Here is a 57,671-nt window from a genome sequence, read left to right on the forward strand (position 1 = left end):
CACGCTGGAGCTCAGCGCGCCGGGCATGACGCCGCCCATCAGCGCGCCGATGATCGCGCGGGTGCGCTCCTGTGCGAACTCGATCTCATAGAGCTTGGCGAGCTTATGGATCAGGTTGAGCTGGGCCACGCTGACCGCGGCGACGTCTGCGCCGGGAACGGGGATGAGTCCGAAGGCGCCCGAGGCGTAGCTGTGATACTTGATCAGTTCCTGGGCGCGCTTCTTGCGGTCTACCATGATCCGAAACCTTTCGAGGGACAGGTGAGGTTGATTCCAGGTGGAAACGATAAGCTCAGACACACGTTTTGAGACGTTATGCGTCGCAAATTTGGCATTCCGAAAGAAACAAAGCATCGCCAATCAACCGCTGCCTAAGCGATTGGTAAAAGAATGCCCCTATTGTTGCTGGTAAATTAGAGAGTGATTCTTGGGACTGTCGTGGGCAAAGAATGACTGCCCAACGATCCAATATGTCCCAACGACTTGATACATTTTCAGTGCTTAACAACGCATTAAATGCCTATGACCGCCGTCGGTGTTTTTGTTGGAAGCTGCGTCATCTTTCTACGAATTGTAACAAAGTTCATCATCAGCTTTTCTTTGTATAACAGCGTCGACTACCTTTGCGGGAAGCGCGACGGCAGATCGAGGGCGCGCGCCGGAAGCTCGTTGCGCCCGCCCGTGCTGACCGCCGCCCCCAGTACCAGGACGGTGTCGCGCACCGGCTGTCCCTCGATGGTCTGCGTGGGCAGGGCGACGCGCAGCAGCAGGCCGTCCCGCGACGACGACGGGGCGTGGCCTTTCAGCAGGCGCAGCAGCGCCCACGGCCCACGCTCGGCCAGGGTGATGGTGTCGCCGGTCGCCGCGGCGGTTCCGCCCGCCGGCGCGCCCTTCGGACGGAAGGGCGACCCGGAGGCCCAGCGGGCGCTCAACAGGACCGGCTGGCCCGGTGTCCAGGCGAGCGTCCCGCTGTTGGCCGTCGCCCCCACCGCGCTGGCGCCCGAACGCACCGACCAGTCGATGATGTGCTCCGCCCCGACCTCCTGCGCGCGGTTGGCGCCGTAGGTGAGACGGACGCTGACGGGGGCCGGGCGCGCGATGGCCTCCAGCAGGGGACGGGCGGCCTCCATCCGTTCCAGGAAGGCGGCGACCTCGGGGGTCGCGGTCCGCATCACCGCCACCCGGTGCTCGTCGAGCTGGCGGTAGAAGCGGCGGACGTCCTGCGGGTCGGCGTCGGACGCGCCGCGCGCTTGCTCGGGGCCGACGAAGGGGAAGCGCCCGGCGAGGGTCTGTGCGAAGGCGGTGGACAGCTTCGACAGGGCGACGTCGCTGTCCGGAACCGGGGTTTCCACCGGCATTCTGGGCGGGACCGGCAGATGCGCGACGACGGCCGGCGCCTCCACGACGGAGGGCGGCGGCGCGGGTTCCGGCGACGGGGCCGGCCGCGGAGGCGGGGGAGTCGGGGCCGCCGCGACCGGCTTGGCCGGCTCCGCTTCGGGCGAAAGGGGCTTTGGTTCCACGGGCTTGGGCGCAGCGGGCTTGGCCTCGGCCGGCTTGACGGCTTCGGCGGGCGGAGCATCAGGAGCCGGCGCGGGCAGGGCGGCGGCCAGGGCGTCCGGCAGGGCGGTCACCGCCGGGTTGAGAACCAGCGCTCCGCCGTCACCCACCGCGAACAGGGCGCCGGTCTGCGGCGCGTCGAGCGCCAGGACGGCGGCGCGGGCGCCGGTCGCGGCGGTGGACAGGGCTTCGGTGATGCGGTCGGTGGTGTCGCGGCCCGGCAAATCGGCGATGGCGGCCTTCTGGAGCGCCACGCGGATCGCGTCGGGCAGGCCGCGGGCGGGCTCCTGCAGGGCGGCGGCGATGGGCCAGGAAACGGCTTCGGCGACGGCCCCGGTCAGGCGGCGGACGTCGTCGACATCCTCGGCGGTCGGCGTCTCCGGCAGGCCGCGCAGCCGTTCGGCCAGGGCCTCGGCGCGCTGGCGCAGGGGGTTGCGGCCGTACAGCTCCTCGGCCAGCGGGGTGGCGAGCTGCACCGATTCCGCGCGCACCGCCGCGGCGATGGTCCGGGCGTCGAGGTTGGGCAGGTCGGCGCCCGCGGCGATGCGGGTGATGTAGCCGTCCGTCGCCGTCATCGGCGACCGGGGGACGGCGCCGTAGACGCTTTCGGCCAGCGCGTTCAGCTCGTCGAAGCCGCTGTTGCGGCGGAAGCGGTCGTAGCGCTCCAGCGCGTCGCGCCGCCCGCCGATGCGGTCGAGCTGCTCGGCGAGCCGGCGGAAGGCGGGGAGGTCTTCGACCGTCCGCGGGTTAGCGACCGGCGGCAGGTCGGCCATGGTGGCGCTGGGCAGCAGGGCGTCGCGGATCGGCCGCAGCACCGAGCGGCGCAGCGTGACGGAGGCGAGCCGCTTCTTGTCCTCGTCGAAGGTGCTGAACAGCGAGGTCGGCAGCAGCGGCGTGGCGAGGGGACTGCGCTCCATCACCGCGGTGGCGGCGATCACCCGACCGGCCAGAGCGCCATCGGTGACGGCGTCGCGCGCCAGCAGCGCCCGGCGCAGGTCGGCGGTGGCGGCGGCGACCGGCGGGCTGCCGGCGGACACGCTGGACACGCCCTGCCACGCGGCGACCGACAGTCCGGCGACCGAGGCGGCGAGCGCGGCCTGGGCCATCCGGCGGCGCTTGTGGGCCTGCTGGTAGGCGGCGTCGGACGGCCGCCCGTAGCCGGCCTCGGCGAAGGCGCGGCCCGGCAGCAGGTTGCGGGCGAAGACCGGGCGGCGCCCGCCGGTGGCCGGAGCGTAGGCGCCAGTCAGGGCGATGCCGCGCAGCGGGAAGGGCTCGGTCTGGTCATCGCCGCCCAGGGCGCCACCCAGGGCGCTGTCGAGGAACAGCGCCAGCGGATGGCGCAGCGTGTCCAGGGACGCCGGCAGCAGCGGCAGGCGCACCCCGGCGGTGCCGGCGGCGAAGGCGTCGGCCTCCAGCACGGCGATGTCGGCGGCGATGGCCTCGAACGCCTCGTCGATGCGGCGCGGCTCGAAGGGCTTGGCCCAGTCCTGCGGGTTGGTCCATCCCAGCACGCCGTCCAGAAGGGCGGAGGGCATGGCGGCGCAGAGATCGGTGAAGCCGTCCAGCGCCTCGGCGCGGACCACGACCACATGCACCGGGCCGACCACGCCGAGATCGTCGCGCAGGGTCCGCAGACGCTCCCGCAAGGCGGCGCCCCGCTTGGCCAGCGCGTCACGTGGACCGGGGCGCTCGGCGGCGGCGCGCAGCTCGTCGGCGCCGACCATCAGCAGGACGCCGTCCAGCGGGCGGCGCATCGGCCGCTTGCGCATTGCAGCGACCAGCGCCGGCCAGGAGGCCCCCAGCCGGGAGCCGTCGGCGGAATCGGCACCGGCGTGCAGGATCGCGGCACCTTCGCAGAACCACCAGCAGCCGTTCTCGCCATTGCCGTCCTCCGGCCAGCGGACATGGGTCGGGTCGGTGGCGAGCAGGGCCGGGCCGCCGACGCCGAAGGCGAGGAACCACGGGATGTCGCCGCGGCGCAGGGGACCGCGCATCTGCCGCGTCAGGATGTCCAGCCCTTCGCCATAGACGCGGGCGTTGGGCGGCGTGTCGGCGGCGGCCTTCTTCGGCGGTGGCGCCTCGGCGCGGACGCGCAGCGGCGCCGGCGGGGCGGCCCGGCGCGCGGGGGCCTTCCGCCCGGTGGCCTTGGCGGCGGGCTTGCGCCGCCAGCCGCGCAGCTTCGGCCAGACCATCCGGCCGAGGCGATAGAAGATGTAGAGCGGCAGCGCCAGCAGCGCGTAGGGCGCCAGCGTGACGGCAAAGGACAGGAGATAGACGATGGCGGAGCCGATGGTGGAGAGCACCAGCTCCAGCGTGAGCATCAGTAGGACCATGACAGCCCCATGTCCTCGACCGCGGCGCGGGCGCCGCTCAGATCGCGTTGGATGCCGCCGACGGCGCCGGCCCACAGCAGATGTGAGATTACGAGGAACAGCACGGCGGTCCCGCCGACCGCCCACCACCAGCGCCGTCCGGACGGTGCGAGATAGCCGGGCACGGCGCCTTCCGGCGGTTCGCAGGCGCGTGGGCTCGGGTGGCTGGCCGCGGCGCGCTCGCCGACGACGATGCGGTGCAGGGCGGGGCGCCGGGCGGTCGCCTGGGCGTCGTCGGGAAAGCCCAGCGCCAGCGCCGCGAGATAGACGGCGGCCAGCCCGCGGTCGGCCTTGGCGCCCTGGCGGATCAGGTCGTCGGCCTGGACGAACAGGGTTTGCAGAGAAGCGTTCGCGCCGAACAGGCGGCTGGAGACCACGGCGTCGGCGGGGCGCGTCTGGGCGAGCGCGCGGTCGGCCAGCATGGCCATGGCGAAGACCGCCTTGACCACGGTGCCGTGCGCGCCCGGCCCTTGCGAGACGGCGGCACCGCTCATGTTGTGGAGTGTGGCGGTCAGGCGGTCGGCCACCGTCCCCGCCGGGGCCTGCGCGTCGGCGCAGCCGGCGAGCAGGTCCTCCTGGAAGGTGCGGAACAGGGCCAGCGTGCCGGCGGGCTTGGCCCCCGCGGGCGCCATCTTCGGCGCCACAGCGGGGTGGGCCGGGGCGAGTTGGGCGGTCACGGCGTTCCCTCCGTCAGCGGAGCCACGGTGAAGCTTTCCCGTCCCAGCCGCACGTCCAGGGCGCCGGCGCCGTCCAGCGTCTGCCGGTGGGCGCCGGGCGCACCGTACAGCGCGTAGACGAGGGTTTGGGTCGGGGCGGTGGCGAAAGGGGGCAGGCTGTGCAGGAGCACGCTCTGGCCCGGCACCATCTCCCAGGAGGCGATGGCGATGCGGTTGCCGGCCTCGGCGCTCAGCGCCTCGCGGTCGCGGAACCAGCCCGCGGCGTCGAGCCCGGCCAGCCGTCCAGCCAGCGCCGGGTCGGCCACCCGCACCACGTCGACCGCGACCGGGCGGCGCCCGTTGGCGTCGGGCTCGGCGACAATGCGCAGGACGGGGGCGTCGGCGCCCCCCGCATTAGGTGTGGGTCCGCTGGCGGCGCAGCCGGTGAGCGCGAGAGCAAGGATGATCGCGAGGCGCTTCATGTCAGCCACCGCCGCCGGGCGCCGACTGGCCGGCACAGACGTAGCCCGCCGGGGTGTGGCGGTACCAGTTGCCGGTCGCCTCGGCGCAGGGGGCGAGCACGCGGTCGTTGCGCTGCGGCTGCGCCACCACCGGGGCCGGGGCGGTGTCCACCTCGCGGCCCGCGGCCGGACGGTTGGTCACGACGAAGCCGTCCTCATCCTCCTCGACGATCATCACGTAGCGGGCGCGCTTGGCGGGGTAGCGGATGCCGACGTCGTAGTCGCCGTCGGCCACCTTCTCCAGGATCGCGCCGGGACGCTCGCTGCCGAGCGGCGCGCAGCCCGTCCCGGCGAGCACGACCGGCAGCAGCGCCGTCGCGGCGATCAGGGTTCGCATCATCGGGGTCTTCCTGCTCATGCCTGGCCTGCTCATGCCGGAATCGCCCGGCGCTGGGCGTTGGTGGCGACCGCTGCGGGGCCGGCGGCCTCCATCAGGTCGGGCGGGGTCGGCTCGATGCCGGCCTCGGCCAGCGTGCGGTAGACGGACCGCCAGACCAGCTCCGGAACGACGAAGCTGGCGTCGTAATCCTCGACCCAGAAGAACAGGTTGTATTTGCACAGCCACTGGCCGTTGACGCCGCGGATGCCGTCGTAGCGGACGAAGGGCGGGCCGCCGGTGGCGCTGGGCATCACCTTGTCGGCGTTCTGCAGGGCGGTGGTCAGCAGGCCGCCCATCTGGCCGGGGTCGTGGCGGGCGTCGGCGTAATATTCCAGCTTCATCGACACCCGGTCGACCGCGCTGAAATTGATGACCGTCGCCTCGGACACCTTGGCGTTGGGCATGGCGACGATGAAGCCGGCGACGTTGCGGATGCGCACCGTGCGCCACGTCATGTCGACCACGACGCCGCGCACCAGATCGGTGATCTGGATGCTGTCGCCGATCTGGAACGGCCGCTCGATGTTCAGGACGATGCCGGAGAAGACGTTGGCGATGTTGGCCTGGATGGCGAGGCCGATGACCATGCCGACGAGGCCCGAGGCGGCGAGCAGGCTGGTGATCGGCTGCTTCAGGACGAAGGCGATGATGCCGCAGCCGGCGAAGCCGAAGACGATCAGGGTGGAGAAGCGGCGGACGATGCCGGGGATCTTGCGCTGGGTGCGGATCTCCAGCGGGGTCCAGACGAAGCGCTCCAGCGTGCGGTCGACCAGGATGGCCGGGACGATCCACCACAGCACGTTGACGCCGTTCACCACCATGGCGATCCCGCTCGGTGGCAGCGTCGCCACCGCCTGATCCAGCACGATGTTGCCGGCGGACATCAGCAGCAGCGGCCAGGACAGGATGCGCATGAACAGCGTCTGGATCTTCCAGAACTGGCCGCGGTCGCGGCGGTCCATGAAGGCGGCGAAGACCGCCAGCACGGCGCTGAAGATGGCGATGTAGACGAAGAAGTCGCGATGGATGAAGTCGCGCGCCGCCGGGGAGTCCGGTGCGGCGACCACGCCGAAATCGACGCGCGAGAAGTCCGGCTGCGGGCGCCCGAAACCGACGTAGTTGGGATCGCCCTCGCTGCCGACCGAGGCGACGTCCTGCGAGATCCAGGCGCGCGACAGGCGCCAGCCGGGCGACGGCGCCAGCACCCGCTTGGCGCGGAGCTGGTCGAGCAGGGTGGAGCTTTCGCTCTCGCCCTCCAGCGCGCGGCGGAAGCGGTCGGCGAGGCCGGGATCGGCGGCGGACGCGGTCTCCGCCGCGGCCATCGCCTTCAGCTTCTCCACGAAGTCGTTGGTGTCGACCAGCGACATGCCGAGCACGTCGGTGACGAACATCACCGTGTTCCGGTTCTGCGTCCGGTGGCGGAAGCTGACGCCGACCGTCTGGCTGCCGTAGGGCGGGCGCTGGTCAAAGACGTTCAGGGCGAAGCGCCCCTCGATCCGGTAGGCGACGTAGGTGGTGACCTCGCCGCGCTCCTCGCGGTAGGGCTTGCCCAGCTCGACCGGCTTGACCGCGTTGGTGAAGACGACGTCCGCCGGGTTGAAGGCGCCGCGGTAGCGGAACCAGATCGTCAGGTTCAGCGTCGCCTCGTTGGCGTCCGGGTTCAGGTCGCGGATTTCATGGAGCTGGACGCCGGTGTAGATGACGTCCGTCTTGTACATGAAGCGGTCGTTGACGTAGAGCGCCCGGCCCTTGGTGACCTCCTCCAGGAAGTTGGAGACTCCGGCCTCGCGGATCGGCTGGAGCTGGGTCAGCGCCGCCACCGGGTTCAGGCCGTTGTAGGAGGCCATCATCACCGGCAGGGTCGCTTGGCCGCGGTTGTCGAAGGTCCAGGTGCCGACCGTGCCCTGGAAGGCGGTTTCGGCGCGGTCGTGGTCGGCGATGGCGCGGCGCAGCGCCTCGCCGTCCGGCTTACCGGTGGCGGTGTTCGTTTTGGCGATGGCTCCGGCGATGAGGTCCACGCCATCGGCGCCCAGCGCCGCCGCCCAGTCGGGCACCGCGTTGAAGCGCTTCACATACTGGCCGTAGAAGCGCTGCGCCCGCTCGTTCGCCGTGTCGAACAGCACGGGCGAGGACACCAGCAGGCCGTGGCCGTAGGCTTCCGGGGTCAGCGCCTTGGGGTTGGCCTGCGCCTGGGCGACGATCTCGGTGCGGAAGGCCGACGAGGCCATCTCCGAGCTGCCGGCGATCAGGTTGCGCACCCCGGCGTCGCGCAGCGCCACCACCACCCGCGCGCTGTCCACCGCCGAGCCGATGACGACGACGGCGCCGGTCGGCATCTTCTCCTTGACCGCCTGGGCCAGCGCCGGCAGGGCGGACGCACCGTTGCGGCCCGGCGCGAAAGTCCACTGGCCGACCAGCTTGGTGCCGAAGCGCTGGAGGATCGCGTCGAACTGCCCGGCCTGCGATGCCGCTTGCTCGCTGTCCTCGCGGACGATGGCGACGGTCGGCTCGCCGACCACGTTGCGCACGTAGTTGGCGAGGAAGCGCGTCTCGTGCGTGCGGTCCAGCGTGATGCTGAACAACCAGGGGCTGGGCGCGGCGTCGGCCGGGCGGACCAGCGGGCGCGGCGCGATCAGCGGGATTTGCCTCTGGGCGTAGATTGCCGTCGCGCTGTCGGTGGCGTCCGGCGTGTGGCCGATCACCGCGAGGACGGAGGGATCGTTGGAGACGCGCCGGGCGATCTCCAGCGACTTGCCCTTGTCGCCCTCGTCGTCGAAGGGCTTGACCACCACGGGACGGCCGGCGATGCCGCCCGCCGCGTTGATGGTGTCGGCGCGCAGCGCCGCCCCCTTGCGCAGGGCCAGCCCCAGCGCCGCGTCCGGCCCGCTGAGCGGTCCGACGACGGCGACGGTCAACGGCTCGCGCGCGCTGTCGCCGAGGAAGCCGGCGCGGACAACCAGGGAGACCAGCACGGTGACGAGCATCGCCGCCGCCAGGATCAGCGCGAAGCGCGCCTTCTTGGTCAGGTGCGACCAGCGCAGCGGCGGCCGGGAGCGGGGCTGGAGCGAGCTCAGCATGGGGTGGGCCTCGGGCGGTCCGTGACGGGGTGGAGCAGGGCGAGGGGGATGTAACCCTCTCCCCTCTGGGGAGAGGGTGGCCCGGAGGGCCGGTGAGGGGGTTGCGCTTTTGCCGGACGTATCGTCACGCGCAACCCCCTCACCCTGACCCTCTCCCCAGAGGGGAGAGGGAAAGCGGCAATCAGTCCGGCCATCCTCATTGCTCCTGCATCGCGTGCTGGAGGCCGTTGAGGACCGGCGAGAACACATAGTCGAGGATGGTGCGCCGCCCGGTCAGGATGCTGCAGGTCACGCGCACGCCGGGGAACAGCTCGTAGGTCTTGCCGCCGTAGTCGAAACGGGTCACCGGCAGCTCGACGCGGACCTTGTAGTAGGACTGCTTGTTGGCGTCGAGCAGCGTGTCCGGGCTGATCGTCCGCACCCGCCCCTCGATGTGGCCGAAGCGCGAGGCGTCGCCGCCGGCCAGCGTCACCACCACCGGCTGGTCGGGGCGGACATAGCCGATGTCCTGCACCGGCAGGCGGGCGTCCACCACCAGCTTGCCGTCGCGCGGCACCAGCTCCACCACCGTCTCGCCGGCCTTGACCACGGCGCCCTTGGTGGAGACGGCCAGCGTCTTGACGATGCCGTCCATGGGGGCGCGCAGGCTGCTGCGGTCCAGGCTGTCCTGGTAGCGGGTCAGGCGCTGCGACAGCTCGTCGTGGTTGCGGCGGGCCTCGTCGAGGGCATTGCGGCTCTCTTCCTCGTACTTGCGGCCGATCCACACCAGCTTGCTGCGCGCCTCGGCCAGCGCCGCCTCGGCCTGGGCCAGCGTGGCGCGGTCCTCGGCGATGGCGCTGCTGACGCGGGCGTCGTCGCGCAGCAGCTCCAGATGCTTCATGCGGTTGGTGATCTCGCGCTTCAGCAGGGTCTCGCTGATGGAGAGCTGCTCGCGGATCAACCCTTGAGCCACCTGGGAGCCGCCGATGCGTGCCCGCACGGCGGCCACCTGCTGCTCGCGCTGGGCGATGTCCTGGCGCTGGATGTCGAGGTCGGAGGCCAGCCGGTCGCGGCGGGCGCGGAACAGGTCGCGGGTCTGCGCCACCAGATCGGGCCGCTCGCGCAGCAGCCGCTCAGGGAAGTCGATGGCCTCGCGGCGCCCGACCTCCGCCTCCAGCCGCGCGGTGTCGGCGGACAGCGAGCCGAGGCGCAGCTTCAGCTCCTCCAGGTCGGCGCGGATCTTGGTCTGGTCCAGCTCGATCAGCGCTTGGCCGGCGGTGACCGAATCGCCTTCCTGCACCAGGATGTCGCGGACGATGCCGCCTTCGAAATGCTGGACCGACTGGTTGTAGGACAGCGGCACCACGTCGCCGGGGGCGCTGCTGGAGACGTTCAGCTCGGCGATGGCCGCCCAGCCGAGTGCGGCGAGGAAAGCGGCGATGCTGACCGCGAACAGGCCGTCGCCGAAGCGGCTTTCCGTGTCCGCGGCCTGTGTTCCCAGCAGGGCGGCCGGGAGGGCGGCTGGGATGCCGGTCGGAATCGCGGGCGGCACGGGCGCGGTGGCGGTGGCGGGCTTGCGGGTCAGCAGGGGAAGCGGCTTCATGGCGTCACCAGCCCCGCCGGCTCGCGGACGACAGCCGCGCCGGTCGACAGTCCATTGGGCGGTTGGTCGAGGTCGAGCACCAGCGAGGCGCCCTGGAGGATGCGCGGGTCGTGGGACGCGATGATCACCGTGTGGCCGCTCCGTGCCAGCTCGATCAGCGTGCGGTAGACGGTGGCGGTGCCTTCCGAGTCCAGCCCGTCGGTCGGCTCGTCGAGCAGGATCAGCCGGCCGCCGACCGCCAGGGCGCGGGCCAGCGCCAGCCGGCGGCGATGGCCGGTCGGCAGCTCGTGGCCGAAGTTGCGCAGCGGCGTGTCGAGGCCCTGGGCGCAGTCGGCCACCGTGCGGTCGGCCCCGGCGCGGTGCAGGACGGCGTGAAGCTCCGTCTCCGACAGGCGCGGGTTGGCGAGCAGCAGGTTCTCGCGGATCGTCCGGTTGAGGAACACCGGCTCCTGCGGCAGCAGCCCGATCTGCTGGCGCCACCAGGAGGGGGCGAACTTGCGGATATCCACCCCGTCGGCCAGCACCGCGCCCTCCTGCGGATCGGCCAGTCCGGCGATCAGGCGGATCAGCGTCGATTTGCCCGAGCCGTTGCGGCCCTTCAGCACCAGGATGTTGCCGGCGGGCACCGACAGGCTGAGGCGGCGCAGCAGCGGCGTGACGCCGCCCGGCGGGGTGAAGGTCAGGTCGCGCAGCTCCAGCGTGCCGGCGTAGCGGGGCAGGCTGGTGCCGCCGGTCGGCTCGACCGCGGTGCGGGCGAACTGCTCCAGCCGCGCCTGCGCCTGCCGGGCCATCGCCAGGGACTCGCCGATCTGGGCCAGCCGGGTGAAGGGGGCCAGCGCGCGGCCGACCAGCAGGTTGATGCCGATCAGCGACCCGACGTCCAGCTCACCGCGCACCACCAGAACGGCGCCGGTGGCGATCACCGCCACGCCCTGGAGCGCCTGGAGGCTCTGCGCCGCCGACTGGGCGCGGCCCTGGCGCATCGACATGCGCTCGCGGACCACGCGCAGGGCCTTGGCCGCGCGCTGCCAGTCGCCGAGGAGCGGCTTGGCGCCGCCGAACAGGGCGACCGCGTCGCGCCCGACGATGGCGGTGGTGACCAGCCCCTGGGCGTCGGCGCCGGCCTGGGCGAGGTCGCGCCCGACCGCGCGCATGTCCGCCTGGGCGAGCAGCCCGGCGGCGATGGCCAGCAGCGTGAAGACGAGGCAGATCGCCGCCAGCGGCCAGGAGATCAGCGCCACCACGAGGATGAAGCCGAGCGCGAAGGGCAGGTCGAACAGCGTCGCCAGATTGGCGGAACCGAGCGCGGAGTCGATCTGCTCCGGCGCCCGCAGCGCCTCGCGCCGGGCCGCGTCGCCCTCCACCGATCCGGCGCCGCTGCGCGCGGTCATCAGGATGCCGAAAGCCCCGGTGGTCAGACGCTCGTGCTCGGCCCGCCCGATGCGCCCGGCGATGCCCAGCCGGACGTGGCGGAACAGATGCTCGAAGGCGATGGACAGCACGACGCCGACGGTCAGCGCCGCCAGCGTGGAGTCGACGCCGTGCGTCACGTAGCGGTTCAGCACCAGCATCGTGTAGAAGGAGGAGGCCAGCCCCAGCAGGTTCGCCGCCAGCGACGCCGCGAAGACGCGGGCGGTCAGCCGCAGGTTGGCGCGCAGCCGAAGCACCAGCAGACCGATGGCGCCACCGCTCATCGCTGGTCTCCCGTGCCGCGCCGGCCCTGATCGCGGAAAGCGCCGCGGCCCGGCGCGGTCAGCTTCGGCATCGGCTTGGTCTGGATGTCGGTGGCGTTCAGCCGGCCCATGGCGGCGAGCAGCCGGTAGCCGGCCAGCACCAGCTCCGTCTCCGCGGCCGCGGCGTCGCTGCGCGCGTTGATCAGCGTCGTCTCCCCCGACAGGATGTCGATCAGCGACCGCGTGCCCAGCTCGCGCTCCGACCGCGCCACGTCGAGGAAGCCGGCGGCGAGGCTCGCCTGATCGTTCAGCAACTGCACCTGGGCGCGGGCGCTTTCCAGCCGGTTCCAGCTGTTGCGGACGGTTTCCAGCACCGTGCGCTCCTGGTCGGCCCAGGTGGCGTCGGCAGCCCGCAGGTCGGCCTCGGCCAGCCGGATGCTGTTGAGCGCGGTCAGGCCGGTGTTCAGCGAGAAGGTGACCTGGAGCTTGAACAGCAGCTCGTTCTGCCGCCCGGACTGCCCGGCGACGTCGCGCTTGATGTTGTGTTCCACGAAGCCATCGATCCGCGGGTAGAGGGTGCGGCCGCGCACCGAGGTCACCGCCTCCTGCGCCGCCGCGGTGGTCAGGGCCAATTCCTGAAGGCGCGGGTTGTGGCGGCGCGCCTCCTCCACCGCCGCGTCCATCGAGACGGGCAGGCCGGCGCGCGTCATCGCCAGGACCTGGGCGTTGCTGACTTGGAAGGGGATATGGCCGAAGAAGGCCTGGAAGCGGCTCTGCGCGTTCTGCGTCGCCTCTTCCGCCGCGACGCGGCGGGCCTGGGCGCCGGCCAGCTGGCTCTTGGCCTGAAGCACGTCGGTGGAGAAGCCGAAGCCCTCCTGAAGCCGCACCTCCTCAAGCCCGGTCTGGCGGCGGATGTTGTCTTCGGACTGGCGGGCGAAGGCGAGCAACTGGTGGGCACGGACGAGGCTGGCGTAGGCGGTGAGGCCCTCCACCAGCAGCTCCTGCCGGGTGCGCTCCACCGCGATGTCGGCGCGGACCAGCGTCACCTGGGCGCGCCGGATGTCGGCGTTGGTCGCGTCGAAGTCCCAGATCAGCTGCGTCGCCCGCGCCGAAAACTGCGAGGCGTTCATGTCCGTGTTGGGCAGGCCCGCCGGCTTGGTCGTGCTCTCGCGCCCACCATTGGCCGACAGGCTCAGCGTCGGGAACCAGCCGCCATGGCTGACCCGCAGGGCGTTGCGCGCCCCGTCGGCGGCGGCCTCTGCCCCGCGCAGGCGGTCGTGGGTCTCCGTCGCCTTGCCGATCAGCGCCACCACCTCGTCGCGCGGAGACGCAACCGAAGGTTGTGGCGCTCCGGTCAGGAGCGGAAGCGCAACCGTGGCGATAAGACAAAACTTGTGCATGAGGGTCCTGGAGATCGCCGCATGTTTAGGCCGTTCGGCCTACAGCGATGATGATCTTAGTCGAGAACTCTCATACTCATTTAGGACAAAACAGTATCCAAATACCTAAAAATGCGTCGAATTCTGTCGGTCGATCATGAATTTTCTGCGACCGGCACAATCGTCGATGCATGGGTTGTGGCGTGGTGTGTGTCCGCGGTGTGAAGCGCCATAGCCCAGTCTCCGCTGTGCGCATCAAGACTGTTTTGCACAACCGGAACGGTGTCCGGCAGGCCCAGGCCGGAGGAGAGAAGTGCTGCGTAGTCGAAGCGTCCGTGATCGGCCTGAGGCACTGGCACTGGCACTGGCACTGGCGACGCGGCCAGCGGCTGGCTGTGCAGCTGCGCCGCGACGGTGGCCTGCACGTCGAAGGCGACGCCGGCTACCACGCGGCTGCTGCCGTCCGCCATGGACATGCTGGTGGTGCCGAGAATGTGGTTGCCGGCCAGCGTCGTGCCGGCCGGGGTGGCCGTGGTGGCGATGGACAGGATGCCGGCGTCGGCCAGCGTGCGCAGCTCGCCCGGCTGGCTCACCCCGTCGCCGTTGGCGTCCTGCCAGACCTGGAGCGTGGCGAAGCTCTGGTCCGCGGCGTCGATGCGCCCGTCGTGGTTGCTGTCGAGCGAGGCGAGCGCCTCCAGGCTGCTGTTGAAGCCTTTTCCGAAATGTTCCGACACCAGTTCGCGCCCGTCGTCGATTTGCCCGTTGTGGTTGTCGTCGCGCACCAGCAGGGCGTTGCCCTTGCCGACCCAGCCGGTCCGGTCGGCCACGCCGTCGCCGCTGACGTCGAACAGGACGCCGTCGGTCAGCGTCCGCAGCGCCAGCCCGTCGCCGGCCATGTCCAGCACGATGGGGTCGCTGGCGACGGTGGTCAGCTTGACGTTGTCGATGCGCAGGATCGGGTTGACGCTGTTGTCGCTGGTGTCGGAGGTGCCGAAGCCCAGCGACAGGGTGGTGTTGGCCGGGATGACGACGCTGAATTTCCCGCTGGCGCTCGCGTCCTTGGCGAGCAGCGTGACCACGCCGTTGACGCTGACGAAGGCGAAGTCGTGATAGCCGGGGTCGGAGAAGATGAAGGTCCAGTCGAAGGTCAGCGTCGTGTCCTTCGTCACCGTGACGGTGGTGGCCAGCTTCATCGCGTTGCCGAAGGACGGAATGGTCCCGGTCGCCGTGGCGATGGAGCCGTGGGCAAGGCCGAGGAAGTCCTCGAGCTGGGTCGGCGTCCGGCCGCCCGCGGAGGTCAGGGTGCCCTCATGCCCGTCGCCCGTCGCATCCACCGTGGCGCCGCCGGTGTAGCTCCAGCCGGTCAGCCCCTTGTCGAAGGTGCCGTTGGGGATCAGCACGCCGGGATGCAGGGTGACGGTGTCCGTCGCGGTGGAGAAGGCGCTGCCGTCGCCGATGGTGACGGCGACCTTGGAGCCGGCGCTGCCGGTGGTCTGGTCCCAGGCGCGGATGGTCAGGGCGCCGTTGACGGTGGCCGGCACCGCGGCGTTGGGCTGGAAGTAGAGCCGGTCGGTGGCGCGCAGCAGAAGGGCGGAATCGCTGTCGTTGACCGCGCCGACGAGGCTCCAGGTCGCACCGTTGTCGGTGGAGAACCACCAGCGGCCATAGCTCTCGTTGGTGCCGGTCAGGGCGATGCCGACGACGGCCCCGGCGTCCGTGTCGATGACGTTGCCGGGGCCGCTGCCGTTCAGCCCGACCAGCTTGGACACCGCGAAGCCGACTGTGCCCGCGGTGGGGGCGGCCAGGGCCTCCGCCGCCACGGCCACGTCGAGGTTGGTGTCGATCAGGACGGGGGAGGCGTTCGGCGGCACCACGGTGACGCCGATGGTGACGGTCGCGGTCAGCGGCCCGCCGGCCCCGCCGTTGCCGAGATCGTTCACGACGATCCGGATGGCGTCGGCCCCGGTGTAGGAACTGGCCGTGTAGAGGAGCCCGTTGGCGGCGCCGAGCAGCCCGTTGATGGTGGCGAGCGTCGCGCGGATGGTGACAGTGTCCGTTCCGTTGCCGGTGATGATGGCGTCCCACCCGGCGCTGGCCAGGGTCAGCGTGCCGTGGCCGGCGGTCAGCGTGACCAGCATCGGCAGCGCGCTGGCATCGACGTCGGACACCGACAGGCCGGTGACCGCCACCGCCACGCCCTTCATCGTCGCCAGCGCCGTCGTGCCGGCGGTGATCTGCGGCGCGTCGTTGACGGGAGTGACGGTTCCGGTCAGGGCGATGGTGTCGGCGCTGTAGACGGTGCTGCCGCCGACTCCGGCCGTCAGGTCCACGCGGCCGCCGGTGACGACGGGGGCGCCGCCGTCCTCGATCAGCCGGACGGTCAGGGCCGGGGTGGTGCCGTTCCAGTCGGCGGCGGGAAGGAAGCGCAGCATTGCGCTGGCGGCGACGACCAGGGCCGAGCCTTCCGCCACCGCGCCAACGGTGATCCAGGCGAAGCCCGACCAGTACTGCCAGACGCCCTGCCCGGCGGTCGCCGCGTTGCCGACGATGGCAACCCCGGCGAAGCCGTTGGCGGAGGAGCCGCCCGCCACGGCGTCCGCCGGGTCGGAGAACAGGTGGCCGAACAGGGCGGTGACGCTGGTGCCCGTGGGATTGACGGTGTCCTCGGCGATGGTCGGCAGGGTCGCCGTCGTGCCGGTCGCCACCGGGGCGTCGTTGACCGGAATGACGGTGCCCGTCAGCGCGATGGTGCCGGCGCTGTAGGCGGTGCTGCCGCCGACGCTCGTCGCGTCGACCCGCGCGCCGCTGGCGATCGGGCCTTGCGACGTGTCGACCAGCCGGACGGTCAGGGCCGGGGTGGTGCCGTTCCAGTTGGCGGCGGGAACGAAGCGCAGCGCCGTGTTGGCGGCCAGCAGCAGGCCGTTGCCGCCGCTGACCGCGCCGATGTCGGCCCAGGCCGCCCCGGTCCAGAACTGCCACGCCCCTTGCGCCACGGTGGCGGCATTGCCGATCACCACGACGCCGGCCAGCGTGTCGGCCGCCGACCCGCCGCTCACCGCGTCGGCGGCGTCGGAGAACAGGGAACCGAACAGGCTGGCGACGGTGGTGCCCGTGGGGTTGGCGGTGTCCTCGGCGATGGTTGGCAGCGTGGCCGCCGTGCCCGTCGCCACGGGGGCGTCGTTGACGGGGGTGACCGAGGTGGTCAGGGCGACGGTGCCGGCGCTGTAGCGGCTGTCGCCGCCCACACTCGCCAGGGCGACCCGCCCACCGCTGGTCACGGCCCCTTGGGAGTCGTCGATCAGCCGGACGGTCAAAGCCGGGGTGGTGCCGTTCCAGTTGGCGGCGGGAACGAAGCGCAACGCCGTGTTGGCGGCCAGCAGCAGGGCGTTGCCGTCCGATGCCGCCCCTACGGCGGTCCAGCCCGTGCCGGTCCAGTACTGCCAGACGCCTTGCGTGGTCGCCGCGTTTCCGACGATGGCGATCCCGGCGAAACCATTGGCGGCGGAACCGCCGCTTACGGCGTCCGTCGCGTCGGAGAACAGGTGGGCGAACAGGCTGGTGACCGTGGCGCCCGCCGGGTTGACGGTGTCCTCGGCGATCGTCGGCAGGGTGGCGGTCGTTCCGGTGGCGACCGGCGCGTCGTTGACGGGGGTGACGGTTCCGGTCAGCGCGATGGTCCCAGCGCTGTAGACGGTGCTGCCGCCGACGCCGCCGGTCAGGTCGACGCGGTTGCCGGTGACCAGCGGTGCGCCGCCGTCCTCGACCAACCGGACCGTCAGGGCGGGCGTGGTGCCGTTCCAGTTGGCGGTGGGAACGAAGCGCAGCGCCGTATTGGCGGCCAGCAGCAGCCCGTTGGCCTCGCTCGCCGCGCTGATGCCGGCCCAGGCGGTGCCCGTCCAGTACTGCCACGTTCCTTGCGCCACGGTGGCGGCGTTGCCGACCACCACCACGCCGGCGAAGCCGTTGGCGGTGGACCCATCGCTGACCGCGTCGGCGGCGTCGGAGAACAGGTGACCGAACAGGGCGGAGACCGTGGCGCCCGCCGGGTTGGCGGTGTCTTCGGCGATGGTCGGCAGGGTGGCCGTCGTGCTGGTCGCCACCGGAGCGTCGTTGACCGCGCTGACCGCTGTGTTGAGGGCGATGGTGCCCAGGCTGTAGCGGCTGTCCCCGCCGGCGTCCGTCACGTCCGCCCGCCCGCCGCTGGTGACCGGGCCTTGCGAATCGTCGATCAGGCGAACCATCAGGCTGGGTGGCACGCCGTTCCAATCGGCGGCGGGCAGGAAGCGCAGCTTGGTGTCGGCCGCCAGCAGCAGGGCGTCGCCATTCGACACCGTTCCCACGTCGGTCCAGGCCGTGCCGGTCCAGTATTGCCATTGTCCCTGGGCGGTGTCCGCACCGTTGGCGATCACCACCACGCCGGCGAAGCCGTTCGCGGCGGACCCGCCCGCCACGGTGTCCGCCGGGTCGGAGAACAGGTGGGCGAACAAGGTGGAGACGGTGGCGCCGGACGGATCGGCGGCGTCTTCGGCGACCGCCGGCAGAAGCGTCGTCGTTCCGGTCGCGACCGGCGCGTCGTTGACCGGGGTGACGGTCCCGGTCAGCGCGATGGTGCCGGCGCTGTAGACGGTGCTGCCGCCGACGCCGGTCGTCAGGTCGACGCGGCCGCCGGTGACGACGGGCGTGCCGCCGTCCTCGATCAGCCGGACGGTCAGGGCCGGGGTGGTGCCGTTCCAGTTGGCCGCCGGCAGGAAGCGCAGCTTGGCGTCGGCGGCGAGGATCAGCGCCGTTCCCTCCGCGACATCGCCCACGGCGGTCCAGGCGGAACCGGTCCAATATTGCCAGACGCCCTGCGCGGCGGTCGCTGCGTTGCCGACCACCGCCACACCGGCGAAGCCGTTGCCGGCGGAGCCGAACACGGCGTCGGTGGGGTCGGAGAACAGTCCGCCGAACAGCGACGCGACGCTGGCGCCCGCCGGATCGGCGCTGTCTTCCGCGATGGGAGTCAGGACCGCTTGTGCGCCGGTCGCCACCGGGGCGCCGTTCACCGGAGTCACCTCCAGCGTCAAGGGGGCGACGTCCCCCGACAGCGGGGTGGTGCCGCCGACGCCGGTCAGCGTGAACAGCCGGTGCTCGGCGCCGCTGAAGCCTTCGGCCCATTCGCCGTTCACCCCCCGCAGCCCGAGCGACGGTGCGGTGCCGTTCCAGTTGGCGGCCGGCAGGAAGCGCAGCAGGGCGCTGTCCGGAAGCACGAGCGCCGAGCCGTCGCCGACCGTGCCCACCGCCAGCCACAGGTTGCCGTCCAGGCTGTACTGCCAGACGCCGAACGGGGAGTCCGGGTTCGCCACCGCGGCGACGCCGATCACGCTGCTGCCGGCCTCGCCGGGCCGGAACATCGCCTCGATCAGGTGGAAGACGGCGAAGCCGGCCGGTGCCGCGGTGCCCTCGGCGATCGCCAGGGCCTTCGCGAAGGCCGCCGCGTCGAAGCCGGCCGAGAGGGTGGGGGCCGCCACCGGCGGCACCGTCGCGGGCAGGGTGGCGGCGGCCGCCTCGATGGCGCGGGCCACCTGCTGTTGGATCTGCGCGGCGACGGCGAAGGGGTCGCTGGTCAGCGCCTTGGTGACCACCGGGGCGGCGGGGGGGGCGCTGGTGGTGGGCGTGGGGGCGGTGACGCTCGGCGCGGCGGTGTCGGCGCTCTTGGCGGTTCCGGCCGCGTCGAAGCTGATCGGCTTCAGCGCGGGTTCGCTTCCCATGCTGGATTTGGCGGCGGCCGGAGGCGCCTCGCCCTCCGCCGAGGAGGCGTCGGCGGACTTGTCGGCGGCTTCGCCCTTCGCGTCCTCCTTGGCCCCGTCTTCCTTGGCGCCTTCCTCTTTGGCGCCGTCCTTCTCGCCGCCCTCGTCCTTGCCACCCTCCTTGCCCTCGGCCGGGGCTTCGGCGACCTGCTCGGCGCCCTTCTCCCCGTCGCCCTTATCGCCGTCTCCTTTGGCGCCGTCCTTGGCCGTCTCTCCCGCGGGTGGTGGGTTGGCGAGATCGGCCAGCGCCTTGTTTTCGGGGGACACGGGAACTTCGCTGCCCTGGGCGTTCTGCTGCACCGTCTCCGCCGTCTGGCGGGCGGCGGCGAGCGCCGATCCGGGGGCACGCCCATCCGCCAGCGCCTGCCCGAGCGCGGCGTTGAAGGCGGCGCCGGACCCGCCGAGCGCCTGCACCGCCTGCTGGACGTTCTGCCCGCTGGCCAGCGCCGCGATCAGCCCGTCGCTCTTGACGCCCTTCGCGGTTTCGGCGGACAGGGCCAGCGCGGTGGACACGGTCTGCTGCGCCGAGCCCAGCGCGCCGGACATTTCCTGACCGCTGGACAGGGCCCGCCCCAGCGCCTCGCCGAAGCCGCCGGCCGCCGCGCCGTCGAGCCCGGCGGCGGCGGCGAAGGTCTTGACGGTGGCCGCCACGTTCTGGCCGGACGACAGCGAGGCGACCAGCGCGTCCGCCGGCTTCGCCGGAACGGCGGCGGCCTCCTGCCGGGCCGCCATGTCCGTCTGCGCCCGTGCCGAGGCGCCGAGCGCCGCGTCGGGTTGCGCGCCCTGTGCCAGCGCGTCGTTCAGGACGCTGGTGAAGGCGGGGTTGCCGGCCAGAGCGCCGCTTGCACCGTCCGTCTTTCCGGCGGCCAGCGCGCCGAGCAGGCGCGCGCCGTCGGTCTGTTCGACCGCGACGGACTTGGTCTGGACCGTGCCGGCGGCGCTCAACGCTTGAGCCTCGGCAATGGCGCCGGCGGCGTCGGCGCCGCTGGACAGGGCGTGTTCCAGCGCTTCGGCGAAGTGACCGCCCGCAGCAGGGCCGAGCGCCGTCACCGCGTCCTGCACCCCCACGCCGGAGGCGAGCGCCGCGGCGAGCTTGTCGGACGGCGAGACGGGAGCGGCGTCCGGCATCGCCGGGGCGGTGGGGGGAACGGTCAGAGCCTGCGACAGGGCGGCGATCGGGTCGGCGGCGCCCGCCGGGCGGGCCGCCGGGTCCATCACCCCGCTGAACAGCGCCGCCGACAGGTCGGACGCCGTCTTGGAATCGTTCGCGCTGCTCGGCCCGATTCCCTGTCCCTGGGCCAGGGCGACGGCCAAGCGCTGCTCCCCGGTCAGAGCCGCGGTTTCCTGGGCGGCTTGCGCCATGCGCGCTGCGGTGCCGGCGGCGATCCGGCTCGCCTGTGCAATGGCGTCGTCGGGCGTGGCGCTGGCGCCGACCCCCGCCGCGACGTCGCGCATCCAGCCGTCCGCCACGCTGCCCGCGGCGCCTTCCGGCAAGCCCTGTCCGGTCAGCGCCGCCGCCAGCTTCTCCTGCACGGCTTTGAGCGCGCCGGGATCGCCACCCAGCAGCACCGCCGCCGCTTCGGACGCCAGGGCATCGGGGATGGTCAGGAGCGGGGCGGTGGCGTCCAGGGTGTCCGGCATAGTGGCCCTCTCGCCATCGCGGCGGTCGCGTATCGGGAAGGCCAATAACAAAGTGATTTGTTAAAGAAATTCTGAACGCTGCCGGTCTTTTGGCCAATCTGAAGTTAATTCTTCTCGGATCGGTGGTCACACAACAGCGAAATCCCCGCAGGGCGGGGATGGTTACTGCATGAATTTTGGCTCATGCAGAAGCAAATTGTCGATTATTGATGCATTTGAGACTTCGGTTGTAAAAGAGAGGAAGGCGCCTTTCTGAAAAGTGGTGTTCAGGAACGGCGCCGCCTTTGTCATTCCACCTGGGGATGCAGAGGCGGCGCCGTCCGTGCGGATCGCGTCAGGAGGCCGTCCGGATGGTGCCGACGCGCCCGCCGGCCAGGAAGTCCTCCGCGGCCCGCCCGCCGACGCGGAGGCCGCTGTCCTTCTCGAACAGGGAGAAGTCCTTCAGCAGGCAGTCGATGCCGACCGCCTCGCCGACGCGCAGCTCGCTGTAGCCGGGGACGGAGACCATCACCTCGTCCGTCAGGCCGCCGTCGTCGTCGTGGGCGGTGTGGACTCCGGACAGCTTCACCGAGATCAGCGATTCCGCCCCCACATGCTCGACCAGGGTGACGGTGCCCGGCAGGCTCTTGCCCTGGCCCGGCGGGACGACGGCGAGCGCGCCGGGGCGCAGGCCCAGCCACACCTTCATGCGGCTGGTGCCGCCCGGGCGCTCCGCCTTGTCCGGCAGCGGCAGGACGCTGTTGCCGATGCGCACGGTCATGCCCTCGACCTCGGCGTCGATCAGGTTCATCGGCGGCGTGCCGATGAAGCGGGCGACGTAGGTGTTGGCCGGCTTCTCGTAGATCTCGCGCGGGGTGCCGTACTGCTGGAGGTGCCCGTCGCGCATCAGCGCGATGCGGGTGCCCATGGTCATCGCCTCGATCTGGTCGTGGGTGACGTAGACGAAGTTGCCGCCGACCCGCTGGTGGAGCTGGGTGATCTCCGCCCGCATGGCGGTGCGCAGCTTGGCGTCGAGGTTCGACAGCGGCTCGTCCATCAGGAAGGCCGACGGCTCGCGCACCATGGCGCGGCCCAAGGCGACGCGCTGGCGCTGGCCGCCCGACAGGGTGCGCGGGTGACGGTCCAGCACCTTGGTCAGCGCCAGCGTGTCGGCGGTGCGCTCCACCAGCTCGCGCACCTCCGGCGAGTTCTCGATGCGGCGCTTGAAGTAGTCGCCGATGAACGGGATGTGGAACCACCAGCGGAACTGCCGCATGATCAGCGGGAAGGCGATGTTCCGCCGCACCGTCATGTGCGGGTAGAGCGCGTAGGACTGGAAGACGAAGGCCATGTCGCGGTCGCTGGGCGGCAGTTCGTCGACCCGCTTGCCGCCGAGATGGATCTCGCCGCTGCTCACCGTCTCAAGTCCCGCGATCATGCGCAGGATGGTGGACTTGCCGCAGCCCGACGGGCCGAGCAGCACCAGGAATTCGTCGTCGCCGGCCTCCAGGCTCACGTTGTCGATCACGGTCAGGGAGCCGAAGGACTTCGTGACGTTCTGCAGTTTGATAGCCATGGGCTTTTCCCTTTTATCTCTCGGGCGTGTCGGTGCAAGGGGGGCGGGATCGGCCCACGGTCAGCCCTTGACGCCGCCGGTCGTCATGCCGGCGACCACGTAGCGTTGGACGAACAGGTAGAAGACGACCGCCGGCAGCGTGTAGATGAAGCCGACCGCCATGACCGTGTGCACCGGCGTGCTCAGCTCGCCCACGAAGCTGGCGAGGCCGACCGAGGCGGTGCGCAGGGCGTCGTCGCTGATGAAGGTCTGGGCGAAGACATACTCGTTCCAGCCGTGGAAGAAGGCGATCACCGCCGCGGCGGCCAATGTCGGCGCGATCAGCGGCACCACCACCGCCAGCACGATGCCGAGGCGGGAGCAGCCGTCGACCCTTGCGGCCTCCTCGATCTCCGACGGCACGCCGTCGATGGCGCCCTTCAGGATCCAGGTCACCACCGGCACCGTGAAGGCCGTGTTGGCCAGGATCAGGCCGAGCAGCGTGTTGAGCAGCGACAGCTTGGTGAAGATGTCGTAGAGCGGCACCACCAGCATCGCTTCCGGCAGCATCTGCGTCATGAACAGCGCGAAGCCGAGCAGCAGCTTGCCGTTGAAGGTCAGCCGCGACAGAGCGTAGGCCGGCAGCACCGACAGCAGGATGCTCAGCACCGTCGTGCCGACCGCGACGATCAGGCTGTTGACCAGCCATTGGCGCAGCGAGGTCTCGGTGAAGGCGGCGGCGTAGGTGCCGATCTGCGACAGCGTCGGCAGCAGGTTCGGCGTGTCGTCGAACAGCCGCTCCGACGGGGTGAGCGAGGTCACCAGCATCCAGTAGAGCGGGAAGGCCGCCACCCCGAGGAGGACCAGGACGGCGAGCGTGCGGGCCGTGGAATTGTGTTTCATGAGATCACCGTTTCCCGGCGGCCTTTTCCGCCCGCGTCGACAGCCAGAAATAGACCAGCGTCACCAGGATCGCGACGACCAGCCCGATGATGCCCACCGCCGCCGCCCGGCCGAGGTCGAGATAGACGAAGGCGCGGCGGTAGAGGTCGATGACCAGCGTGTTGGTCTCGCCCAGCGGGCCGCCCTGGGTCATCAGCCAGATCACGTCGAAGCGGCGCAGCGACCACACGGTGATGAGCAGGGTCAGCAGGGCCACCGCCGGGCGGATGGTTGGCCAGGTGACGGCGCGGAAGATGCTCAGCCGGTCGGCCCCGTCGATCACCGCCGCCTCGCGCAGCTCCGACGGCACGCCCTGGAGGGCGGCCAGGATGACGACGGAGGAGAAGGGGAAGATCTGCCAGATCGTGGTGATCAGGATGGCGGGCAGGGCGTAGGACGGCTCGTCCAGCCAGTTCACCCCACCCTCGGCGAAGCCCAGGAACTGGGCGAGGTGGCTGAACAGGCCGTACTGCGCGTTGAACATCCACACGAAGATCAGCGCCGCGGCGACCGGCGGGGCGGCCCACGGAATGGTGACCAGCGCGCGGGCGATGCCGCGCCCCCGGAAGGTGCCGTCGAGCAGCAGCGCCGCCAGCAGGCCGAGCCCGATGGAGGCGACCACGCAGACCAGCGTGTAGACCGCGGTGACGCGCAGGACCTGATGGAACTCCGGGTCGAAGACGAGTTCGCGGTAATTGTCCAGCCCGACGTAGGTCTGCTGGCCCGGCGAGAGCAGCGAGGTGGAGGTGACGCTGAGCAGGAATTCCTGCACCAGCGGGTAGCCCTGGAAGACCAGGAGGTAGAGCGCCACCGGGGCGACGAAGAGCGCGGGAACCCAGCGGCCATGGTCGATCGGCGCGCGCCGCGCGGCGGCCCTGGGCTGGCTCACGGTCCTGCTCATCATGATGCGGTATCCGGAGTTGGGACCAAGGCGATCGCATCCGACATTCCCTCTCCCCTCTGGGGAGAGGGTTGGGGTAAGGGGGTTGCGCTTTTGCCGAACGTACGGTTATGCGCAACCCCCTCACCGGCCCTTCGGGCCACCCTCTCCCCAGGGGGGAGAGGGCTAAAAGGATGGACGAATGCGATCGCCCTGGAATTGTGCGGGCGTTACTTCTGGGCGAGCACGCGGGCAGTGATCAGGCGCTGCGCCTCGTCCATGGCGGTCTGCGGGGCGACGCCGCCCTGGAGCACCTTGAGGAGCTGCTGGACGATGATCTGCTGGATCTCCGGCGCCTTGGTCTCAAGCCCCTGCGGCAGGGCCGGCACGCTGTTCGGGGTCTGCGCGTCGTAGACCTTCAGCCAGGGCATGGCCTGAAGCTCCTCCGGCGTGCGCTCCACCGTCGTCGCGACGTTGGCGGCGCCGAGCAGGGTCTGGAGTTCCTGCTGCTGCTGGGGCTGGAGCGCCCATTGCAGGAACTTGCCGGCGGCGTCCTTCACCTTGGTGTTGGCGTTGATGGTCACCGGAGCCAGGATCATGCCCTGTTCCTTGTGCGGGAAGGGCGACGGGGCGGCGGCGATGGGGTGCGCCTTGCCCTGCGAGGTCAGGATGGTGGCGACGCCGCCGTTGTCGATCTCCATGGCGACCTTGCCTTCCCAGAACATCCGCCGGTAGGTGGCGGCGTCGGTGCCCTTGGGGATCATGCCGGCGTCATAGACGGTCTTGTAAGCGGCGACGCCCGCCACGACCTCCGGGCTGTTGAAGGTCGGCGTGCCGTCCGGCTTGGACCAGCGCCCGCCGAAGCCGTAGACGAAGTTGGTCAGGTCGTACCAGACGCCGCCGCGCTCGGCCATCGTGGCGCGGAAGGCGAAGCCGTAGTTGCCGTCCTTCGTCGCCTCCTTGCCGAGCTTCACGAACTCCTCGAAGGTCTTGGGCGGCGTGCCGTTGGGCAGCAGCGCGGCGTTGTAGACCATCGCGTAGTTGGCGGTGTCGAAGGCGAAGCCGTAGCGCTTGCCCTCGACCTTCATGTACTGGTCGGCGGCGGTGAAGTTGTGGGCGCCGTCCTTCACAATGTCGTCGATCGGCAGGACCGACTTGGCGGCCACCGCGGCGTAGAACTCCGGCAGGTCGAAGCGGATCACGTCGGGGCCGCCGTTGCCGCCCATCTGCGTGAAGATGGTGGTGGCGAAGGAGGAGAAGGGGATGGTGACCGGCTTCACCTCGATGTCGGGCTGGGACTGGTTGAACTTTTCCACCCAGGCCTTCAGCCGGTCGCCGCGGCCGACCTCGGCGAAGTGGGACGCAGCGAAGGTCACCACCGTCTTGCCCGACGATTGGGCCAGGGCGACCGACGCGGTGCCCAGCGCCAGGGCGGCGGCGAGCCCGCCGGCCAGAAGGGGGGTGATGCCCGTGATTGCGCTCAGAAACGGCTTCATGCTGCGTCCTCCTCTGAATTTGTTCGTTTACTGTCTTTTTTGGTTGGTTTGGCCCGCAATCCTGGAACCATACCAGAGTATGCGGGCCGGTGGTCGGGGTTCAGTGCCGGTCCAACGCTCCGTCGACCCGGCGCCACAGCCCCAGCGGATTGCCGTCGCGCAGGGCTTGCGGCAGCAGGTCGGCCGGGATGTCCTGGTAGCAGACGGGCCGCAGGAACCTCTCGATGGCCGCCGTGCCGACCGAGGTGGTGCGGCCGTCCGACGTGGCCGGGAAGGGGCCGCCATGCACCATGGCGTGGCAGACCTCGACGCCTGTCGGCCAGCCGTTGGCCAGGATGCGGCCGGCCTTGCGCTCCAGCGTCGGCAGCAGGACCGCCGCCGCTCCGGTGTCCGCCGCGTCCATTTGCAGGGTCGCGGTGAGCTGGCCGTCCAGCCGTTCCGCCACCGCGCGCAAGGATTCCAGATCCGGGCAGCGGATGAGCAGGGAGGCGGCGCCGAACACCTCCTCGCGCAGGGCCGGATCGTCGAGGAAGGCGTCGGCGGTCGTGGCAAACAGCGCCGCCCGGCACCGGTTGGGGCCGTCGCCGTCCAACCCGCGGGCCAGCGTCGCCACGCGGGCGTTGCCGGCCAGGGCGGCCACCCCGGCGTCGAAGGCGGCGTGGATGCCCGGCGTCAGCATGGTCGGCGCCGCGCTGCCGCCCAGCGCCTCCACGGCGGACGCCACGAAACGGTCGAGGTCCGGCCCATCCACCGCCAGCAGGATGCCGGGGTTGGTGCAGAACTGCCCGGCGCCCAGCGTCAGCGAGGCGACGAAGCTCTTGCCCAGCGCCTCCGCCCGCGCGGCGAGCGCGGCGGGCAGCAGGAAGACCGGGTTGATGCTGCTCATCTCCGCGTAGACGGGGATCGGCTCCGGACGCTTGGCCGCCACCTCCATCAGCGCCACGCCGCCGCGGCGCGACCCGGTGAAACCCACCGCCTTGATGTGCGGGTCGGCGACCAGCGCCGTGCCCACCGACGAGCCGGCGCCGAAGATCAGCGAGAAGACGCCCTCCGGCAGCCCGCATTCGGCGACGGCGGCCTGGACGGCGCGGCCGACCAGTTCCGACGTGCCGGGATGGGCGGAGTGGGCCTTGACCACCACCGGGCAGCCGGCGGCGAAGGCCGAGGCGGTGTCGCCACCGGCCACCGAGAAGGCCAGCGGGAAGTTGCTGGCGCCGAACACCGCCACGGGGCCGAGCGGGATGCGGCGCTGGCGCAGGTCGGGGCGGGGCAGCGGCGCCCGCTCCGGCAGGGCCGGGTCGATGCGGGCGCCAAGCCAGCTTCCTTCCCGCACCACCGCGGCGAACAGGCGGAGCTGGCCGACGGTGCGGCCCCGTTCCCCCTCCAGCCGGGCGCGCGGCAGGCCGCTTTCGGCCATGGCGCGGACGATGAGAGCGTCGCCGAGGTCGAGGATGTTGTGGGCGACCGCCTCCAGGAAGACGGCGCGGTCCTCCGGCGTGGTTTCGCGGAAGCGGTCGAAGGCGTCCCAGGCGAGCTGGCAGGCGCGGTCAACCTCCGCCGCCCCGCCGCCGCCGAAGGCGGGCTCCAGCGCCGCCCCGGTGGACGGGTCGATGGCGTGGATCTCGCCGTTGCGGCCGCGGTGGCTCTCGGCGCCGATCAGCATCATGCCGGTGAGGGTCACGGGCGGGTCCTTTCTTGTTCGCGCTGCTCTTGGTCTTGGTGCGGCATCAGCCGAGCAGGCCGCGGCCCGCGAGGTTCCGCATCAGCGCGGCGGCGCCGAAGTCCCAGGGCGCGCAGTCGGCGCAATGGCGGACCCGGTTGGTCAGGCTGCCCAGCGCCGGGGCGGTGATGGTCACCACGTCGTCCAGCTTGTGGGTGAAGCCCTCGCCCGGACGGTCGCGGTCCTCGACCGGCGCGAACATGGTGCCGAGCAGCAGGACGAAGCCGTCCGGATACTGGTGGTTCTCGCCGATGGTGGCCTCGACCAGTTCCACCGGGTCGCGGCTGATCTGCGACATGGAGCTGGAGCCCTCCAGCCGGAAGCCGTCGCTGCCCTCGACCACCAGCCCAAGCTCGGCGCTGCGCACACCGTCGAGCGTGAAGCGGTCGTCGAACAGACGGATGAACGGGCCGATGGAGCCGCTGGCGTTGTTGTCCTTGGCCTTGCCGAGCAGCAGGGCGGAGCGCCCCTCGACGTCGCGCAGGTTCATGTCGTTGCCGAGCGTGGCGCCGACGATGTCCCCGCGGCTGGAGGCCAGGACGGCGATTTCCGGCTCCGGGTTGTTCCACACTGAATAGGGCGGGATGCCGACGTGGGCGCCGGTGCCGACCGCCGACATCGGCTGGCCCTTGGTGAAGATCTCGGCGTCGGGGCCGATGCCGACCTCCAGATACTGCGACCACACCCCGCGGGCGATCAGCGCCTTCTTGACCTCCATGGCCTCCGGCGAGCCGGGCTTCAGGCTGGACAGGTCGCGCCCGATCAGCGCGTCGATGTCGGCACGGATGGCCAGCGCCTTCTCCGGGGCGCCGCGCGCCTGCTCCTCGATGACGCGCTCCAGCAGGCTGACCACGAAGGTCACGCCGGACGCCTTCACCGCCTGGAGGTCGATGGGGGCCAGCAGCCAGGGCCGCTCCGGGTCGCGCCGGTCCTCGTCGGAATTGGCGAGAATGGCGGCGGCGGTGCCGATCCATTCGCCGGGCAGGTCGCGGGCGATGGCTGCGGCGGCGCCGGTCTCCACCAGATCGCGCACGGTGGGCGCCTCGCGGCTGGTGATGTCGAAGACGTCCCGGCCGCGCACGGCGATGACCGAGGGGCCGGTGCCGGGGCGCCAAGCGCGCCCGACCAGGAGCGCGCCCTCGTCCGCCGGCAGGGCGGCGGCGGGGTCGAGGGGAAGGGGTCGCTTGCTCATGGGTGCCTCTCCTCTTGCTTGCGCCGGGTCGTTACTTGCGCCGGAAGACCGGGCTGCGCTTTTCCTTGAAGGCGGCGCGCCCCTCGGCGGCGTCCGCCGTGGCGAAGCAGATGGTCTGCAGGTCGCGCTCGTACTCGATGGCCTTTTCCACCGGCATGGTGTGGGCGGCCTTCAGGTTCAGCTTCGCCGTCTCCGCCGCGATGGGGGCGCGGCTGGCGACGATGGCGGCGATCTCCTGCGCGCGGGCGAGCAGGCGGTCGGCGGGCACCACCTCGCTGACGAGGCCCCAGGCCAGCGCCTTGTCCGCCGGGATCGGGTCGCCGGTCAGGATCATCATCGCGGCGTTGGAGGTGCCGATGGAGTGCGAGAGGAAGGCCGCCACGCCGCCGCCGCCGATCCAGCCGAGCTTGATCTCCGGCGCGCCGAACTGCGCGTTCTCCGACGCGATGCGGATGTCGCAGCTCATCGCCGTTTCCAGCCCGCCGCCGAAGGCGTAGCCGTTGACCGCGGCGATGCTGGGCTTGCGCAAGCCGCGGATGGCGTCGCAATAGTCTTCGCGGTTGCGGAAGTTCCAGGCGGTGTCGTAGCGGTCCAGCTCGCGGATGTCGGAGCCGCAGCAGAAGGCGCGCGGCCCGGCGCCGGTCAGCACGACGCAGCGGATGTCGTCGTCGGCGTTGCAGCGGGCCACGGCGGCGACCAGCTCCGCGGCCATCTCCGGGGTTACCGCGTTCAGCTTCTGCGGGCGATCGAGCGTGATGGTGGCGACGAAGCCGTCCACCGTGACGGTGACCGCGCCAAGCGCCGGATCGGGGGTGTTGAGCGAGTCCATGGGATGGGCCTTATCGTTCGGCGCCGCCCGGTCCGGACGTGTCCGGACGGCTGGCGGCGTAGCGGTGTTGCAGACGGTCGAGCAACGCCGGGTGCGGCGTGCCGTCGGCCAGCGCGTCGCGGATCATCGCGGCGGCTTCGGCCTGGAAAGCGATGTAGCCGGCGTGGCGCGGGCGGACATAGGCGGCCTCCAGCGTCGCGGCGGTGTTGCGGTAGAAACCGCCCCAGCGGGCGTTCACCGCCTCGTCCGCCCAGGCGTCGCGGCGGCTCGGCTGGCCGTCGTGGGCCGGGATGAAGCTCCGCTGCGCCTCGGCGCCGAGCAGCCAGCGCAGATGGTCGAGCAGGGCAGGCGTCACCTCGCAGCGCACGGAGACGCCGATGCCGGTGCCGCCCAGCGTCGAGCCGGGACGCCCGTCCGCCGTGGCGCGCGGCGCGTCGGCGAAGGTCACCGGCTTGTCGCCCGCTGCGGTGGGGGCCGCGTAGTTGACGTAGCCGTAGACCAGCGGGCAGAGCGCCACGCCGTCGGTGCGGGCCATATGGCCGAGCAGCCCGATGGGGTTCAGCCCGCGCACCGCCGCCGGCATCCGCCCGGCCAGCGTCGCCATGAGGTCGAGCACCTGCGTCCCCACCTCCGTCGAGACCAGCCGGTCGGGATCGGCCACCGCGGGCGGATCGCCGAAGGCCGCCGCCATGGACAGGAAGGTCAGGCAGGCGTGCGGCCCGGCCAGCGACAGGGCGACCGGCGCCCGCTCGGACAGGCTCACCACCTCCGCCCAGGTGACCGGGATCGGCCCGTCCAGAAGGTCGGCGCGGCAGGCCATGACCTGGGTCGCCGCGTCGAGCGGCAGCGCCCAGTGCCGGTCCGCGAAGCGGTAGCTGGCGAGGCTCGGCCCGATGCTGTCGCGCTGCCAGCCGGCGATGTCCGCGGCGGTGAACAGGTCCTCCAGCGGGATCAGGCCGCGTTCCGCGACCGCCTCTCCGACATGCGGATGATCGAGAACGATCAGGTCGTAGCGGGCGCAGAGGTCGCCGATCGGATGGGCCTCGAAGCCTTCGAGCGGCTGCTTGTCCCAGTCGATCGCAAGCCCGCCGCGCGCCTCGTCCAGCCCGGCCGCCGCGGCGGCCAAGGCGTTGTAGCCGCGCGGGTGGTCCCAGGTCAGCGCGCGGTAGCGCATGCCCGAACCTCCTCTTCCTCCGCCTCCGGTTCCGTCGCGGCGACGACGCCGGCGGCCAGCAGACGGTCGATGGCCTCGGCGGTGAAGCCGGCGGCCGCCAGCACCTCACGGGTGTGCTCGCCGGTCAGGGGGGCGCCGCGCTCGACCTCGGACGGGGTCTTGGAGAACTTGATCGGGAAGCCCGGCGTCTTGACGCGGCCCTCGGTCGGGTGGTCGTACTCGACGAAGGTGCCGTTGTGCTTGATCTGCGGGTCGTTCACGAGGTCGGCGTAGCCGTAGACCGGCCCGGCCCAGACCCCGGCGGCGTTGAACAGCTCCAGCCACTCCGCGGAGGTCTTCGCGGTCAGCCGGTTGCGGGTCTTGGCGAAGATTTCGTCGCGGCGCGACCAGCTGTCGGTCTCGTCCTCCATGTCGAGGAAAGACGGCTCGCCGATCAGCTCGCCCAGCAGCTTCAGCGGCGGGAAGGCCACGATGATGAAGCCGTCGCTGGTCGCGAAGGCGCCGTAGGGCGCGCGGATGTAGACGTGGGCGTGCGGCTCGGCGGAGCGGGTCTGCGGCTTGCCGCCGACCGTGAAGACCGACAGCTCCTGCATCTGGATCGTCGTGATGGCGTCCAGCATGTTGACCTGGACGAGCTGCCCTTCGCCGGTGCGCTCGCGGTGGAGCAGGGCGGCCAGCACGCCTTCGAAGGCGGTGTAGCCGGTGATCGCGTCCACCAAATACTGGCCGGCAGGGGTCGGGGCCTCGCCCTCGCGGCCCGCCGACAGCATGGCGCCGGACATGCCCTGCAACAGCAGGTCCTGGCCCGGACGCTGGACGTAGGGGCCGGTCTCGCCATAGCCGGAGATCGACAGGTAGATCAGGCGCGGGTTGACCGCGGAGAGCGATTCATAGTCCACGCCCAGCCGCTTGGCGACGCCGGGCCGGTAGTTCTGGAGGAACACGTCGGCGGTCTTGACCAGCTCCATCAGCAGGGCCTTGCCCTCGGTGTTCTTCAGGTCGACGGCGAGCGAGCGCTTGTTCCGGTTCAGCGACAGGAAGGAGACGTTCACCTTGTTGCCGGTGATGCCGCCGGCCGCGGTGTGGCGCTGCCACTCGCCGGTCACCGGCTCCACCTTCACCACGTCGGCGCCGAGGTCGCCCAGGCGCTGCGCCGCCAGCGGGCCGGCCATGGCGATGGAGCAGTCGAGCACACGGTAACCGCTGAGGATGTTGCGTTTCTTGTCCATGATATCCGGGTCTTGTTGCCGTGGGTCCGCCGGCCACGTGGAGGAATGGCGCGGAAGGATGGGGCGGAGGGATGGATGGTCAGCCGTTGGTCGCCGGGGCTTCGGTGAAGAAGGCTCGGTTCCAGACGGGGCTGATGAGGATTTCGTTGACGCAGACATGGGGCGGCATCTCGGCCACGAAGCGGATGGTGCGGCCCAGGTCTTCGGGCTGGAGCAGGCGCGCCATCTCCTCCGCCGGGGGCGGGGAAAGGCGCTGGCCCAGCAGGTCGGTCGCCACCTCGCCGGGCATGACCACGCAGGAGCGCAGGCCGTTGCGCCATTCCTCCATGTTCAGGCTGTGGCTCAGCGTCACCAGCGCCTGCTTCGTCGCGTTGTAGCCGGGGCCGCCGAGGACGAGCGCGTGCCGCCCGACCCAGGAGGACACGATGATGACGGTGCCGGACCGGCGCTCCCGCATGGCGGGCAGCGCCGCCTGGATGGCGTGCATGGTGCCGTTGAGGTTGACGTCGACCAGCCGCCGCCAGCCCTCCGTCCCGAGGTCGCGGAAGCTGCGGTTGGGCAGGTTCATCCCGGCGCTGGCGACCAGCGTGTCGATCCGCCCGTGGCGGTCGAGGATCGCCGCCGCCACGCGCCGCACCGCCGCCTCGTCGGCCACGTCGAGGACCGCGGTCTCGGCCCTGCCGCCGGCGGCGTGGATGGACTCCGCCACGCGGTCGAGCGCGTCCTTGCGCCGTCCGGACAGGACGACGGTGGCGCCGCCCTGCGCCAGCGCCCGCGCGCCGGCCTCCCCGATTCCGCTGCCGCCGCCGGTGATCCAGGCGACGCTGTCCGCAAGAACGCTCATGTCTTGCCTGCTTCGTTGCTTGTCTTTGTTGCTTGCCCGCCATGCGGCCATCGGGCCGCCGCGGTGTCCCTCCCAGCGTCCCCCGGATCGTCCGCCTTCGCGTCCGTTTCGAGTGACCGCTAACGTGACCGGTAACATGATTGGTTGGGGCAATCAAGCATCTTTGGTGAGCGATTGCGTTAGCGTTCACGTGACCGCTAACATGAAATGCGTTATGGATTGTGGAAAGGGTGCCGCACCCGGCTTGCAACGGCGGGCGCGGCCATGCACAAGAAGGCGGCCGGTCGGTGCCCGAAGGCGGGCCGGCGGAGGCAGGATAAGAGGTCATCCCAGGTGACGGACGAAGGACAGCTTTCGCTCAGGAAGGCGGAGTCACGGCGGCGCTCCGCGACCCGCGCGGTGACGATGGCCGATGTGGCGCAGGCCGCCGGGGTCTCCACGCAGACGGTCTCGCGCGCGCTCCGCGATCCGCGCAGCGTCGGCCCGGACACGCTCGCCCGCATCGAGGAGGCGGTGCGCGAAACCCGCTACGTGCAGAATCTGGCGGCGAGTCACCTCGCCTCCAACCGCAGCATGACGGTGGCGGCGATCATCCCGACCATCTCCGCCTCGATCTTCGCGGAAACCATCCAGGGCCTGACCGACGTCCTGCTGCCAGAGGGCTATCAGGTCTTCCTTGGCCACACCGACTATATGGCGGGGCGGGAGGAGTCGCTGGTCCGCAGCTTCAGCGGGCGGCGACCCGACGGTTTCTTCATCATCGGCACCCGCCACACCCAGGAAACCACCGCCCTCCTGAAGCGCACAGGGGTTCCGGTGGTCGAAAGCTGGAGCTGGACGAACCGCCCCGTCGACATGCTGGTCGGCTTCTCCAACCACGCCGCCCTGATGAGCGTGGTCGACCATCTGGTGGGGCGCGGCTATCGCCGGCTGGCCTTCACGGGCGTCATGAAGCCGGGCGACCACCGCGCCAAGGAGCGTCTGAAGGGCTTCCAGGACGCCCATGAGCGTCATTTCCCGGGCGTGACGCCGCGCGTCGTCACCGTCGCCAGCGGGCCGATGGTGATGGCGACCGGCGTGGAACTGCTGAAGCTGGTCCGGGAGCAGCACCCTGACACCGACGCTATGGTGTTCGTCAGTGACGTGCTGGCCTCGGGCGCCCTGCTGGCCTGCAGCGGCCTGGGGATCTCGGTGCCGAAGGATCTGGCGATCACCGGGTTCGGCAATTACGACATCGCTGGGCAACTGACGCCGGGCCTGACCACCATCGCCATCGCCAGCCGCAAGATCGGCACGGAATCCGCCAACCTCCTGCTGCGGCGGATGCAGGGCGGCGAGGTGGAGAACCGCACCCAGGACGTGGGGTTCGAATTGCTGGTGCGGGGCAGCGCCTGAAGGTGCCGGGGGCTTCATAACCCTTTCCCCAGTGGGGGAAGGGACTTGAAGCATCCAGAATTCCCGTAAGAAAATCACGGACATAAAGACATAAACGATCACCAGGACGGTGACGTTGCCCCCTTGCGCGATCCGTCGGCTGATGCTTAGAATGAAAATCATTCGCATTCAGGCGATCAGCGCAGACGTTCGGCTTTTTTGAAACGGACAGGGTGCCGGTCGCTAACGCTGCGCCACATATACACCTTTTGGTAGAGGAACCGGCACAATGCCTCAATCTTGCGGCAAGGGCTCTCTGCGCCTGACCGCCCGCCGCCGCGGCGCCGCGCATGATGTCTTCGCACCGGGTCTGCGCCCGGTCGCCATGGCCGTTTGCTTTGCCAGCGCCGTCTTCGTGGGCGGCCTTTCCTTCGCGCCGGCCGCGCAGGCCCAGACGGCAGCGCGCACGATCGACGCCAACGTGCCGGCGGGACCGCTGGACACCGCGCTGCGCAACTTCGCCGCCCAGGCCGGGGTGAGCATCGCCGTGGACCCGGCGCAGGTCCGGGGCAAGACCTCCCAGGGGCTGCGCGGAACGACGACGGTCGAGGACGGCTTCCGCCGCCTGCTGGACGGCAGCGGTTATCAGCTCGCGGGCACCTCCTCGGGGTACGGCCTCGTCGCGCAAGGGTCTTCGCCGGTCGTGAACGCCCCGGCCGGGGCGACAGTGCTGCCCTCCGTCCAGGTGTCGGCCAACGCCGGCGCGCTGCCGGGCGAGCCGCCGCCGCCCTACGCGGGCGGTCAGGTGGCGCGCGGCGGCACGCTGGGCCTGTTGGGCACGAAGAACACGCTGGACACGCCGTTCAGCACGACGAACTACACCTCCGAACTGATCGAGAACCAGCAGGCGCGCACGGCGGCGGACACGCTGATCAACGATTCGTCGGTGCGCACGACCACCGGCGGCAACGGCTTCGACGACACCTTCCAGATCCGCGGCTTCGCCGTTCCGTCGGGTGACGTCGGCTTCAACGGCATGTACGGGCTGGTGTCCTCCAACCGCGTGCCGTCGCAGATCATCGAGCGGATCGAGCTGCTGAAGGGGCCGGGTGCGCTGATCAACGGCATCGCCCCCAATGGCAGCATCGGCGGCGGCATCAACATTCTCAGCAAGCGCGCCGGCGATCAGCCGCTGACCCGCGTGACCGGGCTGTACCAGAGCGACGCCAACTTCGGCGTCCATGTCGACACCGGGCGCCGCTTCGGCGAGAACAACGCCTGGGGCGTGCGCTTCAACGGGCTGCTGCGCGGCGGCGAGGCCTCGATCGAGGACGGAGACGTCAAGACCGGCCTCGGCTCGCTGGCGGTGGATTACCGGGGCGAGCGGCTGCGCTGGTCGCTCGACGGCATCATCCAGCGCGACGACACCGACAATTTCCGCCCGCAGATCAGCATCCTGTCCACGACGACGGCGATCCCGTCGCCGCCCGACGCGCGGAGCAACTGGTACCCGGGCACGACGCTGGTCCAGAAGGATAAGACCATCGCCTCGAACATCGAGTTCGACGTGACGGACTGGCTGACCGCCTACGCCGGCATCGGCTACCGCGACGGCACCAACGATCAGGTGTTTCCGCAGTCCAACCCCGCCGTGAACGCGCTCGGCAACTTCACGGTCCGCAACTCCTACTACGACTCCTACAGCGAGACGGTCAGCGGCACGGCCGGCGCGCGCCTGCGCTTCGAGACGGGTCCCGTCCGCCATCAGGTCAACATCGGCTACACCGGCTTCCAGCGGGAGGAGGGCAACGCCTACATCCAGGCCGCCGGCTCGGCCCCGTCGAACATCTACAACCCGGCGCCGCTGCCCGTCATCACCGCGCCGCGCACCGACCCGCGCAAGTCGGCGGAGACGACGCTCAGCAGCATCGCCATCGCCGACACGCTGTCCTTCGTCAACGACCGCGTCCTGCTGACGCTCGGCGTGCGCGACCAGACGGTGAAGGTGAAAGGCTTCAGCACGACGACCGGCGCGCAGACCAGCAACTACGACGCCAGCGCCACGACGCCGCTCGCCGGTCTGGTCGTCAAGCCGCTGGAGGATGTCGCGGTCTACGGCAACTACGCCGAGGGCCTGTCGCGCGGCACCATCGTCGGCGCCGGCTACGCCAACACCGGCGCGGTGCTCGAACCCTACAAGTCGAAGCAGCTCGAGGGCGGCGTCAAGGTCGATTGGGGGACCATCACGACCACCGCCGCGGTGTTCCAGATCACCCGACCCAGCTCGATCCGCACCGTGTCCAACGAGCTGGCCTATGACGGCGAGCAGCGCAACCGCGGCCTGGAGCTGTCCGCCTACGGCGAGATCCTCCCCGGCCTGCGCGCCATGGCCAGCGCGACCTTCCTGAAGCCGGAACTGACGAAGACCGCCGTCGCCTCGGAGGAGGGCAACGACGCCGCCGGCGTGCCGGACAAGAGCTTCTCCGCCAGCCTGGATTGGGACACCCCGTGGGTCGAGGGCCTTGCCCTCAACGGGCGCGTGATCCACACCTCCGGCTCCTACCTGACCAACGCCAACACGCTGCGTTTCGACGGCTGGACCCGCTTCGACATCGGTGCCCGCTACACCACCGACGTGTCGGGCAAGCCGGTCGTGCTGCGCGCCAGCGTCGAGAACCTCTTCGACAAGGAGTACTGGCTGACCACCGGCACCTACGTGACCGTCGGTTCGCCGCGGACGGTGCTGTTGTCCGCCACCGTCGACTTCTGAACCTCTCGATCTTCCTGGATTTCACCATGAACAAACTGTCGCTCGCTCTCATCGCCGCGCTGGGCTTCGCCATGCCCGCCACCATGCCCGCCCAAGCCCACCAGATCTGGATCGAGCAGCCCGACCAGGGCAACGCCACGATCCGCTTCGGGGAGTTCGGCGAGAACCTGCGCGAAGTCTCGCCCGGCCTGCTCGACAAGTTCGGCAAGCCGGCCGGCACCCTCCTCTCCGCCAAGGGCGAGCAGAAGGCCGAGGCCGCCAAGACCGCCGACGGCTTCGCGCTGCCCTTCAAGGCCGCCAACGGCGAGAGCATCGTCGCCGAGGACACGCTCTACCCCCTCTACACGTGGAAGCAGGGCGACAAGGAGACCACCAACTGGTTCCACCCCGCCGCGCGCCTGATCACCGGCTTCGCCGAGCAGGCGCCGAAGCTGACGCTGGATCTGGTGCCCACCGGCAAGCCCGGCCAGTTCAAGCTGGTCTTCCAAGGCCAGCCCAAGGCCAAGACCAAGGTGATGCTGGTCACCCAGTCCGGCTGGGCCAAGGAGGAGCACAGCGACGAGCAGGGTCTGGTCACCTTCGACCTGCCGTGGAAGGGCACCTACGTGGCCGAGGTCAGCCTGAACGAGCGCACCCCCGGCGAGCGCCAGGGCGCCAACGGCGCCGAGAAGTACGACGGCGTCAGCTACGTCACCACGGTGACCTACGTCCACCCCGACGGTCTGGCGCCGGTCCCCGCCGGCCCGGCGGCGACGCCCAACAAATGACCTCCTTGGCCGGACGGGTCCGCTCTGTTGGCCCGCTCGTCTCGCGCATAGCCGCCGCCCTGTTCGGCGGCTATGCGCTGGCCGCACTCGCCAGCGTGGCGGTGCTGGCGCTTCCCATGAGCACGCCGCAGGCGGTGCTCACCGGCGAGATGGCGAGTTTCCTCGTCTACGCCGCCGCCGTGATCTGGGTCTTCGCGGTCCGCAGCGCGCTGCGCGCCTGGGCGGGCCTTCTTGTCGTGGCCGCGCCGCTGTTGCTGGCGGCGTGGTCGGTCTGGTGATGGGGAGCCGAGCGTGACGACGGACCAGCAAGCGCGCCCCGACGGCCGCGGCCTTCGCCAGAGCATGTCCGACCTGCACACGTGGGTCGGGCTGCTTCTCGGCTGGGTGCTCTACGCGATGTTCCTCACCGGGACGGTGTCCTACTTCAAGGACGAGCTGTCGCAATGGATGCGCCCCGAACTGCCGGCGCAGAGCGGGGTGCCGGATCAGGCCCAGGTGGCCCAGCGGGTGGCCGACGAACTCGTCGCCCTGGTGCCGGGCAGCCCGCAATGGAGCCTGCGCCTGCCGGACGCCCGCAACAACAGCGTCTACGCCTTCTGGCGCACCGCCGGGGCGGCTCCCGGCCAGCGCGCCTTCGGCGAGGGCAACTTCGACCCGGCGACCGGGCAGACGGTGTCGTCGCGCGCGACGCTGGGCGGCGACTTCTTCTACCGCTTCCATTTCCAGTTCCATTACATGCCGGTGGTATGGGGGCGCTGGATCGCGGGAATCGCGGCCATGTTCATGCTGGTGGCCATTGTCAGCGGGGTCATCACCCACAAGAAGATCTTCGTCGATTTCTTCACCTTCCGCTGGGGCAAGGGGCAGCGCTCCTGGCTCGACGCGCACAACGCGCTGTCGGTGTTCGGGCTGCCCTTCCACGCCATGATCACCTACACCGGGCTGGTGACGCTGATGGCGCTCTACATGCCCTGGGGCCAGCAGGCGGGGATCAAGACCGCGGCGGATCGCCAGCAGCTGAACGCCGAACTCAGCGCCTTCATCCAGCCGGGCAAGCCCAGCGGCGAAAAGGCGCCGCTCGCCTCGATCGAGGACATGGTGCGCCACGCCCAGGAGCGCTGGGGCCGCGACGGCGTCGGGCGGGTCACCGCCACGCATCCCGGCGACGCGGCGGCGCGGGTGGCGGTGGCGCGTGGCGACGGCGGGCGCGTCTCGATGAGCCCGCAGTATCTGGAATTCGAAGGGACCACCGGAAAACTGCTGGCCGTCCACGAAGGGGTGGGGCCGGCGGCGGAGACCCGCGGCGTGCTCTACGCCCTGCATCTGGGGCGCTTCAGCGACTCGGTGACGCGCTGGCTCTATTTCCTCGTCAGCCTCGCCGGCACCGCCATGGTGGGCACCGGTCTGGTGATGTGGACGGTGAAGCGGCGGCAGAAGCTGCCCGATCCGGCCCGGCCCCATGTCGGCTTCCACGTCGTGGAGCGGCTGAACATCGCCAGCATCGCCGGCCTGTCGGTCGCCATGGCGGCCTTCCTGTGGGCGAACCGCCTGCTGCCGGAAACCCTGGCGGACCGCGCCAACTGGGAGATCCACAGCTTCTTCATCGTCTGGACGCTGACGCTGCTGCACGGCGTGCTGCGCCCGGCGAAGAAGGCCTGGGTCGAGCAGCTGTGGCTGGCCGCGGCGCTGCTGGCGCTGCTGCCCGTGCTCAACGCCGCGACCACGCAGCGGCCGCTGTGGCGCAGCCTGGCTGAAGGCGATTGGGTGTTCATCGGCATGGACCTGATGTGCTGGGCGCTGGCGGCGCTCCACGCCGTCCTGGCGGTCCGCACGCTCCGCCACCAACCCAAGACGCGGCCGGCCCGCAAGCCGGCCCGCGAATCCGTTAATAAGCCGGCCGGTGGCGCCGTTCTGCGCGAGGGATGAGCATGATCCACCTGTCGTCCTTCATCCTGTGCCTGACCGGGTTCGCCGCCCTGGCCGTCGCGATGGACCGTCCGCAGCACGACCTGTTCGGACGGTCCCTGCCGGGCCCCGCGACGCTCGCCTTGCGCGTCGGCGGGGCCGTTTCCCTGCTGGGGGCGCTGGGCCTCCTCGTGTCGTGGCAGGGTTGGGGACTCGGCCTCGTCATGTTCAGCGGCCACACCAGCCTGGGCGCCGGAGTCGTCCATGGCGCGCTGATCGTCCGAGGGCGGTGGGCAGCCCGCCCAAATTGAGGGTACGCCTTATTTTTGACCCATTTTGTCGCGACCGGTGAGTTTGCTCTTCCCGTTCGGGCGTGATGAGAGGATGATTCTCCATCGTTTTCATCAGGTTCATCGTGCTTTTCAACGATTGCGAATCGTTTGGGAGGAGTACGCATGCCCCGCATCCTCAATCACGCGCCGTGGCTGGTTCTCGCCGTGCTGGGCGCCTTCGCGCTCGGCACCGTCGCCTTGGCGCGCGGCGAGACCATCAACGCCCTCTGGCTGGTCGTGGCCGCCGTCTGTACTTATCTGGTGTCCTACCGCTACTACAGCCTGTTCATCGCCACCCGCGTCATGCGGCTGGACCCGGCGCGCCCGACGCCGGCGATGCGCCACAACGACGGGTTGGACTACGTTCCGACCAACCAGTACGTCCTGTTCGGCCATCACTTCGCGGCCATCGCCGGCGCCGGCCCGCTGGTCGGCCCGGTGCTGGCGGCCCAGATGGGCTATCTGCCGGGCATGCTGTGGATTCTGGCCGGCGTGGTGGTCGCCGGGGCGGTTCAGGACTTCATGATCCTGTTCGTCTCGATGCGCCGCGACGGGCGGTCGCTCGGTGAGCTGATCAAGGCTGAGCTGGGGGACATCCCCGGCGTCATCGCGCTGTTCGGCACCTTCATGATCATGGTCATCATCCTGGCGGTGCTGGCCCTGGTCGTGGTCAAGGCGCTGACCAACAGCCCGTGGGGCTTCTTCACGGTCGCCGCCACCGTGCCGATCGCCCTGTTCATGGGCATCTACATGCGCTTCCTGCGCCCCGGCCGGATCGGCGAGATCTCCATCATCGGCTTCTTCCTGCTGATCGCCGCCATCCTGCTCGGCGGGCAGGTCGCGCAGAGCGAGACGTGGGCGCCGGTCTTCACGCTGACCGGCGTGCAGATCACCTGGATCCTGATCGGCTACGGCTTCGTGGCGTCGGTGTTGCCGGTGTGGCTGCTGCTGGCCCCGCGCGACTACCTGTCGACCTTCCTCAAGGTCGGCACCATCGTGATGCTGGCGCTGTGCATCCTGCTCGTCGCACCGCCGATGAAGATGCCCAGCGTCACCCGCTTCATCGACGGCACCGGCCCGGTGTGGTCGGGCAGCCTGTTCCCGTTCCTGTTCATCACCATCGCCTGCGGCGCGGTGTCGGGCTTCCACGCCCTGATCTCCTCCGGCACCACGCCGAAGATGGTGGAGAACGAACTTCACACCCGCTTCATCGGCTATGGCGGCATGCTGACGGAGTCCTTCGTCGCCGTCATGGCGCTGGTCGCCGCCTCCTGCATCGAGCCGGGCATCTATTTTGCCATGAACAGCCCGCCCGCGCTGCTCGGCACCACGGCGGAGTCGGCGGCCCAGGTCATCAACAACTGGGGTTTCGTCATCACGCCGGAGATGATCACCCAGACGGCGCAGGACGTCGGCGAGGTGAGCATCCTGTCGCGGGCCGGCGGCGCGCCGACCCTGGCGGTCGGCATGGCGCAGATCTTCTCCGAGCTGTTCGGCGGCAAGGGCATGATGGCCTTCTGGTACCATTTCGCCATCCTGTTCGAAGCCCTGTTCATCCTGACCGCCGTCGACGCCGGCACCCGCGCCGGGCGGTTCATGCTCCAGGACCTGCTGGGCGTCTTCTTCAAGCCGCTGCAGCGCACGGCGTCCTGGGCCGGCAACCTGATCGCCACCGGCCTGTGCGTCGCCGCCTGGGGCTACATCCTCTATCAGGGGGTGGTCGATCCGCTGGGCGGCATCAACACCTTCTGGCCGCTGTTCGGCATCTCCAACCAGATGCTGGCGGGGATCGCGCTGATCCTGGCGACGGTGGTGCTGTTCCGGATGAAGCGGGAGCGCTACGCCTGGGTGACCATGGTGCCGGCGGCGTGGCTGCTGATCTGCACCCTGACCGCGGGCGTGCAGAAGGTCTTCCACAGCAACCCGGCGATCGGCTTCCTCGCCCACGCCGAGCGGTTCAGCACCGCCGCCAACGAGGGCCGGCTGCTCGCTCCGGCGACCTCGATGGAGCAGATGCGGCAGGTGATCTTCAACGATTACCTGGACGCGGCGCTGGCCTCGCTGTTCGTTCTGGTGGTTCTGGCGGTGCTGGTCTTCGGCATCCTGTCCTGCCTGAAGGCGCTGCGCAGCGACCGCCCGACCACCCGGGAAATCCCGACCGGCGGCGCCACCGCGCGGGCCGGGGATTGAGTTGGGGCACACCGTACCCTCACCCCTTCGGGAGTGAGGGTACGGTCTATTGGAAAAGGACGACGGATGAGCGGCTTGAAAAGCAACCTCAGCCGGTTCCGCGGTTATTTCGAGCAGACGGCCAAGCTCATGATCGGGGTGCCGGATTACGACACCTATCTGGAACACATGCGGACCCGGCACCCCGACCAGCCGGCGATGACCTACACCGAGTTCCTCGACAACCGTCTGCAAGCCCGTTACGGCGCCGGCAAGGCGGGGTGTTGTTGAGGGGATGTTGTCCCCTCTCCCCGGAGGGGAGAGGGCTATGACCGAGCCGCTCAAGCCAGCTGAAAGCGCAGGATGTCCGGTGTCCGCATGTCGGCGGGGATCGGGGCGTCCTTGGCGGTGCCGCGCATGGCGGCGGGCGGGCGCGGCAGACCACTGCGGTCGCTGTAGTCGCGGGGCGGCGTCCAGGCCGTCGCCTCCTCCCGGTGCAGCATCGCCGTGCACAGCACGTCGAGCGCCGTCATCGCCGCCACCGCGCCCAGCGCCGTGGCGACGTTCTCCCGGCGCGGGTTGCCGTCGTGATGCGCTGACGCCAGCGTGGCGAGGTCCAGCGCGTCTCCGGCAACCCGCCCCCACATCCAGGGGCGGGCGTCGCCCATCGCCAGCAGACCGACGCCGGTCGCCATCTCGCGCGCGCCGTAGGCACGGATCAGCCCGGCCTGCTCCTCCATTCCCATCCAGCGGGCGAGGCGCCGGGCGGTCACCAGTTGGGCCACGCCCAGCCCGATGCTGAACCAGCCCAGGCCGCGCGCCATCCGGTCGGCGGACGAATTCCTGCGGTAATGCGCCATGGTGCGCCTCCCTGTTACGGCTTGAGAACGACCTTGATGCAGCCGTCCCGCTTGTCGCGGAAGGTCTCGTACATGCCCGGCCCGTCGGCCAGACCCACGGTGTGGGTGATGACGAAGGACGGGTCGATCTGGCCCTCCTGGATGCGGCGCAGCAGGTCGTCGGTCCAGCGGTTGACGTGGGTCTGGCCCATGCGCCAGGTCAGGCCCTTGTTCATCGACATGCCGAAGGGGACCTTGTCGATCAGCCCGCCATAGACGCCGGGGATCGACAGCGTGCCGGCGGGGCGGCAGACATACATCATCTCGCGCAGCACATGCGCGCGGTCGGATTCCAGGGCCAGCGCCTGCTTGGCGCGGTCGTACATGGAATCGAGCGTGGCGGTGGCGTGCGCCTCCATGCCGACGGCGTCGATGCATTTTTCCGGACCCTTGCCGCCGGTCAGCTCGTTCAGCCGCTCGACGACGCTTTCCTCCTCGAAATTGATGGTGATGGCGCCGCCGGCCTTGGCCATGGACAGGCGCTCGGGCACGCGGTCGATGGCGATGACCTGCTTGGCGCCCAGCAGGATGGCGCTGCGGATCGTCATCTGCCCGACCGGGCCGCAGCCCCAGATCGCCACCGTGTCGGTCGGCTGGATGTCGCACTGCGCCGCCGCCTGCCAGCCGGTGGGGAAGATGTCGCCGAGGAACAGCACCTGCTCGTCGGTCAGCCCGTCCGGGATCTTCACATGGGTGCGGTCGGCGAAGGGGACTCGCACATACTCCGCCTGCCCGCCGGGATAGCCGCCGGTCAGGTGGGTGTAGCCGAACAGCCCGGCCGTGGTGTGGCCGAACAGCTTGTCGGCCATCGCCTTGTTGCGGTTGGAGCGCTCGCAGACCGAATAGTTGCCGCGGCGGCACTGGTCGCACTCGCCGCACCAGATGGTGAAGGGAACGACCACGCGGTCGCCGACCTTCAGGGCGCTCTTGGCCTCGGCCCCGACGTCGACGACCTCGCCCATGAACTCGTGACCCAGGATGTCGCCCTTCTCCATGCCGGGCATGAAGTGGTCGTAGAGGTGCAGATCCGAACCGCAGATGGCGCAGGACGTGACCTTGACGATGGCGTCGCGGGGCTGCTCGATCTCCGGGTCGGGGACGGTGTCGTAACGGACGTCAGCGGTGCCGTGCCAGACCAGGGCTTTCATGCGGGGCTCCTCCGTAGGGGTGTTGGGGAAGGGGGCAGGTGTGCCTTGCGTCAGTGGTGGCCGGAACCGGGTTCGGCCTGCTTGCGGTGCTGCTCGGCCAGCACGCCGGAGGGCGTCACGGCGGCCATGGCGGTCTGCAGCTTGTTCTTCCAGCCGGCCACCACGTCGCCGTCGCCGCGCATCATCGCGTCGAAGCCGACCTTGGCGACCATCGCCGGGTCGTCCTTCTTGCCCTGGCCGATCTTGGTGTCCTCCATGCCGGCGCGCTCGAAGAACTCGGTGTCGGTGGCGCCGGGCATCAGGCAGGTGACGGTCACGCCGGAGTCCTTGATCTCGTGGCGCAGCGCGAAGGAGAAGGAGTCGATGAAGGCCTTGGTGCCGTTGTAGACCGCCTGATAGGTGCCGGGCATGAAGCCGGCGATCGAGCCGGTGATCAGGATGCGGCCCTGTTTGCGGTCGCGCATGCCGCGGCCGATCGTCTGGATCAGGTACAGCGTACCGGTGATGTTGGTGTCGATGACGTGGCGGGCCTCCTGGAAATCCTGGTCGAGGAAGCCGTGGCCCAGCCCGTGGCCGGCGTTGGCGAGCAGGGCGTCGACCGGCCGGCCTTTCACCGCCGCGCAGAGTTTGTCGACGCCGTCGAGGGTGGCGAGGTCCGCCTGCACCGTTTCGACCAGCACACCGAGGGAGCGGAGTTCCCTGGCGGCCTCCTCGATGGCCGGATCGTCGGCGGCGATCAGGAGGTCGAAGCCGTTCCGGGCGCACTGCTTGGCGAGTTCGAGGCCGATGCCGGTGGACGCACCGGTGACGATGGCAAGGGAATGGGTGGCTGCACGAGCCATGGGAACGGTCCTCTTTGCGAAGCGGGAGAGTCCCTCAGCCCAACTGAAGATGGCAGGCGTTGGTTCCGCCTTCTCCGCCGCCGTCCTCCGCCATCCGGGGCAAGCGCAACGAAGCGATGCCGCAGAAAAGTGCATAAGGCTTAATCAGGTCGGCGTCATGCCCAATTTTTGATCGCAACAAGGGTCGGACCCCAGCGTTTCCGCGCCTTTCCGGTTGGCACGCCGCTTGCTCAACAGTCTTGTATACAAGATTGGTGCGGCAGCCTGATGACCCAGCTTCCCGACAGCATCGAAGACAGCGTGATCTCCGCCATCCTGGGCGGCCGGCTGCGGCCCGGCACCCGGCTGGGCGAGGCGAAGCTGGCCGAGGTCTACGGCGTGTCCCGCACCCGCGTGCGCGAGGCGATGATGCGGCTGGAGACGCGCGGCATCGTCCATGTGAGCGCCCGGCGCGGCTGGTTCGTCGTCGAGCCCTCGGCGACGGAGGCGCGGGCCGCCTTCCAGGCGCGGCGGGTGATCGAGACCGGGATGCTGCGCGATCTGCACACGCTTCCGGGAGACGCCGTCGCCCACCTGCGCGCCCATGTCGAGGAGGAGCGCGAGGCGCTGCACACCGGCCATGTCGGCTCGCGCACCTGCCTGCTCGGCGACTTCCACATCCACCTCGCCCACGCCTTCGGCAACGCCTTCCTGACCGACATCCTGCGCGACCTGACCGCGCGCACGACGCTGGTCTCGATGCTCTACCAGTCCGACCAGGACGCCGCGGCGTCCAGCGACGACCACGCCGGCATCGTGACGCTGCTGGCCGACGGCGACTACGCCGGGGCGGCGCGGCTGATGGACGAGCACATCCGGCGCGTCGAGGACGGCCTCGACCTCGCCGCCGCCCCCGATCCCCTGGCCGGCCTGCGCGAGATCCTCTCGCCCGGCGCCCCCGCCTGAACCCTTTCAAGCAACCCATTCCATCCAGAACCGGCCCATCCAGCCAAAAAGGAGTTAGAGACATGAAGCGCAGGACCCTGCTTGCCCTGGCCGTCGCCGCCGTCGCCGGCCTTTCCATCGCCCAGGCCCCGGCCGCGCGGGCCGACGCCCTTCAGGACATCACGAAGCGCGGCACGCTGCGCGTCGCCGTCCCGCAGGACTTCCCGCCCTTCGGTTCGGTCGGCCCGGACATGGCCCCGCTCGGCTACGACATCGACGTGGCCAAGCTGATCGGCGCCAAGATGGGCGTGAAGGTGGAACTGGTGCCGGTGACCAGCGCCAACCGCATCCCCTTCCTGCAGACCAACAAGGTCGATCTGGTCATCTCCAGCCTCGGCAAGAACGCCGAGCGCGAGAAGGTCATCGACTTCACCGACGCCTACGCGCCCTTCTTCAACGGCGTCTTCGCCCCGGCCGGCGTCACCGCCGCGAAGCCGGAGGATCTGGCCGGCAAGACCGTCGGCGTGACCCGCGGCGCCATCGAGGATCTGGAGCTGACCAAGATCGCCCCGGCCGACGCGGTCATCAAGCGCTACGAGGACAACAACGGCACCATCTCCGCCTTCCTGTCCGGTCAGGTCGAGGTGGTGGCGACCGGCAACGTGGTGGCGGCGGCGATCCTCGCCCGCAACCCGCCGAAGCGGCCGGAGCTGAAGTTCCTCATCAAGAACTCCCCCTGCTACATCGGCCTGAGCAAGGAGCAGCCGGCCCTGCTGGAGAAGCTGAATGCCATCCTGGCGGCGGCCAAGACCGACGGCTCGCTGAACGCCATCGCGCAGAAGTGGCTGTCCGCCGACCTGCCGAAGGACCTCTGAAGACGATGGGGCCGGGGCGCCGCGGGTGGCTTCGGCCCCCACGGCGCCCCGGCGTACGGGGGGCTGACCGGAGGGCCGCATGACCTACCGCTTCGATTATTCGTGGATCGCCGAATACTGGCCCGTCATCCTGAAGGGGCTGGTGACGACGGTCGAACTGACCCTGATCGGCACGCTGTTCGGGGTGGCGCTGGGCATCGCCTGCGCCTGGACGCGGTCGCTCGGGCCGCGCTGGCTGCGCCCGCCGGTCGTCGCCTATGTCGAGCTGATCCGCAACACGCCCTTCCTGATCCAGCTCTTCTTCATCTTCTTCGGCCTGCCGTCGCTGGGCGTGCAGATGACCGAGTTCCAGGCGGCGGTGCTGGCGATGGTCATCAACCTCGGCGCCTACAGCGGCGAGATCATCCGTGCCGGCATCGAGGCGACCCCGCGCGGCCAGTTCGAGGCCGGGGCCAGCCTCGCCATGACGCGGTTCGAGACCTTCCGCCACGTCGTGCTGATCCCGTCCCTGCAACGGATCTGGCCGGCGCTGTCGTCGCAGATCGTCATCGTCATGCTCGGCTCGGCGGTGGTGTCGCAGATCGCGGCGGAGGACATCACCTTCGCCGCCAACTTCATCCAATCGCGGACCTTCCGCGCCTTCGAGAGCTATTTCCTGACCACCGGCCTCTACCTGCTGCTGGCGCTGGCCCTGCGGCAGGCGCTGCGCGGCGTCGGAAACATGCTGTTTCCGCGGAGGGCCGCGCGATGATGACCTTCACCCTGTGGGACATCCTGCGCAACCTGCTGCTGGCGGCGCGCTGGACGGTCGTTCTCTCACTCGTCTCCTTCATCGGCGGCGGGCTTTTGGGGATGGCGCTGCTCTACCTGCGGATCGGCAAGGCGCGGGCCGGGCAAATGTTCGTCCAGGGCTATGTCGAGCTGTTCCAGGGCACGCCGCTGCTGATGCAGCTCTTCCTCGCCTTCTTCGGGCTGGGCCTGTTCGGCATCGACGTTCCGGCCTGGCTGGCTGCCGGGCTGGCGCTGATCCTGTGGACGGCGGCCTTCCTGGTGGAGATCTGGCGCGGCTGCGTGGAATCGGTCGCCCGTGGCCAGTGGGAGGCGTCGGCCAGCCTCGGCATGGGCTACGTCCAGCAGATGCGCTACGTGATCCTGCCCCAGGCGGTGCGCGTCGCCGTCCCGCCCACCGTCGGCTTCTCCGTGCAGGTGGTGAAGGGCACGGCGCTGACCTCGATCATCGGCTTCGTCGAGCTGTCCAAGGCCGGCACGGTCGTCACCAACGCGACCTTCGAACCCTTCACCGTCTACGGGCTGGTCGCCCTGATCTACTTCGCGCTGTGCTGGCCCCTGTCCAAGAGCAGCCAGATTCTGGAAAGGAAGCTCAATGTCGCTCATCGCAATCACTGAGGTGAAGAAGCGCTTCGGCGACGTCGAAGTCCTGAAGGGGATCAACCTGGACGTCGAGCGCGGCGAGGTCGTCGCCATCATCGGCAAGAGCGGCTCGGGCAAGAGCACGCTTCTGCGCTGCGTCAACGGGCTGGAGATGATCGACGACGGCTCGATCATGGTGGCCGGCGCCCAGCTCATCAACGACGACCTGCACCTGAAGGCGCTGCGGCTGAAGGTCGGCATGATCTTCCAGCAGTTCAACCTGTTCCCGCACCTGTCGGCGGGGCGCAACGTCATGCTGTCGCAGATGGTCGTCAAGAAGACGCCGGCGCGCGAGGCGGAGACGATGGCCCGCCGCATGCTGGAGCGGGTCGGGCTGGGCCACAAGTTCGACGCCTACCCGGACCAGCTCTCCGGCGGGCAGCAGCAGCGGGTCGCCATAGCGCGGGCGCTGTCGATGCAGCCGATGGCCCTGCTGTGCGACGAGGATCACCTCCGCGCTGGACCCGGAACTGGTGAACGAGGTGCTGGCGGTGGTGAAGGAGCTGGCCGCCGACGGCATGACGCTGATGATGGTGACCCACGAGATGCGCTTCGCCCGCGAGGTTTGCGATCGGGTGGTCTTCATGCACCAGGGCCGCGTGCACGAGATCGGCCCGCCCGAGGAGGTCTTCGGCAACCCCCGCACCCCGGAACTCCGGCAGTTCCTCGGCGCGCAACTGGTCGTCTGACAGCAAAAGGGCGCCGGTGTCATGACCACCGGCGCCCCTTCCCGGAACGGATGATGGGGGCTCAGCGCGCCGCGGTCTTCTCGCTGACCATCCGCGGGGTGTCGATCATGTCGGCGACGAACTCCGCCAGACAGCGGTAGCTGAGATCCTTCAGGTGCAGGCCGTCGGTGCTCAGCACCTGATCGGCGGCGAAGTGCCGGCTTTCCAGCCACCACGCCATGATGCGGTAGCGGTCGAGCACCGGCACGTCGAGTTCGCGGCCGAGTGCCACCACGGTGGACGCGTAGGCGGGGTAGGAGTCGACCTTGGCCTCGCCGGGGAAGGACTGCGGGTTCATCAGGATGACGTCCGCGCCGGTCTTGCGGATCCGGGCGATGCCGTCGCGCACGGTGGCGGCGAAGGCGTCGAGCGGCACCTTCTGGAAGCTGTCGTTGGTCCCGACCTGCCAGACCACGAGGTCCGGCTTGGCGGCCAGCACATCCTTGTCGAAGCGGACGAGGTTGGCTCCCGCCGTCTCGCCGCCGATGCCCTTGTTCAGGACCTGGATGGCCGAGGCGGCGTGACGCTGCTCCAAAATGGCGTCGAGCTGGGCGGGGTAGGTGGCGGTGATGGTGGTGGCCCCGACGCCCTCCGTGCTGGACGACCCCATCGCGACGACTGTCAGCGGGTGTCCGGCGGCCAGCGCGGCCCGGCTGTGCGTCAGTCCGGCGGCGGCTGAATCGGCACCGGGCGGGACCGGGCACAGCGCCGACGCGGCGGCAGCACCGCTCCACAAAACCCAAGCGGCCAACACTCCGCCAAGCACCCGTCCCGTCATGAGCCACACTCCCCTGGTTCGCCTCGTCGAGGCACGCTGTCTGAGAGCCATGGTCAGGCGATCATGGTTAATGCATCGCTAAGCGAGGGGGCGGCTAACCCCATTTCGTTCCTCGTCAAAAGGGATGCTTTGCCGGGCTCGTCTGTATTCGGAATACGGACGAATAGGTGGGGGACGCGTTATGACCAGGCACCATCTTCTGGATGGCCTGCGCGGCTATTTCCTCGTGTTCATGCTGGTGAACCACATCTGGTTCGACGGGGGAAATCCGGTTGCCCTGGTCAATCACAACCAACTCGCCTTCGTCGAGGACGCGCAGGGCTTCATCCTCATCTCCGGGCTGATCGTCGGGCTCTATTACGGCCGCCTCTACGCCGCCGGGCGGGACGAGGAGGCCGGGAAGCGCCTGCGCGCCCGCGTCTGGCAGCTTTACCTGTACACAGTGGCGGTCTTCGCCGCCGTCGTCGCGATGGCGCTGCTGATCCCCGGCGCGCGCAGCGGCTGGGAGTCGCAACTGGGCAGCGCGCTCGGCCCGGCGCTGCCGGCGGTCCTGCTCCTGCTGCACCAGCCGGCGCTGATGGACATCCTGCCGCAATACATGCTGTACCTCGCGGCGTCGCCGCTGTTGATCCGCCTGACGCTCGCGGGCAAGGGCGGGGAGGTCATCGCGGGAAGCTTCGCCCTGTGGGCGGCGGTGCAGTTCGGCTTGCATCTGCCGCTGGCCGCCTCGCTGGAGGCGTTGGCCGGCTCGGTCATCCCGGACTTCGCGCTGCGCGGGCATTTCAACCCGCTGGCGTGGCAGATCGTGTTCGTGACCGGGCTGGTGATCGGCACGCTGATGGCGGCGGAGCGGATCGACCTGCGCCCCTGGCTGGCCCCGGACCGCACGCTGCTCGCCCGGATCGCGCTGTATGTCGTGCTCGCCTTCATGGCGTGGCGGCTGGCCTTCACCTTCGACCTCGTGCCGGAGGACATGGCGGCGCGCTTCTGGAGCCTGCACGACCGCACCGAGTTCAGCCTGATCTTCCTGGTGAATTTCGCGGCGCTGGCCTTCCTGGTGACGTGGCTGCTGTCCGCCGGCGTCGAGGCTGCGTCCCCCGCCGCACGCTGGGCGGGACAGGCCCTGCAACGGCTCTTCCTGTTGCGCTTCCTGCGCTATCTCGGCGGCCATTCGCTGCAGGTCTATGCGTACCATGTCGTGCTCGCCTACGGGATCGTGCTGATCGACGAGGCGGTGCGGCCGGTGGGCGTCTTGGGCAAGACGGGCATCACGGTCCTGGCGGTCGCCAGCCTGGCGCTTCCGGCGTGGCTGCATGGGCGCGTCGCCGTGCCGGCGTCGGGGCGTGCGGAGGTCCGGCGCGCGATCACCTGACAACGTAACCGCGAAACCAAGCCGACACTATGCTGTTCAACAGGATGGGCGTGGGTGCTTGAGGTGACTTAGCCTCAGGTGACTTAGCCCTCTCCCCTCCGGGGAGAGGGTGGCCCGGAGGGCCGGTGAGGGGGATGCGCATGGCGGTATGTCCGGCACAAGCGCAACCCCCTCACCCTAACCCTCTCCCCAGAGGGGAGAGGGGATGTCGATAGCACCCGCTCCATCCCGTCGCTTCGCGTGGTTGAAGGCATGCATCTGGCTGATCTGTTCGTTGCGCTGCGGCGCCAACTGGATCGAGACCCGAAGGAGACCGAACGCGCCGCGCTGCGCCTGGAATTCGCACCGGACGATGCGGGCGGTGTGCTGCGCCGGCTGATGGCGCTGTTGGAGGCCGACGGCGGCGCCGACGCGCTCAAGTCTTGGGTGGACACGTCCGACGAGGGGGAGCCGCTGGAGCGGTGTGTGCTGGCGGCCCAGGCCATCGACCAATGGTTCGCGCCGCTGGCCTCGCGCCACCTGTCGCGAAGCGCGCTGTCCGATGGACATCTGCGGGCGCGGCAATGGTACAAGCGGCACGGGCGCCTCAACGGCGACGCCGCCGACGGCCAGCTCATCCTGCGGCCCGGCCTGTTCGACCGCTCGGTGAACATCCGGGAGGTCACGCCCCTGCGCGAGTCCTTCGATGTGGCCGACCTGTTCCACACCCTGCTCCTGCTGCCGCCGACCCTCGCGGCGGAGTGCCCGCACGGCGAGGAGGGCGAGCGGCCCGTTTCGCTGACCTTCCATCGCGTCGCCGAGGTCGCCGACCAGTGCCCCAGCGATCCCGAATGGGCTCCCGTCGTCGGCGTCGTCCCGCTCGCGCTGGCCGAGGACGACCTCGCCCTCCGGACCTTTTCCAAGGATGGCGCGGACTGGTACGCCGCGGTTCCCGGCGCTCTCGGCGCCCGTGCGGCGTCGGCCATCGACGCGCTGGCCGCCGAAGGGGCGACCGTCATCGTGTTTCCCGAGGTGACCGCCGGTCCCGCGACGCTCGGCGCCATCCAGGCGGCGGTGCGGCGTCACGCGGTGGACGGCCCGATCCGCTACGTTCTCGTCGGGGTCCGGCAGGATGGTGAGGAGGGCGGTAAGCCGCGCAGCACGGCGGTCCTGCTCGACCGGACGGGAGCCGAGATTTTCCGCCAGACCAAGCTGCACTGCTGGGACCTCGACGCCGACCAGTGCCGTTCCTACGACGTGCGCGGCCCGGACGGACGGTTGCTCGACGCGGCGAAGGAATTCATCGCGCCGGGGGACGGCGTCACCATCGTCGAGCTGCCCAACATGGGCCGGCTGGCGGTGATGATCTGCGAGGATCTCGGGCGCGAACAGCCGGCGGCGTGGCTGTGCCGGGCCAAGCTGCTGGACTGGATCGTCACCCCGGTGATGGACGCAGGCCTGACGGAGGAGCGGTGGCAGGCCCAGGCCGGCGACGAGTCCTCCCGTGCCGGGTCCTGCCGGGTGGTGGTGGCGAACAGCATGGCCTTCTCGCACCGCTTCAACCGCGTCTGCGACGCCGACGGGGAGGAGGACAAGCGCATCACCGACTGCGGGGTCGCGCTGTTCTTCCAGCCGCGCGCCGACCCGGCGCAATCCTCGCGCATCCGCCGGCTGTCGCTTCCCATCGACGCGCCGGAGCCTGCTTGCGTCGCGGCGCGCTGGGAGCCGCAACGCTGGCCGGAGCTGAACACGGAGGGCTGTCCATGAGCGGGGAGGCGCATCGGGCACTGGCCGACGACATCCGGAACGCCGTCGAGGCCGGCCGCTGGGACGAGGCCGATGCGGACCTGGACACGCTGGCGGAAGAGGCGGCCCTGTGCCTCGTTCAGGATCGCACCGCCGACCTCGCCACCCTGGCTCGGGAGGTCGCCCGCTGCCACACGGCGCTGGCGCTGCGCGAGGACCGCAGCCCGGAAGCGATGCATCGGCTGGGGCAACTCCGCGCCATCGCCGCGCTGCTCGCCGCCGGCCGGGCAAATCGGCCCGCCCGCAGCGAGGCGGCGCTCGCCCGGGCCGGAACGCCGACTGCGGCGGTGCTGCGCGCCCTGGCGGACGGAGCGAAATCAGGGCCGGCGCTGGTCGAGGCGACGGGCCTGTCGCACGATGCTGTGGCCCGCGCCCTGCCGGAACTGCGCGCCGCCGGGCTGGTCCGCTCCTGGCCGGCCGGGCGATTGGTGATGAACGAACGGACCGGCGACGCGGGGTAGGGCGGCTACTCCTTCGGCACCTCGCGCTCCAGCTCCTCCAGCCAGATGCGGGCGTTGCCGTCGGACGGGGCGCGCCAGTCGCCGCGCGGCGACAGCGAGCCGCCCGCGGTCACCTTCGGCCCGTTGGGCATGGCCGAGCGCTTGAACTGGCTGAAGCCGAAGAAGCGCTGGATGAAGACGCGCAGCCAGGAATGGATTTCGGCCAGCGTGTAGGCGCTGTGCTTCTCCACCGGATAGCCCGCCGGCCAGTCGCCGCGCGCCGGATCGGACCATGCGTGCAGGGCGAGAAAGGCAATCTTCGACGGGCGCAGGCCATAGCGCAGCGTGTGGAACAGGTGAAAGTCCTGAAGCTCGTAGGGGCCGACGACGGCCTCCGAACTCTGCAGGGCGCGGTCGCTGCCGGCGGGGACCAGTTCGGGCGAAATCTCGGTCGCCAGGATGTCGCCCAGCGTGCCCAAAACCTCGTCCGGAAACTGGCGGGAGCCGATCACCCAGCGGATCAGATGTTGGATCAGCGACTTCGGGACGCCCGAATTGACGTTGTAATGGGCCATCTGGTCGCCGACGCCGTAGGTGCACCAGCCCAGCGCCAGTTCGGACAGATCGCCGGTGCCCAGCACGATGCCGCCCCGCTGGTTGGCGAGGCGGAACAGGTAGTCGGTGCGCAGCCCCGCCTGGACGTTTTCGAAGGTCACGTCGTACACCGCCTCGCCACGGGCGAAGGGGTGGTCCATGTCCTTGAGCATCTGGTTGGCGGCGGGGCGGATGTCGAGTTCATGGTGCGACACGCCGAGCGCGCTCATCAGGCGAAGCGCGTTGCCCTTGGTCTTGTCGCTGGTGCCGAAGCCCGGCATCGTGAAGGCGAGGATGTCGGTGCGCGGCCGGTCGAGCAGGTCCATGGCGCGGGCGGCGACGATCAGGGCGTGGGTGGAATCCAGCCCGCCCGACACACCGATCACGATGCGCGGCATGCCCGTGGCCCGCAGCCGCTGGACCAGCCCGGCGACCTGGATGTTGTAGGCCTCGTAGCAGTCGAGTTCCAGACGCTCTTGCGCCGCCGGGACGAAGGGGAAGCGGGGCACGTTGCGGCGCAACCCCAGGTCCCCGCCGGGCGGATCGACGCGGAAGGAGACCTTGCGGAAAACCGTCCCGTGCGAGCGACGGTTGTCGTCGAAGGTGCCCATGCGCAGCCGTTCCTGGCGCAGCACGTCGAGGTCGACATCGGCGACGGCCATCTGGGCGCCCTTGGGAAAGCGCTCGGTCTCGACCAGCGTCTCGCCGTTCTCGAAGATCGACGCCTGCCCGTCCCAGGCCAGATCGGTGGTCGATTCCCCGGCCCCGGCGGAGGAATACAGATAGGCGGCGATGCAGCGCGCCGATTGCGACTTGCAGAGCAGGCGGCGGGTCTCCGCCTTGCCGATGGTGATGTTGCTGGCCGACAGGTTCGCCAGCACCGTCGCCCCGGCCAGCGCCGCCTCGGAGCTGGGCGGGACGGCGACCCAGAGATCCTCGCAGACCTCGGCATGGACCACCAGACCGTCCAGATCCTCTGCCGCGAACAGCAGGTCGGGGCCGAAGGGGGCGTTGAGAGCGCCGTCTTGGGCGCCGATGCGGATCGTCCCGCCCTCGGTGCCGGCGCCGGAGGCGAAATGGCGGCGCTCGTAGAATTCCCGGTAATTGGGAAGATGGACCTTGGGCACCACGCCCAGCAGCCGGCCGCGATGCACGGCGACCGCCGTGTTGTAGACGCGACCGGCGTGGCGCAGCGGCGCGCCGACGAGGATCAGCGGCATCAGGTCGCGCGACCGCTCCACCAGATGGGCGACGGCCTTCTCCACGGCGTCGAGCAGACAATCCTGAAGGAACAGGTCGTCAATGGCGTAGCCGGACAGCGCCAGCTCGGGGAACAGCGCGACGGCGACCCCCTGTTCGTCGCATTCCCGCACGCTGTCCAGCACCGCCGCGGCGTTCGCCATGGGGTCGGCGATCGTGCAGGGCGTGGTGCAGGCGGCGACCCGGGCCATCCCATGGCGGTAGAGTGATCCAAAGCTCATGGTCCGAGCCGCGCCGTCAACCGTCATCGTGATCCTCTCCCAACCGGTCCTGCGGTAATGCACGCAAGAGAGAAACCAGCGGAGGCCGCCGGTCGTCTCGCCCGCCGCATTCTGGCGGTTGCCGGCGCGGCGCTCAACCCATTGATCATGGCCCATTGATCATGGCCCATTGCTCAGGGCCGATTGGCTATGGCCGATGGATTGGGGAAGGGATCAGGCGGTCTTCACCTCGGCGATGAAGGCGTCGACGCTGCCCTTGAGGGCCACGGCGCGGCCGGCCACCTCGCGGGCGGATTGCAGGACCTGCGCCGATCCGGCGGCCGTCGATTCCGAGGCGACGCGCAGCGTGCCGATGGTCCCGGTCACCTCCGCCGTGCCCTGCGCCGCCTGGACGGCGTTGCGGCCGATCTCGGCGGTGGCCGCACCCTGCTGCTCGACCGCGGCGGCGACGGCGGTCGCCATCTCGTTCAGGCGGTAGATCACCGTGGCGATCGTCTGGATGGCCGACACCGCGCCGCCGATGGTCTCCTGCATGGAGCCGACCTGACCGCGGATCTCGTCGGTCGCCTGCGCCGTCTGGTTGGCGAGCTGCTTGACCTCGCTCGCCACCACGGCGAAGCCCTTGCCGGCCTCGCCAGCGCGGGCGGCCTCGATGGTCGCGTTGAGCGCCAGCAGGTTGGTCTGGCTGGCGATGCCCTGGATGAGGTCGATCACCTCGTTGATGCGCTGGCCGGACTCGGTCAGGGCGCCGACCCGCTCCTGGGCCTGCTGGGCCTGCCGCGTCGCCTCGTCGGCGAAGCCGCGCGCCTCGTTCATCTGGCGCGACACCTCCTGAACGGTGGAGGTCATCTCCTCCGTCGCGGCGGCGACCGTCTGGACGTTGGCGGCGGTCTGCTCGGCGGCGGCACCGACAACGGTCATGCGCTCCGACGCCTGCTCCGCCCCGGCGGACAGGGAGTTGGCGGTGGCCTCCAGCGCGGCGGCGGCGTCCTTCATGACGTGCAGGACCTCGCCGACCTCGCGGTCGAAGCGCAGGATCGTCGCGCCGACCGCCTCCGCGCGGTCGAGCTTGTGCCGGGCCTCGGCCTCCTGCTCCGCCTGGATGCGCTGGCGGTCGAGCGCGTTGTCCTTGAAGACGGCGAGCGCCCGCGCGATGTCGCCGACCTCGTCGCGGCGGTCGGCGCCGGTGATGACCACCGTCAGGTCGCCGCCCGACAGACGGCGCAGGCAGGACACCGCCTCCACGATGGGGGCGACGATGCCGCGCGCCGACAGCCAGCGCCCGATCAGCCCGCTGGCGAGGATACCGAGCAGGGCGACCGCGGCGATCAGCCACGTGGTCCGGTCGGCCAGCGCTTCCGCCTCCTCGGAGATCCGCGCCGTCTTGGCGACGGTGAGGCCGTTGTAGTCCTGGACGGCGCGGATCAGCGCCTCCACCTGTTCCTGGCTGCCGGAGACGTTGTTCAGCACCTCGCGCCGGGCGTAGGTGATGCCCATGTCCGCGTGCTTCTTCGCCGCCGCCACCGTGGCGTCCAGGCTGCTGACATAGGCGGCGTATTGCGTCTCGATGCCGTCCAGCAGCGGTCGCTGCTGCGTGTCGGCGGCGGAGCGGGCGTGCTCCAGATGGGCGCGGACCTCGGCCTTGCGGTCGGCGACCACCGCCTCGATGGTGGCGACACTGGCCGGGTTGGCGCCCATCTGGTACTCGGCGCGGCTCAGCTCGACCAGATAGCGGTTCAGCCGGGCGCCCTGCGTCGCCTCGCGCCCCGCCTCCTCGACCCGGTTCAGCTCCCCGCCGAGCGTGGCGAGGCCATAGCCGCTGACCAGGGCGGTGGACACCGAAACGGCGCCCAGCACCACGACGATGCCGAGAATCTTCCCGGCGATGCGCACATTCTTCAACTGCATGTCGGCCTCGGTCGCGCCCTCTTGCGGGTCAGCGCGCTAAATCGATGCGGTGGATGGGTAAGCCGGTGTCGGTTCCGGCGGCGGTGTCGGCGGCAGCGTTGGCGGCGCGGACGGCCCAGGCGGCGATCGCCAGATCCTGGATGCCCATGCCGGTGGAATCGAAGACGGTGATCTCGTCCGCGCTGGCGCGGCGGGGCGCCTTGCCCTCCAGCACGTCGCACAGCGTGCCGCGGATGGACTCGCGGGTCAGGCCGTGCGCCAGCGCGTGCTGGCATTCGCCGAGTGCCGAGGCCTGCGCCCAGTCGTCCACCCAGACGGCGGCGCCGAGCAGGATCGCCGGGTCCAGCTCCTGCTTGCCGGCGGTGTCGGCGCCCATGGCGCAGATGTGCGTGCCGGGGCGGACCCAGCCGGCCCTGACCACCGGCTCGCGCGCCGTGGTCAGGGTGATGAGCACGTCGGCGTTGCGCGCCGCGGTTTCGGCGTTCACGACCTCGACGGGCAGCGGCCCGGCGAAGGAGGCCGCCAGTTCCTCGGCCCGCGCGCGGTCGCGGTTGGCCACCAGGATGCGGTCGAAGCCGCGCACCAGAAGCGCCGCCTCCAGATGGTGCGCCGCCTGCCCGCCGGTGCCGATCAGGGCGAGCACCCGCGCGTCGGGCCGGGCCAGTTCGCGGATGCCGATGGCG

42 protein-coding genes and 1 pseudogene (2 of these 43 cut by a window edge) are annotated in these 57,671 nt (G+C 70.3%); 16 read left to right on the plus strand and 27 right to left on the minus strand.

Translation table 11 applies throughout. The features are described from left to right. The 20 genes from ACWPN7_RS01385 to ACWPN7_RS01480 all read right to left on the minus strand — a co-directional run. Positions 1 to 237, minus strand: the start of a protein-coding gene (locus ACWPN7_RS01385) for a YcjF family protein (RefSeq protein WP_459197760.1). It extends 282 nt beyond the left edge of the window; 237 of the gene's 519 nt are visible here — the first part of the coding sequence; the start codon lies at positions 235 to 237; its stop codon lies off the left edge, out of view. Between the two features lie 380 nt (positions 238 to 617). Next, on the minus strand, positions 618 to 3,890 hold the full coding sequence (locus ACWPN7_RS01390; RefSeq protein ID WP_492273091.1) for a type VI secretion protein IcmF/TssM N-terminal domain-containing protein: 3,273 nt from the start codon (positions 3,888 to 3,890) through the stop codon (positions 618 to 620). After that, positions 3,878 to 4,606, minus strand: a complete 729-nt coding sequence (locus ACWPN7_RS01395) for a hypothetical protein (RefSeq protein ID WP_492273092.1) — start codon at positions 4,604 to 4,606, stop codon at positions 3,878 to 3,880. The genes ACWPN7_RS01390 and ACWPN7_RS01395 overlap by 13 nt, the downstream gene beginning before the upstream one ends. Next, positions 4,603 to 5,067, minus strand: coding sequence for a hypothetical protein (locus tag ACWPN7_RS01400; protein ID WP_407824227.1), 465 nt, complete (start codon positions 5,065 to 5,067; stop codon positions 4,603 to 4,605). The genes ACWPN7_RS01395 and ACWPN7_RS01400 overlap by 4 nt, the downstream gene beginning before the upstream one ends. 1 nt (position 5,068) lies before the next feature. Beyond that, complete coding sequence (locus ACWPN7_RS01405) at positions 5,069 to 5,464, minus strand: hypothetical protein (RefSeq protein WP_451994678.1); 396 nt, start codon at positions 5,462 to 5,464, stop codon at positions 5,069 to 5,071. Positions 5,465 to 5,475: 11 nt separating this feature from the next. Next, entirely contained in the window at positions 5,476 to 8,562 is a 3,087-nt protein-coding gene (locus ACWPN7_RS01410; RefSeq protein ID WP_456522962.1) for an ABC transporter substrate-binding protein, read from the minus strand. A 196-nt stretch (positions 8,563 to 8,758) separates the two neighbouring features. Next, a complete protein-coding gene (locus tag ACWPN7_RS01415) occupies positions 8,759 to 10,144 on the minus strand; it encodes an HlyD family type I secretion periplasmic adaptor subunit (RefSeq protein ID WP_051658310.1) in 1,386 nt (461 codons plus the stop codon). Beyond that, entirely contained in the window at positions 10,141 to 11,838 is a 1,698-nt protein-coding gene (locus tag ACWPN7_RS01420; protein ID WP_040134652.1) for an ATP-binding cassette domain-containing protein, read from the minus strand. The genes ACWPN7_RS01415 and ACWPN7_RS01420 overlap by 4 nt, the downstream gene beginning before the upstream one ends. Then, entirely contained in the window at positions 11,835 to 13,127 is a 1,293-nt protein-coding gene (locus ACWPN7_RS01425) for a TolC family protein (protein WP_247881670.1), read from the minus strand. The genes ACWPN7_RS01420 and ACWPN7_RS01425 overlap by 4 nt, the downstream gene beginning before the upstream one ends. A gap of 224 nt (positions 13,128 to 13,351) precedes the next feature. Next, a complete protein-coding gene (locus tag ACWPN7_RS01430; RefSeq protein WP_492273093.1) occupies positions 13,352 to 20,626 on the minus strand; it encodes an SPM autocatalytic domain-containing protein in 7,275 nt (2,424 codons plus the stop codon). A gap of 334 nt (positions 20,627 to 20,960) precedes the next feature. Next, positions 20,961 to 22,181, minus strand: coding sequence for an ABC transporter ATP-binding protein (locus ACWPN7_RS01435; protein WP_459197765.1), 1,221 nt, complete (start codon positions 22,179 to 22,181; stop codon positions 20,961 to 20,963). Between the two features lie 60 nt (positions 22,182 to 22,241). After that, entirely contained in the window at positions 22,242 to 23,063 is an 822-nt protein-coding gene (locus tag ACWPN7_RS01440) for a carbohydrate ABC transporter permease (RefSeq protein WP_035677626.1), read from the minus strand. 4 nt (positions 23,064 to 23,067) lie between these two features. Continuing rightward, positions 23,068 to 24,006: a carbohydrate ABC transporter permease gene (locus ACWPN7_RS01445; RefSeq protein ID WP_459197766.1), complete on the minus strand. Its 939-nt coding sequence runs from the start codon at positions 24,004 to 24,006 to the stop codon at positions 23,068 to 23,070. Between the two features lie 206 nt (positions 24,007 to 24,212). After that, the gene (locus tag ACWPN7_RS01450) at positions 24,213 to 25,478 is read right to left on the minus strand and encodes an ABC transporter substrate-binding protein (RefSeq protein ID WP_051658308.1); all 1,266 of its coding nucleotides are present in this window, start codon (positions 25,476 to 25,478) and stop codon (positions 24,213 to 24,215) included. A 100-nt stretch (positions 25,479 to 25,578) separates the two neighbouring features. Further along, positions 25,579 to 27,159 (minus strand): aldehyde dehydrogenase (NADP(+)), encoded by a 1,581-nt coding sequence (locus tag ACWPN7_RS01455; RefSeq protein ID WP_459197767.1) that lies wholly within the window; start codon positions 27,157 to 27,159, stop codon positions 25,579 to 25,581. Positions 27,160 to 27,205: 46 nt separating this feature from the next. After that, positions 27,206 to 28,390, minus strand: a complete 1,185-nt coding sequence (locus ACWPN7_RS01460) for a fumarylacetoacetate hydrolase family protein (protein WP_459197768.1) — start codon at positions 28,388 to 28,390, stop codon at positions 27,206 to 27,208. A gap of 31 nt (positions 28,391 to 28,421) precedes the next feature. Beyond that, complete coding sequence (locus tag ACWPN7_RS01465; protein ID WP_051140522.1) at positions 28,422 to 29,219, minus strand: enoyl-CoA hydratase/isomerase family protein; 798 nt, start codon at positions 29,217 to 29,219, stop codon at positions 28,422 to 28,424. A 10-nt stretch (positions 29,220 to 29,229) separates the two neighbouring features. Continuing rightward, positions 29,230 to 30,393: an extracellular solute-binding protein gene (locus ACWPN7_RS01470; RefSeq protein ID WP_459197769.1), complete on the minus strand. Its 1,164-nt coding sequence runs from the start codon at positions 30,391 to 30,393 to the stop codon at positions 29,230 to 29,232. Continuing rightward, positions 30,375 to 31,622 (minus strand): CaiB/BaiF CoA transferase family protein, encoded by a 1,248-nt coding sequence (locus ACWPN7_RS01475; RefSeq protein ID WP_459197770.1) that lies wholly within the window; start codon positions 31,620 to 31,622, stop codon positions 30,375 to 30,377. The genes ACWPN7_RS01470 and ACWPN7_RS01475 overlap by 19 nt, the downstream gene beginning before the upstream one ends. A 79-nt stretch (positions 31,623 to 31,701) precedes the next feature. Then, on the minus strand, positions 31,702 to 32,466 hold the full coding sequence (locus ACWPN7_RS01480) for an SDR family oxidoreductase (protein WP_459197771.1): 765 nt from the start codon (positions 32,464 to 32,466) through the stop codon (positions 31,702 to 31,704). Between the two features lie 333 nt (positions 32,467 to 32,799). Between ACWPN7_RS01480 and ACWPN7_RS01485 the strand changes: the two genes are divergently transcribed. From ACWPN7_RS01485 to ACWPN7_RS01520, 8 genes are all read left to right on the plus strand, one after another. After that, entirely contained in the window at positions 32,800 to 33,861 is a 1,062-nt protein-coding gene (locus tag ACWPN7_RS01485) for a LacI family DNA-binding transcriptional regulator (protein ID WP_459197772.1), read from the plus strand. Positions 33,862 to 34,129: 268 nt separating this feature from the next. Further along, positions 34,130 to 36,610, plus strand: a complete 2,481-nt coding sequence (locus ACWPN7_RS01490; protein WP_459197773.1) for a TonB-dependent siderophore receptor — start codon at positions 34,130 to 34,132, stop codon at positions 36,608 to 36,610. Positions 36,611 to 36,636: 26 nt separating this feature from the next. Further along, positions 36,637 to 37,377 carry a cobalt ABC transporter substrate-binding protein gene (locus ACWPN7_RS01495; RefSeq protein WP_459197774.1) on the plus strand — a complete coding sequence of 247 codons (741 nt, stop codon included), beginning with the start codon at positions 36,637 to 36,639 and terminating at the stop codon, positions 37,375 to 37,377. After that, positions 37,374 to 37,655: a DUF3649 domain-containing protein gene (locus tag ACWPN7_RS01500; protein ID WP_200475023.1), complete on the plus strand. Its 282-nt coding sequence runs from the start codon at positions 37,374 to 37,376 to the stop codon at positions 37,653 to 37,655. The genes ACWPN7_RS01495 and ACWPN7_RS01500 overlap by 4 nt, the downstream gene beginning before the upstream one ends. Positions 37,656 to 37,668: 13 nt before the next feature. Next, positions 37,669 to 39,303 carry a PepSY-associated TM helix domain-containing protein gene (locus ACWPN7_RS01505; protein ID WP_459197775.1) on the plus strand — a complete coding sequence of 545 codons (1,635 nt, stop codon included), beginning with the start codon at positions 37,669 to 37,671 and terminating at the stop codon, positions 39,301 to 39,303. 2 nt (positions 39,304 to 39,305) lie between these two features. After that, on the plus strand, positions 39,306 to 39,593 hold the full coding sequence (locus ACWPN7_RS01510; protein WP_041812360.1) for a DUF3325 domain-containing protein: 288 nt from the start codon (positions 39,306 to 39,308) through the stop codon (positions 39,591 to 39,593). Between the two features lie 144 nt (positions 39,594 to 39,737). Then, entirely contained in the window at positions 39,738 to 41,804 is a 2,067-nt protein-coding gene (locus ACWPN7_RS01515; RefSeq protein ID WP_040134631.1) for a carbon starvation CstA family protein, read from the plus strand. 66 nt (positions 41,805 to 41,870) lie between these two features. Then, positions 41,871 to 42,074, plus strand: a complete 204-nt coding sequence (locus ACWPN7_RS01520) for a YbdD/YjiX family protein (protein ID WP_014197888.1) — start codon at positions 41,871 to 41,873, stop codon at positions 42,072 to 42,074. Between the two features lie 50 nt (positions 42,075 to 42,124). On the opposite strand, the gene ACWPN7_RS01525 is transcribed toward ACWPN7_RS01520, so the two are convergent. Genes ACWPN7_RS01525 through ACWPN7_RS01535 form a run of 3 tightly spaced genes read right to left on the minus strand, consistent with a single transcriptional unit; the run spans position 42,125 to position 44,672 of the window. After that, positions 42,125 to 42,643 (minus strand): cyclase dehydrase, encoded by a 519-nt coding sequence (locus ACWPN7_RS01525; RefSeq protein WP_459197776.1) that lies wholly within the window; start codon positions 42,641 to 42,643, stop codon positions 42,125 to 42,127. A gap of 14 nt (positions 42,644 to 42,657) precedes the next feature. Continuing rightward, positions 42,658 to 43,830 carry a zinc-dependent alcohol dehydrogenase gene (locus tag ACWPN7_RS01530; RefSeq protein ID WP_014197886.1) on the minus strand — a complete coding sequence of 391 codons (1,173 nt, stop codon included), beginning with the start codon at positions 43,828 to 43,830 and terminating at the stop codon, positions 42,658 to 42,660. 50 nt (positions 43,831 to 43,880) lie between these two features. Further along, a complete protein-coding gene (locus ACWPN7_RS01535; protein ID WP_040134629.1) occupies positions 43,881 to 44,672 on the minus strand; it encodes an SDR family NAD(P)-dependent oxidoreductase in 792 nt (263 codons plus the stop codon). Positions 44,673 to 44,939: 267 nt separating this feature from the next. Between ACWPN7_RS01535 and ACWPN7_RS01540 the strand changes: the two genes are divergently transcribed. The 5 genes and pseudogenes from ACWPN7_RS01540 (at position 44,940) to ACWPN7_RS01560 (ending at position 48,591) form a co-directional block, all read left to right on the plus strand. Further along, positions 44,940 to 45,617, plus strand: coding sequence for a GntR family transcriptional regulator (locus ACWPN7_RS01540; protein WP_040134628.1), 678 nt, complete (start codon positions 44,940 to 44,942; stop codon positions 45,615 to 45,617). Positions 45,618 to 45,679: 62 nt separating this feature from the next. Further along, positions 45,680 to 46,471, plus strand: coding sequence for a transporter substrate-binding domain-containing protein (locus ACWPN7_RS01545; RefSeq protein ID WP_040134627.1), 792 nt, complete (start codon positions 45,680 to 45,682; stop codon positions 46,469 to 46,471). A 79-nt stretch (positions 46,472 to 46,550) separates the two neighbouring features. Continuing rightward, positions 46,551 to 47,222 (plus strand): amino acid ABC transporter permease, encoded by a 672-nt coding sequence (locus ACWPN7_RS01550; protein ID WP_149651238.1) that lies wholly within the window; start codon positions 46,551 to 46,553, stop codon positions 47,220 to 47,222. Further along, the gene (locus ACWPN7_RS01555) at positions 47,219 to 47,878 is read left to right on the plus strand and encodes an amino acid ABC transporter permease (RefSeq protein WP_119508318.1); all 660 of its coding nucleotides are present in this window, start codon (positions 47,219 to 47,221) and stop codon (positions 47,876 to 47,878) included. The genes ACWPN7_RS01550 and ACWPN7_RS01555 overlap by 4 nt, the downstream gene beginning before the upstream one ends. Continuing rightward, a pseudogene (locus tag ACWPN7_RS01560) lies at positions 47,856 to 48,591 on the plus strand (amino acid ABC transporter ATP-binding protein). The gene ACWPN7_RS01555 and the pseudogene ACWPN7_RS01560 overlap by 23 nt, the downstream one beginning before the upstream one ends. Before the next feature lie 61 nt (positions 48,592 to 48,652). Here the strand turns inward: ACWPN7_RS01560 and ACWPN7_RS01565 are convergent. Next, positions 48,653 to 49,408, minus strand: a complete 756-nt coding sequence (locus ACWPN7_RS01565) for an SGNH/GDSL hydrolase family protein (protein WP_456526292.1) — start codon at positions 49,406 to 49,408, stop codon at positions 48,653 to 48,655. A gap of 181 nt (positions 49,409 to 49,589) precedes the next feature. Here ACWPN7_RS01565 and ACWPN7_RS01570 point away from each other — a divergent pair, with 181 nt between their 5' ends. The 3 genes from ACWPN7_RS01570 (at position 49,590) to ACWPN7_RS01580 (ending at position 53,026) form a co-directional block, all read left to right on the plus strand. Beyond that, entirely contained in the window at positions 49,590 to 50,780 is a 1,191-nt protein-coding gene (locus ACWPN7_RS01570; RefSeq protein WP_051658305.1) for an OpgC family protein, read from the plus strand. A gap of 252 nt (positions 50,781 to 51,032) precedes the next feature. Continuing rightward, a complete protein-coding gene (locus tag ACWPN7_RS01575; RefSeq protein ID WP_456522978.1) occupies positions 51,033 to 52,526 on the plus strand; it encodes a nitrilase-related carbon-nitrogen hydrolase in 1,494 nt (497 codons plus the stop codon). Then, on the plus strand, positions 52,523 to 53,026 hold the full coding sequence (locus ACWPN7_RS01580) for a hypothetical protein (protein WP_200475034.1): 504 nt from the start codon (positions 52,523 to 52,525) through the stop codon (positions 53,024 to 53,026). The genes ACWPN7_RS01575 and ACWPN7_RS01580 overlap by 4 nt, the downstream gene beginning before the upstream one ends. 5 nt (positions 53,027 to 53,031) lie before the next feature. Here the strand turns inward: ACWPN7_RS01580 and ACWPN7_RS01585 are convergent, their stop codons facing one another. The 3 genes from ACWPN7_RS01585 to ACWPN7_RS01595 form a co-directional block, all read right to left on the minus strand. Continuing rightward, on the minus strand, positions 53,032 to 55,107 hold the full coding sequence (locus tag ACWPN7_RS01585; RefSeq protein ID WP_443623217.1) for an NAD(+) synthase: 2,076 nt from the start codon (positions 55,105 to 55,107) through the stop codon (positions 53,032 to 53,034). A gap of 186 nt (positions 55,108 to 55,293) precedes the next feature. Then, complete coding sequence (locus tag ACWPN7_RS01590; RefSeq protein WP_459197777.1) at positions 55,294 to 56,988, minus strand: methyl-accepting chemotaxis protein; 1,695 nt, start codon at positions 56,986 to 56,988, stop codon at positions 55,294 to 55,296. 28 nt (positions 56,989 to 57,016) lie between these two features. After that, positions 57,017 to 57,671 carry the 3' portion of an ornithine cyclodeaminase family protein gene (locus tag ACWPN7_RS01595; protein ID WP_459197778.1) on the minus strand. 344 nt of this gene lie beyond the right edge of the window, so 655 of the gene's 999 nt are visible here — the last part of the coding sequence; the start codon falls outside the window, past its right edge — the gene reads right to left on this strand; the stop codon is at positions 57,017 to 57,019.

It is taken from the genome of Azospirillum sp. UENF 312511 (assembly GCF_058780635.1).

Coding starts and splice junctions, on each gene's coding strand:
- ACWPN7_RS01460 (WP_459197768.1), bottom strand. CDS start 28,390: ATGAGCAAGCGACCCCTTCCCCTCGACCCCGCCGCCGCCCTGCCGGCG.
- ACWPN7_RS01520 (WP_014197888.1), top strand. CDS start 41,871: ATGAGCGGCTTGAAAAGCAACCTCAGCCGGTTCCGCGGTTATTTCGAG.
- ACWPN7_RS01545 (WP_040134627.1), top strand. CDS start 45,680: ATGAAGCGCAGGACCCTGCTTGCCCTGGCCGTCGCCGCCGTCGCCGGC.
- ACWPN7_RS01475 (WP_459197770.1), bottom strand. CDS start 31,622: ATGGACAAGAAACGCAACATCCTCAGCGGTTACCGTGTGCTCGACTGC.
- ACWPN7_RS01555 (WP_119508318.1), top strand. CDS start 47,219: ATGATGACCTTCACCCTGTGGGACATCCTGCGCAACCTGCTGCTGGCG.
- ACWPN7_RS01580 (WP_200475034.1), top strand. CDS start 52,523: ATGAGCGGGGAGGCGCATCGGGCACTGGCCGACGACATCCGGAACGCC.
- ACWPN7_RS01530 (WP_014197886.1), bottom strand. CDS start 43,830: ATGAAAGCCCTGGTCTGGCACGGCACCGCTGACGTCCGTTACGACACC.
- ACWPN7_RS01550 (WP_149651238.1), top strand. CDS start 46,551: ATGACCTACCGCTTCGATTATTCGTGGATCGCCGAATACTGGCCCGTC.
- ACWPN7_RS01590 (WP_459197777.1), bottom strand. CDS start 56,988: ATGCAGTTGAAGAATGTGCGCATCGCCGGGAAGATTCTCGGCATCGTC.
- ACWPN7_RS01570 (WP_051658305.1), top strand. CDS start 49,590: ATGACCAGGCACCATCTTCTGGATGGCCTGCGCGGCTATTTCCTCGTG.
- ACWPN7_RS01415 (WP_051658310.1), bottom strand. CDS start 10,144: ATGAAGCCGCTTCCCCTGCTGACCCGCAAGCCCGCCACCGCCACCGCG.
- ACWPN7_RS01495 (WP_459197774.1), top strand. CDS start 36,637: ATGAACAAACTGTCGCTCGCTCTCATCGCCGCGCTGGGCTTCGCCATG.
- ACWPN7_RS01585 (WP_443623217.1), bottom strand. CDS start 55,107: ATGACGGTTGACGGCGCGGCTCGGACCATGAGCTTTGGATCACTCTAC.
- ACWPN7_RS01490 (WP_459197773.1), top strand. CDS start 34,130: ATGCCTCAATCTTGCGGCAAGGGCTCTCTGCGCCTGACCGCCCGCCGC.
- ACWPN7_RS01525 (WP_459197776.1), bottom strand. CDS start 42,643: ATGGCGCATTACCGCAGGAATTCGTCCGCCGACCGGATGGCGCGCGGC.
- ACWPN7_RS01515 (WP_040134631.1), top strand. CDS start 39,738: ATGCCCCGCATCCTCAATCACGCGCCGTGGCTGGTTCTCGCCGTGCTG.
- ACWPN7_RS01410 (WP_456522962.1), bottom strand. CDS start 8,562: ATGCTGAGCTCGCTCCAGCCCCGCTCCCGGCCGCCGCTGCGCTGGTCG.
- ACWPN7_RS01565 (WP_456526292.1), bottom strand. CDS start 49,408: ATGACGGGACGGGTGCTTGGCGGAGTGTTGGCCGCTTGGGTTTTGTGG.
- ACWPN7_RS01540 (WP_040134628.1), top strand. CDS start 44,940: ATGACCCAGCTTCCCGACAGCATCGAAGACAGCGTGATCTCCGCCATC.
- ACWPN7_RS01430 (WP_492273093.1), bottom strand. CDS start 20,626: ATGCCGGACACCCTGGACGCCACCGCCCCGCTCCTGACCATCCCCGAT.
- ACWPN7_RS01510 (WP_041812360.1), top strand. CDS start 39,306: ATGATCCACCTGTCGTCCTTCATCCTGTGCCTGACCGGGTTCGCCGCC.
- ACWPN7_RS01445 (WP_459197766.1), bottom strand. CDS start 24,006: ATGATGAGCAGGACCGTGAGCCAGCCCAGGGCCGCCGCGCGGCGCGCG.
- ACWPN7_RS01575 (WP_456522978.1), top strand. CDS start 51,033: ATGCATCTGGCTGATCTGTTCGTTGCGCTGCGGCGCCAACTGGATCGA.
- ACWPN7_RS01470 (WP_459197769.1), bottom strand. CDS start 30,393: ATGCGCTACCGCGCGCTGACCTGGGACCACCCGCGCGGCTACAACGCC.
- ACWPN7_RS01500 (WP_200475023.1), top strand. CDS start 37,374: ATGACCTCCTTGGCCGGACGGGTCCGCTCTGTTGGCCCGCTCGTCTCG.
- ACWPN7_RS01480 (WP_459197771.1), bottom strand. CDS start 32,466: ATGAGCGTTCTTGCGGACAGCGTCGCCTGGATCACCGGCGGCGGCAGC.
- ACWPN7_RS01420 (WP_040134652.1), bottom strand. CDS start 11,838: ATGAGCGGTGGCGCCATCGGTCTGCTGGTGCTTCGGCTGCGCGCCAAC.
- ACWPN7_RS01390 (WP_492273091.1), bottom strand. CDS start 3,890: ATGGTCCTACTGATGCTCACGCTGGAGCTGGTGCTCTCCACCATCGGC.
- ACWPN7_RS01465 (WP_051140522.1), bottom strand. CDS start 29,219: ATGGACTCGCTCAACACCCCCGATCCGGCGCTTGGCGCGGTCACCGTC.
- ACWPN7_RS01400 (WP_407824227.1), bottom strand. CDS start 5,067: ATGAAGCGCCTCGCGATCATCCTTGCTCTCGCGCTCACCGGCTGCGCC.
- ACWPN7_RS01405 (WP_451994678.1), bottom strand. CDS start 5,464: ATGAGCAGGAAGACCCCGATGATGCGAACCCTGATCGCCGCGACGGCG.
- ACWPN7_RS01450 (WP_051658308.1), bottom strand. CDS start 25,478: ATGAAGCCGTTTCTGAGCGCAATCACGGGCATCACCCCCCTTCTGGCC.
- ACWPN7_RS01435 (WP_459197765.1), bottom strand. CDS start 22,181: ATGGCTATCAAACTGCAGAACGTCACGAAGTCCTTCGGCTCCCTGACC.
- ACWPN7_RS01535 (WP_040134629.1), bottom strand. CDS start 44,672: ATGGCTCGTGCAGCCACCCATTCCCTTGCCATCGTCACCGGTGCGTCC.
- ACWPN7_RS01440 (WP_035677626.1), bottom strand. CDS start 23,063: ATGAAACACAATTCCACGGCCCGCACGCTCGCCGTCCTGGTCCTCCTC.